Origin of the sequence: Mycobacterium sp. URHD0025 (genome assembly GCF_000426065.1) — a bacterium.
Classification (GTDB): domain Bacteria; phylum Actinomycetota; class Actinomycetes; order Mycobacteriales; family Mycobacteriaceae; genus Mycobacterium.
The window spans coordinates 1-57,671 of record NZ_AUEQ01000015.1 but is presented as its reverse complement, the minus strand read 5'-3'; the positions used below and the strand labels follow the sequence as shown (position 1 = coordinate 57,671).

The 57,671-nt window shown below is 65.7% G+C and carries 52 protein-coding genes (1 of these 52 running past the window's edge); 24 read left to right on the top strand and 28 right to left on the bottom strand.

Annotated features, from left to right (window positions below):
* The 6 genes from H977_RS0123345 to H977_RS0123320 all read right to left on the bottom strand — a co-directional run.
* Positions 1–995: the 5' portion of an FAD-dependent oxidoreductase gene (locus tag H977_RS0123345; RefSeq protein WP_029110134.1), read on the bottom strand. 598 nt of this gene lie to the left of the window's left edge; the window shows 995 of its 1,593 coding nt (coding positions 1–995); the start codon lies at positions 993–995; its stop codon lies off the left edge, out of view.
* On the bottom strand, positions 979–1,716 hold the full coding sequence (locus H977_RS0123340) for an ABC transporter ATP-binding protein (RefSeq protein ID WP_029110133.1): 738 nt from the start codon (positions 1,714–1,716) through the stop codon (positions 979–981). Before H977_RS0123340 ends, H977_RS0123345 begins: the two co-directional genes overlap by 17 nt.
* Positions 1,713–2,609 carry an ABC transporter permease gene (locus tag H977_RS0123335; protein ID WP_036476940.1) on the bottom strand — a complete coding sequence of 299 codons (897 nt, stop codon included), beginning with the start codon at positions 2,607–2,609 and terminating at the stop codon, positions 1,713–1,715. Before H977_RS0123335 ends, H977_RS0123340 begins: the two co-directional genes overlap by 4 nt.
* On the bottom strand, positions 2,588–3,547 hold the full coding sequence (locus H977_RS0123330) for an ABC transporter substrate-binding protein (protein WP_029110131.1): 960 nt from the start codon (positions 3,545–3,547) through the stop codon (positions 2,588–2,590). Before H977_RS0123330 ends, H977_RS0123335 begins: the two co-directional genes overlap by 22 nt.
* Before the next feature lie 139 nt (positions 3,548–3,686).
* Complete coding sequence (locus tag H977_RS0123325; RefSeq protein ID WP_051289022.1) at positions 3,687–4,385, bottom strand: hypothetical protein; 699 nt, start codon at positions 4,383–4,385, stop codon at positions 3,687–3,689.
* Positions 4,386–5,501, bottom strand: a complete 1,116-nt coding sequence (locus tag H977_RS0123320; RefSeq protein ID WP_029110129.1) for a M23 family metallopeptidase — start codon at positions 5,499–5,501, stop codon at positions 4,386–4,388.
* A gap of 283 nt (positions 5,502–5,784) precedes the next feature.
* Here H977_RS0123320 and sucC point away from each other — a divergent pair, with 283 nt between their 5' ends.
* Both sucC and sucD read left to right on the top strand, forming a co-directional pair.
* Entirely contained in the window at positions 5,785–6,948 is a 1,164-nt protein-coding gene (sucC, locus tag H977_RS0123315; RefSeq protein ID WP_029110128.1) for an ADP-forming succinate--CoA ligase subunit beta, read from the top strand.
* Positions 6,949–6,962: 14 nt separating this feature from the next.
* Positions 6,963–7,865 carry a succinate--CoA ligase subunit alpha gene (gene sucD / locus H977_RS0123310; protein ID WP_029110127.1) on the top strand — a complete coding sequence of 301 codons (903 nt, stop codon included), beginning with the start codon at positions 6,963–6,965 and terminating at the stop codon, positions 7,863–7,865.
* Positions 7,866–7,983: 118 nt separating this feature from the next.
* Here the strand turns inward: sucD and H977_RS0123305 are convergent, their stop codons facing one another.
* The 7 genes from H977_RS0123305 to H977_RS0123275 all read right to left on the bottom strand — a co-directional run bounded on the left by H977_RS0123305 (position 7,984) and on the right by H977_RS0123275 (position 14,188).
* Positions 7,984–9,852, bottom strand: coding sequence for a S9 family peptidase (locus H977_RS0123305; RefSeq protein WP_029110126.1), 1,869 nt, complete (start codon positions 9,850–9,852; stop codon positions 7,984–7,986).
* 41 nt (positions 9,853–9,893) lie between these two features.
* Positions 9,894–10,508, bottom strand: coding sequence for a TetR/AcrR family transcriptional regulator (locus H977_RS0123300; protein ID WP_029110125.1), 615 nt, complete (start codon positions 10,506–10,508; stop codon positions 9,894–9,896).
* Positions 10,509–10,812: 304 nt separating this feature from the next.
* Positions 10,813–11,397 (bottom strand): hypothetical protein, encoded by a 585-nt coding sequence (locus H977_RS0123295; RefSeq protein WP_029110124.1) that lies wholly within the window; start codon positions 11,395–11,397, stop codon positions 10,813–10,815.
* Positions 11,397–11,885 carry a hypothetical protein gene (locus H977_RS33765; RefSeq protein WP_036476938.1) on the bottom strand — a complete coding sequence of 163 codons (489 nt, stop codon included), beginning with the start codon at positions 11,883–11,885 and terminating at the stop codon, positions 11,397–11,399. Before H977_RS33765 ends, H977_RS0123295 begins: the two co-directional genes overlap by 1 nt.
* The gene (locus tag H977_RS0123285; RefSeq protein WP_029110123.1) at positions 11,885–12,406 is read right to left on the bottom strand and encodes a hypothetical protein; all 522 of its coding nucleotides are present in this window, start codon (positions 12,404–12,406) and stop codon (positions 11,885–11,887) included. The genes H977_RS33765 and H977_RS0123285 overlap by 1 nt, the downstream gene beginning before the upstream one ends.
* 15 nt (positions 12,407–12,421) lie before the next feature.
* Entirely contained in the window at positions 12,422–13,879 is a 1,458-nt protein-coding gene (locus H977_RS0123280; protein WP_029110122.1) for a hypothetical protein, read from the bottom strand.
* 15 nt (positions 13,880–13,894) lie between these two features.
* Complete coding sequence (locus H977_RS0123275; RefSeq protein ID WP_029110121.1) at positions 13,895–14,188, bottom strand: type VII secretion target; 294 nt, start codon at positions 14,186–14,188, stop codon at positions 13,895–13,897.
* A gap of 103 nt (positions 14,189–14,291) precedes the next feature.
* Here H977_RS0123275 and H977_RS0123270 point away from each other — a divergent pair, with 103 nt between their 5' ends.
* Complete coding sequence (locus H977_RS0123270) at positions 14,292–15,818, top strand: acetyl-CoA acetyltransferase (protein ID WP_029110120.1); 1,527 nt, start codon at positions 14,292–14,294, stop codon at positions 15,816–15,818.
* Positions 15,819–15,929: 111 nt separating this feature from the next.
* On the opposite strand, the gene H977_RS0123265 is transcribed toward H977_RS0123270, so the two are convergent.
* Positions 15,930–16,778 carry an LLM class F420-dependent oxidoreductase gene (locus H977_RS0123265; protein WP_029110119.1) on the bottom strand — a complete coding sequence of 283 codons (849 nt, stop codon included), beginning with the start codon at positions 16,776–16,778 and terminating at the stop codon, positions 15,930–15,932.
* A gap of 140 nt (positions 16,779–16,918) precedes the next feature.
* On the opposite strand from H977_RS0123265, the gene sfnG reads away from it, so the two are divergent.
* The 5 genes from sfnG (at position 16,919) to purH (ending at position 22,839) form a co-directional block, all read left to right on the top strand.
* The gene (gene sfnG, locus H977_RS0123260) at positions 16,919–18,049 is read left to right on the top strand and encodes a dimethylsulfone monooxygenase SfnG (protein ID WP_029110118.1); all 1,131 of its coding nucleotides are present in this window, start codon (positions 16,919–16,921) and stop codon (positions 18,047–18,049) included.
* A gap of 134 nt (positions 18,050–18,183) precedes the next feature.
* Positions 18,184–19,023, top strand: coding sequence for a DUF5336 domain-containing protein (locus H977_RS0123255; protein WP_029110117.1), 840 nt, complete (start codon positions 18,184–18,186; stop codon positions 19,021–19,023).
* 60 nt (positions 19,024–19,083) lie between these two features.
* Positions 19,084–20,640, top strand: coding sequence for a cell division protein PerM (locus H977_RS0123250; protein WP_029110116.1), 1,557 nt, complete (start codon positions 19,084–19,086; stop codon positions 20,638–20,640).
* Between the two features lie 10 nt (positions 20,641–20,650).
* Positions 20,651–21,280, top strand: a complete 630-nt coding sequence (gene purN, locus H977_RS0123245; RefSeq protein WP_029110115.1) for a phosphoribosylglycinamide formyltransferase — start codon at positions 20,651–20,653, stop codon at positions 21,278–21,280.
* Positions 21,277–22,839, top strand: a complete 1,563-nt coding sequence (purH, locus tag H977_RS0123240) for a bifunctional phosphoribosylaminoimidazolecarboxamide formyltransferase/IMP cyclohydrolase (protein WP_029110114.1) — start codon at positions 21,277–21,279, stop codon at positions 22,837–22,839. Before purN ends, purH begins: the two co-directional genes overlap by 4 nt.
* Before the next feature lie 161 nt (positions 22,840–23,000).
* Here purH and H977_RS0123235 read toward each other — a convergent pair whose 3' ends face one another.
* Positions 23,001–23,861, bottom strand: coding sequence for a type IV toxin-antitoxin system AbiEi family antitoxin (locus H977_RS0123235; protein ID WP_029110113.1), 861 nt, complete (start codon positions 23,859–23,861; stop codon positions 23,001–23,003).
* Between H977_RS0123235 and H977_RS35400 the strand changes: the two genes are divergently transcribed.
* The gene (locus H977_RS35400; RefSeq protein WP_155946794.1) at positions 23,860–24,201 is read left to right on the top strand and encodes a hypothetical protein; all 342 of its coding nucleotides are present in this window, start codon (positions 23,860–23,862) and stop codon (positions 24,199–24,201) included. The genes H977_RS0123235 and H977_RS35400 overlap by 2 nt on opposite strands.
* Positions 24,202–24,253: 52 nt before the next feature.
* On the opposite strand, the gene H977_RS33760 is transcribed toward H977_RS35400, so the two are convergent.
* Complete coding sequence (locus H977_RS33760) at positions 24,254–25,267, bottom strand: alpha/beta hydrolase (RefSeq protein ID WP_036476935.1); 1,014 nt, start codon at positions 25,265–25,267, stop codon at positions 24,254–24,256.
* 48 nt (positions 25,268–25,315) lie between these two features.
* A complete protein-coding gene (locus H977_RS0123225) occupies positions 25,316–27,205 on the bottom strand; it encodes an LpqN/LpqT family lipoprotein (RefSeq protein ID WP_029110112.1) in 1,890 nt (629 codons plus the stop codon).
* Between the two features lie 149 nt (positions 27,206–27,354).
* On the opposite strand from H977_RS0123225, the gene H977_RS0123220 reads away from it, so the two are divergent.
* The 7 genes from H977_RS0123220 to H977_RS0123190 all read left to right on the top strand — a co-directional run bounded on the left by H977_RS0123220 (position 27,355) and on the right by H977_RS0123190 (position 36,872).
* A complete protein-coding gene (locus tag H977_RS0123220; RefSeq protein ID WP_196808310.1) occupies positions 27,355–28,767 on the top strand; it encodes a sigma 54-interacting transcriptional regulator in 1,413 nt (470 codons plus the stop codon).
* Positions 28,760–30,742 (top strand): vWA domain-containing protein, encoded by a 1,983-nt coding sequence (locus tag H977_RS0123215; RefSeq protein WP_029110110.1) that lies wholly within the window; start codon positions 28,760–28,762, stop codon positions 30,740–30,742. The genes H977_RS0123220 and H977_RS0123215 overlap by 8 nt, the downstream gene beginning before the upstream one ends.
* Positions 30,743–30,790: 48 nt before the next feature.
* Positions 30,791–31,471 (top strand): hypothetical protein, encoded by a 681-nt coding sequence (locus H977_RS0123210; RefSeq protein WP_029110109.1) that lies wholly within the window; start codon positions 30,791–30,793, stop codon positions 31,469–31,471.
* Positions 31,472–32,397: 926 nt separating this feature from the next.
* Complete coding sequence (locus H977_RS34510; RefSeq protein WP_051289021.1) at positions 32,398–33,657, top strand: hypothetical protein; 1,260 nt, start codon at positions 32,398–32,400, stop codon at positions 33,655–33,657.
* Between the two features lie 271 nt (positions 33,658–33,928).
* Positions 33,929–35,587 carry a hypothetical protein gene (locus tag H977_RS0123200; protein WP_029110108.1) on the top strand — a complete coding sequence of 553 codons (1,659 nt, stop codon included), beginning with the start codon at positions 33,929–33,931 and terminating at the stop codon, positions 35,585–35,587.
* 246 nt (positions 35,588–35,833) lie between these two features.
* Positions 35,834–36,385 carry a hypothetical protein gene (locus tag H977_RS0123195; protein ID WP_155946793.1) on the top strand — a complete coding sequence of 184 codons (552 nt, stop codon included), beginning with the start codon at positions 35,834–35,836 and terminating at the stop codon, positions 36,383–36,385.
* Between the two features lie 142 nt (positions 36,386–36,527).
* Positions 36,528–36,872 carry a hypothetical protein gene (locus tag H977_RS0123190; RefSeq protein WP_029110106.1) on the top strand — a complete coding sequence of 115 codons (345 nt, stop codon included), beginning with the start codon at positions 36,528–36,530 and terminating at the stop codon, positions 36,870–36,872.
* 16 nt (positions 36,873–36,888) lie between these two features.
* Here H977_RS0123190 and H977_RS0123185 read toward each other — a convergent pair whose 3' ends face one another.
* The 4 genes from H977_RS0123185 to H977_RS0123170 form a co-directional block, all read right to left on the bottom strand.
* A complete protein-coding gene (locus H977_RS0123185; RefSeq protein ID WP_029110105.1) occupies positions 36,889–37,470 on the bottom strand; it encodes a DUF1707 SHOCT-like domain-containing protein in 582 nt (193 codons plus the stop codon).
* Positions 37,471–37,567: 97 nt separating this feature from the next.
* A complete protein-coding gene (locus tag H977_RS0123180) occupies positions 37,568–38,329 on the bottom strand; it encodes an SDR family oxidoreductase (RefSeq protein ID WP_029110104.1) in 762 nt (253 codons plus the stop codon).
* Between the two features lie 39 nt (positions 38,330–38,368).
* Positions 38,369–40,354: an alpha/beta hydrolase family protein gene (locus tag H977_RS0123175; RefSeq protein ID WP_231396048.1), complete on the bottom strand. Its 1,986-nt coding sequence runs from the start codon at positions 40,352–40,354 to the stop codon at positions 38,369–38,371.
* Positions 40,355–40,724: 370 nt separating this feature from the next.
* Complete coding sequence (locus H977_RS0123170; protein ID WP_029110102.1) at positions 40,725–41,168, bottom strand: ester cyclase; 444 nt, start codon at positions 41,166–41,168, stop codon at positions 40,725–40,727.
* A 353-nt stretch (positions 41,169–41,521) separates the two neighbouring features.
* On the opposite strand from H977_RS0123170, the gene H977_RS0123165 reads away from it, so the two are divergent.
* Complete coding sequence (locus H977_RS0123165; RefSeq protein WP_029110101.1) at positions 41,522–42,052, top strand: methyltransferase family protein; 531 nt, start codon at positions 41,522–41,524, stop codon at positions 42,050–42,052.
* 32 nt (positions 42,053–42,084) lie between these two features.
* Here the strand turns inward: H977_RS0123165 and H977_RS0123160 are convergent, their stop codons facing one another.
* From H977_RS0123160 to H977_RS0123130, 7 genes are all read right to left on the bottom strand, one after another.
* Positions 42,085–42,852 carry an enoyl-CoA hydratase family protein gene (locus H977_RS0123160; RefSeq protein WP_029110100.1) on the bottom strand — a complete coding sequence of 256 codons (768 nt, stop codon included), beginning with the start codon at positions 42,850–42,852 and terminating at the stop codon, positions 42,085–42,087.
* Entirely contained in the window at positions 42,852–44,009 is a 1,158-nt protein-coding gene (locus H977_RS0123155) for an acyl-CoA dehydrogenase family protein (protein ID WP_029110099.1), read from the bottom strand. The genes H977_RS0123160 and H977_RS0123155 overlap by 1 nt, the downstream gene beginning before the upstream one ends.
* On the bottom strand, positions 44,006–45,943 hold the full coding sequence (locus H977_RS0123150; RefSeq protein ID WP_029110098.1) for an ATP-binding protein: 1,938 nt from the start codon (positions 45,941–45,943) through the stop codon (positions 44,006–44,008). Before H977_RS0123150 ends, H977_RS0123155 begins: the two co-directional genes overlap by 4 nt.
* Positions 45,944–45,951: 8 nt before the next feature.
* Positions 45,952–47,547 carry an acyl-CoA carboxylase subunit beta gene (locus H977_RS0123145; RefSeq protein WP_029110097.1) on the bottom strand — a complete coding sequence of 532 codons (1,596 nt, stop codon included), beginning with the start codon at positions 47,545–47,547 and terminating at the stop codon, positions 45,952–45,954.
* The gene (locus tag H977_RS0123140; RefSeq protein WP_029110096.1) at positions 47,544–48,692 is read right to left on the bottom strand and encodes an acyl-CoA dehydrogenase family protein; all 1,149 of its coding nucleotides are present in this window, start codon (positions 48,690–48,692) and stop codon (positions 47,544–47,546) included. The genes H977_RS0123145 and H977_RS0123140 overlap by 4 nt, the downstream gene beginning before the upstream one ends.
* Positions 48,689–50,395: an acyclic terpene utilization AtuA family protein gene (locus H977_RS0123135; protein WP_029110095.1), complete on the bottom strand. Its 1,707-nt coding sequence runs from the start codon at positions 50,393–50,395 to the stop codon at positions 48,689–48,691. The genes H977_RS0123140 and H977_RS0123135 overlap by 4 nt, the downstream gene beginning before the upstream one ends.
* A 121-nt stretch (positions 50,396–50,516) precedes the next feature.
* A complete protein-coding gene (locus H977_RS0123130; protein ID WP_029110094.1) occupies positions 50,517–51,386 on the bottom strand; it encodes a type IV toxin-antitoxin system AbiEi family antitoxin in 870 nt (289 codons plus the stop codon).
* 534 nt (positions 51,387–51,920) lie between these two features.
* Between H977_RS0123130 and rpmF the strand changes: the two genes are divergently transcribed.
* The 7 genes from rpmF to H977_RS0123095 form a co-directional block, all read left to right on the top strand.
* Positions 51,921–52,094 carry a 50S ribosomal protein L32 gene (rpmF, locus tag H977_RS0123125; RefSeq protein ID WP_003885704.1) on the top strand — a complete coding sequence of 58 codons (174 nt, stop codon included), beginning with the start codon at positions 51,921–51,923 and terminating at the stop codon, positions 52,092–52,094.
* 148 nt (positions 52,095–52,242) lie between these two features.
* The gene (locus tag H977_RS0123120) at positions 52,243–52,929 is read left to right on the top strand and encodes a response regulator transcription factor (RefSeq protein WP_029110093.1); all 687 of its coding nucleotides are present in this window, start codon (positions 52,243–52,245) and stop codon (positions 52,927–52,929) included.
* A gap of 4 nt (positions 52,930–52,933) precedes the next feature.
* A complete protein-coding gene (locus tag H977_RS33750; RefSeq protein ID WP_231396047.1) occupies positions 52,934–54,457 on the top strand; it encodes a sensor histidine kinase in 1,524 nt (507 codons plus the stop codon).
* A 194-nt stretch (positions 54,458–54,651) separates the two neighbouring features.
* Positions 54,652–56,064 (top strand): S1C family serine protease, encoded by a 1,413-nt coding sequence (locus H977_RS0123110; protein ID WP_029110092.1) that lies wholly within the window; start codon positions 54,652–54,654, stop codon positions 56,062–56,064.
* Between the two features lie 80 nt (positions 56,065–56,144).
* Complete coding sequence (locus H977_RS0123105; RefSeq protein WP_039324636.1) at positions 56,145–56,639, top strand: MogA/MoaB family molybdenum cofactor biosynthesis protein; 495 nt, start codon at positions 56,145–56,147, stop codon at positions 56,637–56,639.
* 146 nt (positions 56,640–56,785) lie between these two features.
* Positions 56,786–56,944 (top strand): hypothetical protein, encoded by a 159-nt coding sequence (locus tag H977_RS35675; RefSeq protein ID WP_196808309.1) that lies wholly within the window; start codon positions 56,786–56,788, stop codon positions 56,942–56,944.
* A 384-nt stretch (positions 56,945–57,328) separates the two neighbouring features.
* Positions 57,329–57,671: MspA family porin (locus H977_RS0123095; RefSeq protein ID WP_029110090.1), on the top strand; the 343-nt coding region annotated here is incomplete at its 3' end.

The following is a 57,671-nucleotide window of genomic DNA, read 5'->3' as shown; positions in this document are numbered from 1 at the left end:
GGTCCGGTGAGTCGAAGGCCGCCGGTGCCGCGCACGGAACCCTCGTAGACCATCCGGACCGGATAGGCCGTCGTGAACGGGTCGATGCCGGCCTTGTCCAACGGAAGGAAGTAATTCGGCTGAGCATCCCGCATGGTCTGGCGGATGTGCTCCGGTGCCCGATCCAGCCGGGCGAACACCCGCTCACCTCGGGTCAGCGCCCGCTGGGCGTCCTGGCGTCCGCTCAGTCCCCGCTGGGTGGTGAAAGGACGCCCGTGCTCGTCATAGAAGCTGCCCCACTGCAGCATTCGGCCTTTGGTGTGCACACCCCATTCAGGGGCCAGCGCGTAGGCGGTGCAGAACTCCATGCCGGACAGGTGTGCTCCGTGCTCGGCGGCCATCAGCAGGCCTTCGCCGGTATCGACGTTGGTGCCGAATGTTCCGGACAGGAAGGCGGTTCCGCCGGTGGCCAGCACGACGGCGCCCGCGGAGATCTGCCATGGGCGTCCGCCGTCTTGACGGGCGATACCGGTGGCGCCGTTGATGACGCCGTCGCGGTCGGCGGTCAGCTCCAGCGCCGGGTGGTGATCGAGGACGCGCACGCCGCTGCGATGCGCCTTGCGACGCATGCGGCGCATGTACTCCGGACCCTGCAGGCTGCTGCGCATCTCACGGCCGTCGCTGCCGACCGGGAACGGATAACCCCATTGCGAAAGGTGCTCGAGGCGGTCCCACGATGTGGCCAGCACCCGAAACATCCACTCGGAATCGGTGATCCGTCCTGCCGCCAACTCCCGCTCGCGCACGGAATCCTCGCGTCGCGGCCCTGGCCCGATCGCCCACAGGTTGTTGCCGCCGGCGGCGGTGGCACCACTGGTGCCGCAATAGCCCTTGTCCACCAGGATGACCCGGGCACCGGACTCGCTGGCGGAAATGGCCGCCCAGGTGGCTGCGGGTCCGCCGCCGATCACCAGGACGTCGGTGCGGTACGCCTCGAGGTCAGCGGGATCGGTCATGGCCTACTTCCTCTCGGACGCCGAGTTCGGACAGCAGCGCACGGCGCAGGTCATCGAAGCCGTCGTCGCTGCGGGTGCGGGGAAAGGGCAATTCGACGCGGCGGTCTAGCGAGACCCGTCCACCCGAGAGCACCACAACCCGGTCGGCCAGCAGGATCGCCTCGTCGACGTCATGGGTGACGTGCAGGACCGCCATGTGCCTGCGGGACCACAGTTCGTGCAGCAGCCCGTACATCTTGAGCCGGGTCAGTGCATCGAGTGCGCCGAACGGTTCGTCGAGCAGCAGAAGGTCGGGTTCGCGGACGAGCGCGCGGGCCAGTGAAACCCGTTGCGCCTCACCGCCGGACAGAGACAACGGCCAGGCTCGGATTTTGTCCGTCAGACCCACTTCCTCGAGTGCGGCGCGCCCGCGGGCAGTCTGGCTGGGCGCGTCCGGTCCGGCGTCACGCAGCGCGAAGGTCACGTTGGCCAGCGCCCGCCGCCACGGCAGCAACCGCGGGTTCTGAAACACCACGGCCCGGGAGCGGGGCACCCGCACCGACCCGGTGACCTGATCGTCGAGACCGGCCAGGACGCGCAGCAGGGTGCTCTTGCCGGAACCGGACCGGCCCAGCATCGCGACGAATTCGCCGTCGGCGATCTGCAATTCGAGATCCTCGAGCACCTGCTGGTCGCCGAAAGCCCGGGTGAGGCCGTGCACGTCGACCACAGTTGAACTCATGCCGGGGCTCCGAGACCCTCGAATCCGTTGCGCCAGGACAGCAATAGCCGCTCCAAAAACCGCACCAGGGTGTAGGACAGCAGACCCGCGACCGCGTAGATGACGATCACCAGCAGCGAGACATCGAACTGCAGGTTGGTCTGGGCCCGTGACATCAGGTAGCCGATGCCCTGCGTGGTGTTGATCATCTCGGCGAAGATCAGGCTCAGCCACGCGCTGGATAGTCCGAGCCGCAGGCCGACAAGGAAATTCGGCATCGCCCCGGGCAGGATCACCTGGGCGATCAAGGTGTGGCGGGGCGCTTCCAAGGTTTGCGCCATCTCGACGAGCTGCCGGTCCACGCCGCGGATACCCGAGTAGGTGTTGATGTAGATGGCTATCGCCACACCAGTGGTGATCAACACGATCTTGGGACCCTCACCGATTCCCATCCAAATGATCAGGAGCGGGGTCAACGCGAAATTCGGTACCGCTTTGAGGATCTGCATGGTCCAGTCGAGCAGGTCCTCGCCCGTGCGGGTCAGTCCGGCCACGACTGCGAGCAGGACGCCGATCACGATGCCCAGCACCGTGCCGGTCAGCACCCGGACGGCCGAGGCGCCGACGTGAGTGGCGAGCTGACCGTCCCCGAGCAGTCGCCACGCGGTGGATGCGACCTCGGTCGGCGGCGGGAACAGGTCGGTGTTGAGGAGCCCCGTCGTCGAGCCGATGGTCCAGGCGGCCAAGATCAGGGCCGGGCTCATCAGCCGGCGCACCGGCCGGGGAATGCGCGTCCACAGGCCTTTTCGTCGGCTGCGGCCCCCGACGACCTCGATCAGTTCCGGGTGTGGGGCCGCTGCTCGGACCGCCTCCGCCGCGGTGACGGCTGCGGTCACGACTTGGCTCCGGCCCATTCCCGGACTGAGTATTGGTTGTCGAACGAACCGTCGGCGTTGAGGAACTTGTAGGCGGCCTCGAGTTGATCCACACCGACCTGCGGGAACGGTTCGGTGTTGAACTCGTCTGCCTGCGTGGACTTCTGCACGAACTTCAGGTCCGTGTCATCGGTCTGGGCGACCCAGGCCAGATAGTCGTCGAAGTTCTCGGTGATGTCGCGGTTGACGGCGGTGACCGCCTCTTGCCAGGCCCCGATGAACTCCGGATGGGCGTCGGTGAACGAGGTGAGGGCGATGTTCGTACCAGTGCTGCCGAAGCCGTGCCGCGACAGGCTGTCGATGATCGGGAAGCCCTTGGATTCGAGCTCGGCCGCGCTGGCCCCGGTCAGGATGGCCGCGTCGATCTTGCCGGAACTCAACCCGGCGATGGACTCGGGTGTCGGCACGTCGCGCACGTGGATCTGGCCGGTCAGGCCCGCGGCGTCGATGAGCTGGCGGGCAGCCCGGTCGCGGATGGTGCCCTGCGGGGCGGTGATGTCCTTGCCGACCAGGCCTTTGATCTCGGTGGGCCCGCCCTTCGCGCCCACCAGCCAGGCGTCGCCGTTGATCGAATCCAGGGACAGCAGCACGACTTTCGGGTCTCTGCTGCGGGCCCGCAGGGCGGGGTTATCACCGATGGCGGCGACGTCGATGGCGCCGGCGAACAGGGCCGAGGCGACATCGCTGCCGGACTGGAAGAACGAGTATTCGATCTTGCCGACGCCCGCGGATTTCAGCTGTTCGGTGAGGATGCCCTGCTTGTCGCCCCAGCCCAGCGAGCCCGCGGGAGTCCCGGTGACCGACGTCGCGCCGACACGCAGCGTGTAGCCCTCGGCGTTGTCGTCGTTGCTGCTGCAGGAGATCGCCGTGGCGACGAGGGTGAGCGCAAAGGCGGTGCGCAACAAGCGGTTGAACATGGCGGCGGGCCTCCGAAGGGGTCATTGCGTGTGCACACACGCGAATCCGCCCTAGTACACGCGGGCCCCGAATGCGGGTCGACGGTTTGGCTCAGTCTGACCGGAAGCTGTGAACCACCCCGACACCACTTGAGTCCGCTTATCTCCGCGCACTCCACCGCCCGGTCGCGGGCAGCATCGTGAACAGGATGGCGGTCAGCGGAAGCACCGGCATCGCGTAGACGACCGGATGAAGCCGGGCCCCGGCGATGAACAGACTGGCGAAGATCAGCAGGCCGATGACGGCGCCGACGATAACCAGCAGCCGGCCCATCCGGCGCCGCAGCAACAATGCGATGAGCCCGCCGATGGTTGCTGCAGCCGAGATCGCCGCCAGGAAACCGATGGCCACGCAGAACAATCGGTCGGTGCGCCACCAGCCGGCGATCAGATCGGTGGCGATGACGCCGGTCGCCCACCCGCTGAGGATCGCGAAGGTGGCCGCCACGATGGACGTGCGGGGATTGATGCCGTGGGAGGCGCGGGGAATGATCACGGGCCGGGCACGCGGCACGTAGCTCGTGCCGGCGTCGTCCGCGGGGCCGATGAGGCCCGTCTGGGCATCGCTGCCGGAGCTGCCGAAGCCGCCGGTGGAACCGGGGATCAGGCTGGTCTGGGGTTCCGCGTCGGCTGCGGTGGGAATCGCGCCCGTGGGATGACGCCGGATGATGCTGGTGTGGGGCTCGTCACCGACCGGCACAGGCTTGGACACCGGGTCCTGCGGCTGGCGCCGGATGATGCGGGTGCGGTCGTCGTCTTCGTCGAGGTGATCGGCCGCCAACTGCTCGTCGTCGCTCACTCAGCCAACATAGCTGCCGACGCTGAGACCTCTCTTGTTCAGCCAGGGCACCGGATCGATGCGGCTCGTACCGTTCTGCAGAACTTCGAAATGCAGGTGGGGGCCGGTCGAATAACCCCGGTTGCCGACCGTCGCGATCTGATCGCCGGCCATCACCCGGTCACCCTCGCTGACGAGCCAGGTGTTGATGTGGCCGTAGAGCGTGACGGTGCCATCGGCGTGGCGCAGCTTGACCCAGGCGCCGTAGCCCGCGGTCGGGCCCGCGGCGATCACGACGCCGTCGGAGACCGCCACGATCGGGGTGCCGATCGGGCTCGCCAGGTCGATGCCGGCGTGCAGCACGCCCCACCGGTAACCGAAGTTGGAAGTCCAGACATAGCCCTTCGTGGGCATGACGAACAGCGGGCGGGACAGCCGGGCCTCGCGCTCGGCACGTTCCTGCGCGAAGGCGGCGGCCTTGGTGATCTCCTCGGCATGCACCGAGGTATCGGCGGTCGAGGAGACCGAGACGATCTGCATGCCGTCCACCGAGCCGGTGACGGACGCGCCTTCGACGTGGGTGCCCTCCGAGGCCAGGATCGTGTCGTCGGCGTGGGTTTCGGTCGGGTTGCCCAACGAGTAGGCGCCCGCGGCGGTGGCACCCGCGGCCATGGCGGCGATCATCAGGCGGCTCTTGACGGCGCCGGCGTGCTCCTTGCGGTGCGCACCACGGCGGCCCGCCATGTCGATGACGTCGGTGGCGGCCATGCCGTCACTCACATCGGTGTGGCTGTCGCGGTAGGCGTACGTGGAATTCCGCGTGCTGCGCGCGGACGACGGGCGGCGCTCGCCCTCGGTGTCAGGCCGGAAGCGTGAAGGTACGGCGAGACGGACGGGCACCAGGTCGTCGGTGTCGTCCATGTCATCGAGTTCTGCGGCGTAGATCACGACGGATTCGCGGTCATCCGACTCGCGCTCAACCAGTCCGGCACGGTCGTCGAAGGCTTCGAAAGCGCTGAAGGGGATGACGTCGGTGACCTCGGCGGCGTCCAGCTCGTCAGGCGAAACACGGCGCCTCCGGCGGCGCGCGTCCGTCGTCACCCCTCGTGGGGCTGCGGACGAACGATGCTGCGGCAAGACTCGAGAATCCTTCTTCGTCGTGACCTGAACGTTATCTGGACCAGAGGCACGTTAACCAAATCCCAATGATGGTGGCAACTTATGGGTCTATTCCGCGTCGGAATGTGATCCGTATCACCTCCCGCACGCGGTGAGATCTACCACATGAGCAGGAGGCGGTGCCAATCCATCACTGGGGGATGGATAAAGTTCCCCCGGGCCCGTCCAAAGGTACCGGACAGGGCAGCTTCGAAGCGCGTTCGAAGCCGAAGCAGACAGACCACGCCTATCTAGGAAGCACATGGATCTCTTCGAATATCAGGCGAAAGAGCTGTTCGCCAAGCACAACGTCCCCACAACCCCGGGCCGGGTGACCGACTCGGCGGAGGACGCCAAGGCGATCGCCACCGAAATCGGCAAGCCCGTGATGATCAAGGCGCAGGTGAAGGTCGGCGGCCGCGGCAAGGCCGGCGGCGTGAAGTACGCAGCCACCGCCGATGACGCCCTGACGCACGCGCAGAACATCCTTGGTCTCGACATCAAGGGTCACGTCGTCAAAAAGTTGCTGGTTGCCGAGGCGAGCGACATCGCCGAGGAGTACTACATCTCTTTCCTGCTCGATCGCGCCAACCGCACCTACCTCGCCATGTGCTCGGTCGAGGGCGGCGTGGAGATCGAAGTAACCGCCGAGGAGAACCCCGACGCTCTGGCCAAGGTGCCCGTCGACGCCGTCAAGGGTGTCGACTTGGCGCTGGCTCGTGAGATCGCCGAGAAGGGCAAGCTGCCCGCCGAGGTGCTCGACGCTGCCGCGGTGACCATCCAGAAGCTGTGGGAGGTCTTCGTCGGTGAGGACGCCACCCTGGTCGAGGTCAACCCGTTGGTGCGCACGCCCGACGATCAGATCCTGGCCCTGGACGGCAAGGTCACCCTGGACGAGAACGCCGACTTCCGTCAGCCCGGCCACGCCGAGTTCGAGGACAAGGACGCGACCGATCCTCTGGAGCTCAAGGCCAAGGAGAACGACCTCAACTACGTCAAGCTCGACGGCGCCGTCGGCATCATCGGTAACGGTGCCGGTCTGGTCATGTCGACGCTGGACGTGGTCGCCTACGCGGGCGAGAAGCACGGCGGCGTGAAGCCGGCCAACTTCCTCGACATCGGCGGTGGCGCTTCGGCAGCCGTGATGGCCGCGGGTCTGGACGTCATCCTCAACGACAGCCAGGTCAAGAGCGTGTTCGTCAACGTGTTCGGCGGTATCACCGCGTGTGACGCGGTGGCCAACGGCATCGTGCAGGCACTGCAGATCCTCGGTGACGAGGCCAACAAGCCGCTCGTCGTCCGCCTGGACGGCAACAACGTCGAAGAGGGCCGCCGCATCCTGGCCGAGGCCAACCACCCCCTGGTGATCCAGGCCGAAACCATGGACGCCGGTGCCGACAAGGCCGCCGAGCTGGCGAATAAGTAAGGGAGCCAACGAGAATGTCTATCTTCCTGAACAAGGATTCCAAGGTCATCGTCCAGGGCATCACCGGCGGTGAGGGCACCAAGCACACCGCCCTGATGCTGAAGGCGGGCACGCAGGTCGTCGGTGGCGTCAACGCGCGCAAGGCCGGCACCAAGGTCTCGCACAAAGACAAGGACGGCAACGACGTCGAGCTGCCGGTGTTCGGCTCGGTCGCCGAGGCCATGAAGGAGACCGGCGCCGACGTGTCGATCGCCTTCGTGCCGCCGGCCTTCTCCAAGGACGCCATCATCGAGGCCATCGACGCCGAGATCCCGCTGCTGGTGGTCATCACCGAGGGAATCCCGGTGCAGGACAGCGCCTATGCGTGGGCCTATAACGTCGAGAAGGGTCAGAAGACCCGGATCATCGGACCGAACTGCCCGGGCATCATCACCCCCGGTGAGTCGCTGGTCGGCATCACGCCGAACAACATCACCGGCAAGGGCCCGATCGGCCTGGTGTCGAAGTCGGGCACGCTGACCTACCAGATGATGTACGAGCTGCGCGATCTCGGCTTCTCCACCGCCATCGGCATCGGCGGCGACCCGGTCATCGGCACCACCCACATCGACGCCATCGAAGCGTTCGAGAAGGATCCGGAGACCAAGATCATCGTGATGATCGGCGAGATCGGCGGCGACGCCGAAGAGCGTGCGGCCGATTACATCAAGGCCAACGTCACCAAGCCGGTTGTCGGCTACGTCGCGGGCTTCACCGCTCCGGAGGGCAAGACCATGGGCCACGCCGGCGCCATCGTGTCGGGCTCGTCGGGCACCGCCTCGGCCAAGAAGGAAGCCCTCGAGGCTGCCGGTGTGAAGGTCGGCAAGACGCCGTCCGAGACCGCCAAGCTGGCTCGTGAGCTCTTCGAAAGCCTGTAGATCTCCACACGGAAAGGCCCCCGCCACGGCGGGGGCCTTTCTTTTTGCGCCGAGCGTGCAAGCAGATCGCGTCACAGGCGTCTTTTGCGATCTGAACGCACGCTCGACGCGTTCGTGCCTAGACGCGCCCGCCGAGATGCTCGGCCAGGAACCGCTCGACAGCGTGGTACATGTCGATCTGGTTGTCCGGGTTGACAAATCCGTGTCCCTCGTCGGCCTTGACCATGTACTCGACCTCGACGCCGCGGCTGCGTAGCGCCTCGACGAGGTTGTCGGATTCGGCCTGCACCACGCGAGAGTCGTTGGCGCCCTGGATGACCAGCAGCGGTGTGCGGATCTGATCCACTCGCGTGATGGGGGAGCGGGCCAGCATGTCGGCTTCCTGCGCCGGATCGTTGTGGTTCCCCACATATAGATGCCAGTTCGTGGCCAGGAACGGGCGAGCCACATTCGGCAGCGTGCGCATGAAGTTGGCCAGGCTGGAGATGCCGACGTAATCGATGGCCGCCGCGAACACGTCCGGCGTGAACGTCACCCCGACGAGCGCGGCGTAACCGCCGTACGAGCCTCCGAAGATCGCCACCTTGTCCCGGTCGGCGTAGCCCTGCTTGACCGCCCAGTCCACCGCGTCGATCAGGTCGTCGTGCATCTTGCCTGCGAACTCACCGATCGCCGCTTTGGTGAACGCTTTGCCGTAGCCCGTCGAGCCACGAAAGTTGACCTGCAGTACCGCATATCCGCGATTGGCGAGCATCTGTACGTCGGGCTGAAATCCCCAGCAATCCCTGGCCCACGGGCCGCCGTGCACCAGCAGCACCAACGGCAGGTCCGCGGGCTCGACCCCGACCGGCAGGGTCAGATAGGAGTGAAGGTCGAGGCCGTCGCGCGAGGGGATGGTCACCGGTGCCATCGGCGCTAACGAATCTGAATTCAGATTCGGGTACGGCCGGAACAGCAGCCGGCTCTCGCCTGTCGCGTGGTCGTACAGGTAGGTCGCCCAGGGGTCGCGGTCGTGGGTGAAGTTGACGACCCAGCGCTGCCCGGAGTCGTCCGACGAGATGCCGGCGAGGTCCCCATCGGAGAGTTTGGTGAGATTCTCCAGTACCGCACCGAAATTCGCGTCGAGGGCATGGATCACCTGGCGCTCCCCGTAGTACCGGGCGCCGATCAGTTCTCCCGTGCTCTCGCTGAGGATGAAGGGTGAAGGCAACACCTGCTGATTGCCGAGGTCGAATGTCGGGTGGCTGTCCACCTCCGTCTCGGTGCCGGTGGCCACATCGAGGCGGGCCAGCCGGACGCGGTCACTGCCCTCGTTCGATCCGAGCCAGATGCCCGTACCGTCCGGAGAGATGACGACCGGATAGATGCCCAGCGGGTAATCGGTGCCGTCGTAGACCTTGATGGAGCGCAATGATGCTGTGGCCGAGTCCCATTGCGATATCTCGACATCGCCGTCGGTGGTCAGCGTATTGGTGAACAGATCACCGTTGGGGGCGCACAGCCACGTGATGACGTTCCCGGGATTCTCCGCCACCAGGGTGAGTTCTCCGGTGGCGATGTCGAGTTCGTAGGCGTCGACCAGCTGAGGATTGCGGTTGTTGGTCTGTACGATCGCTTTTCCGGGCCGGCCCTTGGGCAGGTCGAAACTCGCTCTGGCGCCCGGGAACGGGGTGAGATCCACTGCGGCGGCGTCGGGGTCGTCCAGGTCGACGCGGTACACGTGGAAGTTCTCGTCACCGCCGGTGTCCTGCATGTAGAGCAACCATCGCGGATTGTCGGTCCAGGAGTAGATGTACACGCTGCGGGTCTCGTCCGCGGTCACACACTGCGGCGGGGTATCGCCGTCGAGGTCTTGAACCCACACGTTGAGGCGGTTCTTCCACGGCGCCAGGTAGGCGATCTTGGTTCCGTCGGGCGAGATCTTGGCTCCGGCGCGCTCGGGCGGGCTGAAGAAATCCTCTACCGAGATGAGTTCAGGTAACGCCATGCCGCTCCTTTGTTGTTTGTGGACAAGCTCTTTCAGGGGTGTCAGGAAACGACGGGCCCACCGAGACGCCCGTTGGTCGCGTCGCGGATTGCCCGGTCGATCAGCGACAGCGCCTGCTCTTCGGTGACTTTCTTGCCTTCGACGATCACTGCGATACTCACGTCTTCGTCGACGACGCGGAACGCACCGGTGACGGCCGCTGCGCACAGCCGGACGGTGAGATCTGTTTCCGGCAGGCCCAGTCGCTCGGCGATCACCGGGATGAAGCCCTGCTCCATCCGGTCGTGAACCATCAGATATGCCGTCCGAAGGGCAGGTTCGGACGAGGTCATGGTGGCGATTCGCATCGCGCTGATCTCGTCCTCGACGTCCTGCGGCGTCATCGGATGCGAAAGCCCGTCGGCGGCAAGGTGTTCGGCCAACGAGAGATCGTGTGGCCAGCGATTGAGAATGTCGATGAACCGGTCGGCGGATTTGGCCAGCACCGGTTCGACACAACTTTCCTTGGCGCGGAAGTATCGCCAGATCGTGCGGGTGGAAAGCCCTGCCGCCGCGGCGATCTCGTCACCGCTGGTGCCGGTGACACCGTGTTCCCAGAACAACTTGCAGGCATGTCGCGACACGGCGAGACGCGCCTGATCCTGCTTCTCGCCGATTGCCCTCACCTCCAGAACTCTGTCACTTAGTGACAGCTCCACTGTGTCACTAAGTGACAGAGTCGTCAAGGTGTGCTGGTGAGGGCGGGTTTGGCTGGTTTCCGCTGGCTTTCCCGGCGGCTCCGCGGGTTTTCGTCGCGCGGTTTTCTACACCTGGGTCGCTCTACACGCCGTCAACGACCCAGGTGTGGAAAGCGGTGGCGGGCTCGTGGTGAACGCGGGTTTTCGCCGCGCGGTTTTCTACACCTGGGTCGCTCCACGCGCCTTCAACGACCCAGGTGTAGAAAGCGGTGAGGCGCGACGGCTAGAAAGCCCAGCTCCCGCGCGGTGAGATCACGAAGCCATGGCGGAAGGCCGTGTAACAAGCGACGAAGTCGTCTCCGGCCGCGCAGCCGGAGTCGTTGACCACGAGCTTGTGTCCTGCGGGAAGTTCTCGGAGTTCGAGGTCCTTGCTCCACTGCCCGCCGCCCGCGTATGTGAATTCGAAGCCGCCATTGGAGGTTTCACTCACCGACTGCATGACGGTCTCCCAAGCCGGCGCCTTTCCGGGGAGGTCTTGCCTGCCGGCATCCTTCGGGAAACCAGGTAGGCGTGAGGCCCGGCAGTCGATCATCCCGAGCCCATCGACCCCTGTCGTCTGGCCGTACACGTTGGCCAGGCACGTGACGTCTTTCGCTCTGAACGAGACGAGGGTGTCGCGGTGCCAGTTGGTGCTGGTGTAGGACGCGAGGTCGGCCACCTTGAACGCCGCGAGATCGGGGAAAGTGCCGGGCGGGGGAGACGGATGTGAGGCTGGGCCCGAAACCGCCTCGCCCTCAAGCGTTGACGTGCATCCGCACAGTGGCGTTGCCATCAGCACCGCAGCGACGATCGCCGAGGCAACGCGCATCAGAACGTCCAACTGCCCGAAGGTTGTAGGACAAAACCGTGCTTGTGGTCGGCATCGATGCAGGCGACCAAGTTGTTCTTGCCGACGACGCAGGTGCTGTTGTCGCCAATGAGCTTCTTGCCGGCGGTGATTGGTTTAACCCTCGCGGAGGCGCAATCCCCATCCGGCCGTGAGATGACGTAGGGTGCGTCGCTCGGTCCGTCCTCTGGCTTGCGTACCTCAGGGCAACCGGTGCCTGTTACCGAATCGGCGATGCCGTCAATGTTGCCACCACACACGACCGATTTGTGCGGTCCGTAGTCGAGGAGGCAACTGATCTGATCTGGACTGACGAATGCCGTGCCACCTAGTTTGAAGTCCTTTCGGTCGACGGCTCTGAACGCGTTTAAGTCGGGAAAACCCGTTGGGGGAGAGGGCAGTTCCGGTGGCGACGACGAACATGCCGTGAGGGTGAGTAGCAGGGTGATCGTGTATCGCGTCAGCCGCATCAGAACACCCAACTGCCAGAGGGCTGCAGGACAAATCCGTGATCGCTTTGTGGATTGATACAGGCGGTGAAGCGACCTTGGCCGACCACACACGTTGTGCCGGTCAGGGAGTCGGTCAGCTTCTGACCAGGATTGAGCAACTTGTCTTTCGTGGATTCACACGTGATGTCGTCGGTGCTGAAGGTGAACTGTTGATTGTCACCCGTCTGGTGAACGGACGCGCACGCGTCGCTTTGGCTGGACGGCAATCCCGGGATGTTCCCCGTGCACCACGAACCTGGCCCGATTGCACAGTTGACACCGTCGGGCGTCCTGAAGAACGAATAGACGTTCGCCCAACGCTCCGCATACGAGAACGGGCGACTGAACTGCGCGGCATCGACTTCCGTGAACTGGCTGAGGTCGGGGAACCCAGGCGGTTGGGCGTGAGCGTCGGGTGTCAGCGGCGTTAAACAGGCAATGATGATGGAAGCGCCAGCCGCAGCCAGCCGGTTCCCTCGTGTCCTCATCGTGGCGCCCATGGGTTCCCGTCTCTATTAGTGCTGGACCGAAATGTCAGTTCTATACGTCTGGGGGTTGTACGGCATATTGCCTTCCCCGTTCCAATCTGGCGGTCGTTCCCAAGTGCTCACTCGTAGTTGCACGGTTTCCTTGCCAGTGACGGGGTCGTAGACGGTGTCGACGACGGTGGGACCATAGGGGGCCGCTCCGCTTGGCCAGCCTGATCCCGGAGGGAAGAGCGGAACTGCTCGTGCATTCAGTAATCCCTCTGGTGTGGAAGCGGTTATCGCGCCGATCGGTTGATCACCGGGCAAGTCCTTGTTGAAGTTGTCCGAACCGACCAACATGAACCCACCGCCTTTCAGTGCAACGAGCTGGCTTTCTCGGTCTCCAGGGAGCCCCCGTATTTCGCCCTGTGGCTTGAGTGTCTGCATCCAGCCGTTCGGGTTTGCGGGGTCGATTGGATCAGACACGTAGAGCACTCGCGTCCGGTCGCCGGGATGCGGGCCGGTGTTTCCGACTACCACCACCCTGTTGGTCTTCGGATCGTAGGCGCCGCTCGCCTGCGATATTCCTGGCAGGACGCCAACGCTCTTCGATGGATCGGATAGGTCGACCACAGTCGTATCAGAGGTTGCATACTCAGGGTTATCTTTGCCGTTGGGCAGTTTGTACGGAACTTCGCTGTACAGCGCGTACTGCTTGCCATCGGGGCCGACGATTGTGCCAGTCGGGAGCGGCCGAACTTTGTCCTCCCCATTTGGGTTGTCCGGTGAAGGTTGGTTCGCTTCTATCTCTAACGGATTCTTCTCGCCGTTCAATGTGGGGTAGCCGGTGCGCCCGTCGCCGCTGATCTCGATGCCAGTCCCAGGAAGTGTGGAATTCAGGTCTGCTGCCTTGCTTTCCGGCCGCAGCGGCCCAGGCAGGCCGGTGATTTGCGGATCCCCCGTCTTGCCGGTGCCCGTTTCGCCGCCCTTGCCACCCTCGAGGTCGAACTCGCGCAACTTCGTTGTCATGCCGTCGAGTTGGTCGGCGACCTGTTGATCGGTCCATTCGAGCACGGACGCCCTGGCGCGAATATCGGCTTGCGCGTGCGTCGCCTGCAGTTTTCGCATCAGGGCCAGCGCAGGGCTGATGATCCACGGCAAGCGGTCGGTGACGGCCAACTCTTCACTCACCGAGAAGAACTGACCCTCAGTGTTCTTGATCGCGTTGACTGCATCGTTCTTCGCGGTGCCAATGGATTCCGCACCCGCCTTGGCAATGGCGGCAGCCTGCCTCATGAGATCGAGCGATGCCCGAACCTTGGCCAAATTATCGGACAACTTACCGTTGGCGCGGTCGGATGCCGGGCCTGTCCAAGGAACGCCGCCGACTGTGCTCTGTGCCTTGCCGTATTGCTCATCGATGATGTTGGCGGCCCGCTCCCACCCGAGCGACGCAGATTGCAGGTGGCCGGTCGTCCATCCCTCGATACGAGAACGCGTCAGCATCTCGACTCGGCACTCCTACTTCGGCGGGTTCATCGAGTTGATTACGGTTCGAGCGCCGGCCGAGTCGGTCGCGTCGTAATAGCGCGCGGCTTGGGCGATGTTGTCGGCGAAGGTGAGAAGGTTGGCCGAGCATTCGCTCATCACGTGATTCGTGGCCGCGGTGACGGCAACCGTGGCCTTCGCTGAAGGTTGATTGGCCGGAGGCTGCCATTCGTGAGTGAGTGAATCTCCGAGTTCGTCGCTGATCGCGGCCAGCTCTCGGGCAGCCCCTTTCAGAGCTGCGGTGTCGACTCTCAACGGCTGCGTCACTCATTCACCCTAATGCCCCTGATAAGGGCAGATGGGCACCGATTTCCCTCTCCAAACCTGAATCGGTTAGCCTCGCGAATTAACACCCGTCAAGGAGATTGTCATGGTCGATCCGCGCACCCCCGTCATCGTCGGCGTCGGACAGTTCACCGAACGCATCGATCTCGACGGCTACCGCGGGATGTCCTCGGTCGAGCTGGCCACCGAGGCGGCCAAAGCAGCTCTCCACGATTGCGGGGCCGACGCTGCTGCCGTGGCGCAAGCCATCGACACCGTGGCGGGTACTCGGCAGTTCGAGATCTCCGGCCCGCAGACGCCCACCCTGGGCATATCGAACAACTATCCACGCTCGGTGGCGCGCAACGTCGGTGCTGAGCCGGCCCGCGCCATCCTCGAGGTGATCGGCGGCCAGAGCCCGCAGCATCTGGTCACCGAGTTCTCCGCTGCCATCGCCAAAGGCGAGGCCGACGTGGTGATGTTGTTCGGCTCGGAGAACACCTCCACGCTGCGCCACTTCTCCAAGCGCGACGACAAGCCCGATCACTCCGAGACCATCGAGGGTCAGTTGGAGGACCGCGGCTTCGGGTACGACGGCATCTTCGACGAGTACACGATCAAGCACGGGCTGATCGGCGCCCCGGTGCAGTACGGCCTGCTGGAGAATGCGCGCCGGGCCCGGCTCGGGCTAACGGTGGCCGACTACCGGCAGGCGATGGCCGAGCTGTTCGCCCCCTTCTCGAAAGTGGCTGCCAAGAACCCCTATTCGTCGTCTCCGGTGGAGCGTTCGGCCGAGGAGCTGGCCACGGTCACCGAGAGCAACCGGATGATCTGTGACCCCTACCCACGCATGATGGTGGCCCGCGATCAGGTCAACCAGGGCGCCGCGGTGTTGCTGATGTCGGTGGAGACCGCACGGAAACTCGGTGTGCCCGAAGAGAAGTGGGTGTACCTCCGCGGACATGCCGACATGAAGGAAATCAAGCTGCTGGAGCGCACCGAACTCGGGTACAGCGATGCGGCGGTGATCGCGGTGAATGAAGCCCTCCGGGTCGCCGGCATCAGCCTTGACGACGTCGCGGCGTTCGATCTCTACAGTTGCTTCCCGTTTCCGGTGTTCAACATCTGTGACGGCACCGGGTTGGCGCCCGACGATGAGCGAGGTCTGACACTCACGGGTGGCCTGCCCTTCTTCGGCGGCCCGGGCAACAACTACTCCATGCACGGCATTGCCGAAGCTGTCAGTGAAATGCGCGACAAGCCAGGACGATTCGCCCTTGTCGGCGGCAACGGCGGTATCGCGAGCAAGTACTCGGTCGGCATCTACTCCACTGAGCCGGGCGATTGGGTGGCCGACGGCTGCGCCACTCTGCAGGAGGAGTTCAACACGCAGGAACGCGTGGCCATCACCGAAAAGGCCGACGGCTCAGCGACAATCGAGACTTACACGGTGCGCTATGACTGGACGCCGCGCACCGGCATCATCATCGGGCGCCTGGACGCCGACGGCAGCCGCTTCCTGGCGACGACTACCGACGAGGCGCTGCTGGAATTGCTCTGCGACGGTGAGCCACTGGGCGCGTCGATCGTCGTGGCATCCAGCGAGAAGCGGAACACTGCGACGCTGGCGTAGCACGCCCCGTCAGCCGAACCACAAAATCAACGCCAGGGTCGTTCCCCTCGAACTTTTACGACCCTGGCGTTGATCTCGGCGCGGAAAGCCGGCGCGAAAAGCAAGCGCGAGCTAGACGAGCGACGCCAGCTTGCCCGCGAGCCGCTCGACGTAGGCGGCCACGTCGGCCTCGGACTTGTCCGGAAGCCCGAACAGCACCTCGGTGACGCCCAGTTCGCGCCAGTGCGCAAGCTTCTCAGGGTCCGGCTTGAAGTCCAGCGCCACGATCTGGGGTGCGCCCGAGCGCCCGGCGGCAGCCCAGGTGTCCTGCAGCAGCTTGACCGGTTCGTCGATGTTGAAGTCGCGCGGTGTGGTGATCCAGCCGTCGGCCGACTTGGCGATCCACTTGAAGTTCTTCTCGTTGCCGGCCGCGCCGACCAGCACCGGGATGTGTGACTGCACGGGCTTGGGCCAGGCCCACGACGGTCCGAAGTTCACGAATTCGCCTTCGTACGAGGCTTCTTCCTCGGTCCACAGCGCACGCATGGCTTCCAGGTATTCGCGCAACATGGTGCGGCGGCGACCCGGCGGAACTTTGTGGTCGGCGAGTTCGTCTGTGTTCCAGCCGAATCCGACGCCCAACGAGACGCGACCGCCGGACAGGTGGTCCAGAGTGGCGATGGACTTGGCCAGCGTGATCGGGTCGTGCTCGACGGGCAGCGCGACGGCCGTCGACAGCCGCACCCGCGAGGTCACCGCGCACGCGGTGCCCAGCGACACCCACGGATCGAGGGTGCGCATGTAGCGATCGTCGGGCAGGGACTCGTCGCCGGTGGTGGGGTGAGCGGCCTCCCGTTTGATGGGGATATGGGTGTGCTCCGGCACGTAGAACGTCGTGAAGCCGTGATCGTCGGCGAGTTTGGCGGCCTTGGCCGGGGCAATGCCGCGGTCACTGGTGAAGAGAACGAGCCCATAGTCCATGTCCAGAATTAGAACGTGTTTCAGTCCGAGTAGCAAGACGGTCCGTCTCGTTGGGCGGCTCGGAACTCGCTCAGAACGAGAAAACTTCACCGCGAGCGATACCCGCGACGGCGGCGCGGGCGTTTGCTGGGATCCTCGACATGACGACTGAACGCATCGCCGACCACGTCAAGTTCGCCTACTGGGTGCCCAACGTCAGCGGCGGCCTCGTGACCAGCGATATCGAGCAGCGCACCGACTGGAACTACGAGTACAACAAGAAGCTGGCCCAGACCGCGGAGAACAACGGCTTCGAGTACGCCCTCAGTCAGGTTCGCTATGAGGCCAGCTACGGCGCCGAGTACCAGCACGAATCCACCAGCTTCAGCCTCGCCTTGTTGCTGGCCACCGAGAGACTCAAGGTCATCGCCGCGGTGCACCCCGGCCTGTGGCAGCCGGCCGTGCTGGCCAAGCTCGGCGCTACCGCCGATCACCTCAGCAATGGCCGTTTCGCGGTCAACGTCGTCTCGGGCTGGTTCAAGGACGAGTTCACCCACCTGGGCGAACCGTGGCTCGAGCACGACGAGCGCTACCGCCGCAGTGCGGAGTTCCTGCAGGTGTTACGCAAGATCTGGACAGAGGACGACGTGGACTTCCGCGGCGATTTCTACCGCATCCACGATTTCACCCTCAAGCCCAAGCCCCTCAATACCGCCGAGCGGCCCAACCCCGAGTTGTTCCAGGGCGGCAATTCCACCGCCGCGCGGCGCAACGGCGGCCATTACGCGGACTGGTACTTCTCGAACGGCAAAGACTTCGAGGGCATCACCGAACAGGTTGTCGAGGTCCGCGACCATGCCCGTGACGCAGGCCGTGAGGTGAGGGTCGGTCTGAACGGCTTCATCATCGCCCGCGACACCGAAAAGGAAGCAAAGGAGACACTGAAAGAGATCGTCGCCAAGGCCAACAAGCCCGCGGTCGAAGGCTTCCGCAGTGCGGTGCAACAGGCAGGCAACTCAACCGGTGACAAGAAGGGTATGTGGGCCGATTCCAGTTTTGAGGATCTGGTGCAGTACAACGACGGCTTCCGCACACAATTGATCGGCACACCCGAGCAGATCGCCGAACGCATTGCCGCATACCGCAAACGTGGCGTGGACCTCATCCTGGGCGGATTCCTGCATTTCCAAGAGGAAATCGAGTACTTCGGCGCGAAGGTTCTGCCGCTGGTGCGCGAAATCGAGGCCAGCGAAACAGATTCCGCCGACACACCCGTCCTGGTATCAGCTTGAGACCGCTCCGACACCACGCGCGCACGCCCGACACCCAGCTGGGTGCGCTAGCGTGGAAGCTCGAATCGCTCACGTGGTCGGTATTCATGCCTGCGTGAACACACGTCGCGAAGCTCGATAGCACAGGAGAGGTCATGACCTACCCGCCCAGTAACCCCGGATACCCGCCGCAGCCGGGTTCGCAGTTCGATGCAACCCAGCAGTTCGCCAAGGCTGTACCGGCTCCTGCGCCCGCCGCTCCGGCCAACGCCGCACCCGGTGAGAACAAGTTGCCCGAGATCCTGCTGGCCGTCGTGGCCGTTGCGGGCCTGCTCACCTACTTCGTGAGTTTCGCTCTCGAGCTCCAGGTCGTGCTCGGCACCCTGATCGTGCCGCTGGCCTTGGTGGCCGGACTGTTGGCCGGCGTGAGCCTGCTGCCCAAGCAGAAGAACCGCGGCGCCGTGGCGGCTGTCCTCGCGACCCTGGCGTTCCTGCTCTCGATCACGCTTCTGGTGGCCGCAGGCAGCGATGCCGACTGGACGCTGTACACGCTTCTCGTGCTCACTCTGGTCGAGGCCGGCGCCGCCATCACCGCGCTGCTGTTCGATGCAGGCATCATCACGCCTCCGGCGCCCAAGCCCCAGTTCGACCAGCAGCCGCAGTACGGCCAGTACGGTGGCCCGTCGCAGTACTACGGTCAGCAGCACCAGCCGCAGCATGGTGGCCAGCCCTACCAGCAGGCTCAGCCGCAGCGTCCCGGTTACCCGTCGCAGTACGGCGGTTACTCGGGTTCGTCGAACACCGGTGGTTTCCCCGTTCAGTCGCCGCAGGGCCAGCAGGGTCAGCAGCCGAGCGGCCCGCCGACCCCTCCGACCGGCTACCCCACCTACGGCCAGCCGCAGCAGTCGGGTTCGTCGGCGCCCACCAGCTCTGTCCCGGCACAGCCGCAGGCACAGCAGTCGCCTTCACAGCAATCTGGCCCCGCGTCGTCGTAAGCTGATCGGCGCGTGCGCTTCCCGCGCACGCGCCGATCATTGCGAGGAGCAGCCCAGCAAGTGAGTAACCGGCCAGTCGGCACCCGCCAGGCACGTGATCTGCTCCGGGTCGCCTTCGGGCCGTCCGTCGTAGCGCTGGTGGTCATTGCCGCGGTTGTGCTGTTGCAACTGCTCATCGCCAACAGCGACATGACGGGCGCGCTCGGTGCGATCGCCAGCATGTGGCTGGGCGTGCATCAGGTGCCGGTGTCGATCGGCGGCCGCGAACTCGGGGTGATGCCCCTGCTGCCGGTGCTGGCGATGATCTGGGGCACCGCGCGCACGACGGCCGCGGCCACTGCCGCCAATTCCTCCTGGTTCGTCACTCGTTGGGTCGTCGCCTCAGCGTTGGGCGGACCGATTCTGATCGCGGCCATCCTGTTGGCCGTCATTCATGACGCAGCCTCGGTGATCAGCGAACTGCAAACCCCCAGCGCCCTGCGCGCGTTCTGCAGCGTGCTGATCGTGCATGTGATCGGCGCATTGATCGGGGTCGGCTCGAAGGTTGGCAGGCGGACGCTGGCTGCCTCGCCCCTGCCGGGCTGGCTGCCTGAGGCGTTCCGCGCCGCGACCGCCGGTGTGCTGGCCCTTTTCGGTCTTTCCGGGGCGGTGACGGCCATGTCGCTGGTGGTGCACTGGGGCACGATGCACGACCTGTTCGCGATCACCGACAGCCTCTTCGGCCAGCTCAGCCTGACCCTGCTGTCGATCCTCTACATCCCCAACGTGATCGTGGGCGCGTCGGCCATGGCGGTCGGATCCAGCGCCCATGTGGGGTTGGCCGCTTTCAGTTCGTTCACGGTGTTCGGCGGCGACATCCCCGCGGTGCCGGTGCTGGCCGCGGTGCCCACGCCGCCGTTGGGCCCCATCTGGGTGGCGCTGCTGATCGTGGGAGCGGCCTCGGCGGTGGCGCTGGGCCAGCAGTGTGCGCGGCGGCCGTTGCCGATCGGGGCGGCGACGGGCAAGTTGCTGGTGGCATCGGTTCTGGCGGCGCTGACGATGGCTTTGCTCGGCTATGCCGGTGGCGGTCGGCTGGGCAACTTCGGCGACGTCGGGGTGGATCAGACGACGTTCGCGCCCGCGGTGTTCCTCTGGTTCGCCGGGATCGGCGGGCTGACCGTGGCCATGTCCGGTGGCCTGACCCGCAAGCCCCGCCCCGTCGTGCCGCCCAAACCCGAGCCGGTCGAGTCCGAGACCGCTCCGGAGCCCGAGCCCGAGGATGAGGTCGAGTACGCCGAGTACGTCGAGTCGGACGACGAGGTCGGTCCCGAACCCGAGCCCGAACCTGACCAGCCGCTGGTGTCGTGGTCTGCCGAGGAGCCGACGGCGGACGAGCCCGTCGAACCGGAGGCGGTGCCGGGCGAGTACGACGAACACGGCGACGACGAATACGACGACGATAAATACGACGACGATAAATACGACGACGATAAATACGACGACGTGCAGGAAACCGTCTACGAACCGCGTCCCCCGCGCTACGAAGACCTCGACGACGATCCCGAGGAGCACTTCATCGTCGACGACATGCCCGACGACCCAGTGACCGGCGATCAGTCGCGCCGTGCGGGCGACTAGGCTGCTGCGCGTGCAGCAACCGCTACGAGTGCCCCCGAGTGCACCGGCACGGCTGGTAGTGCTGGCTTCGGGGACAGGGTCGTTGCTCGCCTCGCTACTGGCCGCCGCCAATGATGACTATCCGGCGCGCGTGGTCGCGGTAGGAACCGACCGGAAGTGTGCCGCGGTGGACATCGCGGCAGCGGCGGGATTGCCGTCCTACACCTGCCGGCTGGGCGACTACCCCGACCGCGACGCCTGGGATGCCGCACTCACCGCGGCCACCGCCGAACACGAACCCGACTTGGTGGTCTCGGCCGGGTTCATGAAAATTCTCGGCGGCCAATTCCTTTCCCGATTCCCGGGCCGCGTGGTCAACACCCATCCGGCGTTGCTGCCCGCTTTTCCCGGCGCGCATGCGGTGCCCGAGGCGCTGGCGTATGGCGTGCGGGTGACGGGCTGCACGGTGCATCTCGTGGACTCCGGGATGGATACCGGGCCGATTCTGGCCCAGCAGGCCGTCGAGGTGCTCGATGATGACACTGAAGAGACTTTGCATGAGCGCATCAAGGTGGTCGAACGTCGACTGCTCGTGGATGTGTTGGCCGCGCTGGCAATCCGCGGCGTGACCTGGACTGGACGAAAGGCGACCATAGGGTGAGCGAGAAGAAACCGATCCGGCGAGCGCTGATCAGTGTCTATGACAAGACCGGCCTGGCCGATCTGGCCCGCGGCCTGCATGAGGCGGGCGTGGCCATCGTCTCCACCGGATCGACCGCCAAAACGATTGCCGCCGCCGGTGTTCCGGTCACGCCGGTGGAAGAGGTGACGGGTTTCCCCGAGGTGCTCGACGGCCGCGTCAAGACGCTGCACCCGCGAGTGCACGCCGGACTGCTGGCCGATACCCGCAAGGCCGAACATGTTGCGGCGCTGCAGGAACTTCAGGTCGAGGCGTTCGAACTCGTGGTGGTGAACCTGTACCCGTTCTCCGAGACCGTGGAGTCCGGGGCATCTGTGGACGAGTGTGTCGAGCAGATCGACATCGGCGGGCCGTCGATGGTGCGTGCGGCCGCCAAGAACCATCCGAGTGTGGCCGTGGTGGTGGATCCGCTGGGCTATGACGGTGTGCTGGCCGCGGTGCGGGCCGGGGGCTTCACTCTGGCCGAGCGGAAGATTCTGGCGTCGTTGGCATTCCGGCACACCGCCGAGTACGACGTGGCGGTGGCCAGCTGGATGGGGTCGACGCTGGCGCCGGAAGAGCCCGCGCAGAAGCTGCCGCAGTGGTTTGGCGGCACCTGGCATCGCAGCGCGGTGCTGCGCTACGGCGAGAACCCGCATCAGCAGGCCGCGGTGTATCGCGACGACTCCGCATGGCCGGGGCTGGCCCAAGCCGAGCAGCTGCACGGCAAGGAAATGTCCTACAACAACTACACCGATGCCGACGCGGCGTGGCGGGCGGCGTTCGACCACGAAGAGATCTGCGTGGCGATCATCAAGCACGCCAACCCGTGTGGCATCGCGATCTCCTCGGAGTCGGTGGCTGATGCGCATCGCAAGGCCCACGAGTGTGATCCGCTGAGTGCGTTCGGTGGCGTCATCGCCTCCAACACCGAGGTCAGTGTCGAGATGGCCGAGACCGTTGCCGACATCTTCACCGAGGTCATCGTCGCCCCGGCGTACGAGCCCGGTGCCGTCGAGATCTTGGCCCGCAAGAAGAACATCCGCATCCTGGTGGCGTCGGAGCCGCTGGTCGGTGGCGTCGAGCTGCGCCAGATCAGCGGCGGGGTGCTGCTGCAGCAGCGCGACGCACTCGACGCGGCGGGTGACGATCCGGCGAACTGGACGCTGGCCACCGGTGCGCCCGCCGACCCGCAGACTCTGAGCGATCTGGCGTTCGCCTGGCGGGCCTGCCGTGCGGTGAAGTCCAACGCCATCGTGATCGCCAAGGATGGCGCGACCGTGGGTGTCGGTATGGGGCAGGTGAATCGCGTCGACGCGGCCAGGCTGGCCGTGCAGCGGGCGGGCGACCGCGTGACCGGTTCGGTGGGCGCCTCCGATGCGTTCTTCCCGTTCCCCGACGGCCTCGAGACGCTGACGAATGCCGGTGTCAAGGCGATCGTGCACCCCGGCGGATCGGTGCGCGACGCTGAGGTGACGGCCGCTGCCGAGGCTGCCGGCATCACGTTGTACCTCACCGGTGCAAGGCATTTCGCGCACTAGTCGGTTGTGTGGTGGGCGGTTGGGCGGTTGCGCGGTTGGGCGCCGTTTTCGACACCTGGGCGGTCGATCGCGTGATGTGGCGACCCCCAGGTAGAAAACGGCGCACCGCTGTTGCGGGTGCCTGCGCCGTTTCCTACGCCCGGGCTGTGGTGAGTCCACGATCACGACCCAGAGGTAGCAAACGGCGAAGCACCACGCCGGGCAAATGCCTCACGGACCCTGTGCAGGATGAACGCCCTGCTGTGCTCGGCCACGACGCGGATGTCGATCCAGCCTTCGCGTTCGATGAGCTCGTTGCGGCCGATGTCGTGCACGACACGGGCGCGGTCTGTGGCGTGGTGTTTACCTTCGTAGTCCAATCCGACCTTGACATCGTCATAGCCCATATCGATGAACACCTCGGTGAAGCTGTCACTCACCCGGATCTGCGTCCGAGGGCGCCGGTAGCCCGCGTCGATGAGGAGCAGCCGCAGCCAGGTCTCCCGCGGAGACTGTCCACCGGCATCCATCAGATCGAGTGCTCTGCGGGCGCTTCGGATTCCACGCAGCCCGCGATACCGCGCAGCCAGTTCTAGCACTTGCTCGGCATCGACGCCTGTCGCGATGGCCAGTGCGTCGAGATGAGCAACCGCCTCGTCACGGGGAAGAAAGCGCGCGAGGTCAAGCGCCGTGCGAAGCGGTGTGGTGACCCTGAAATCGCCGACCTGGCAGATCTCGTCGGGCCGGATGCGTTCCTCGCGCACGATTACTCCGGGCCGCCGACGCCCGTGCTCGGTGATCAGTTCCACCGGCGAAGCGTCGTCGACCCATTGCGCGCCGTGCAGCGCTGCAGCTGCCCGGCCGGCGACGATTCCACGACGGCCAGTCCACAGCCATGCGGCCATGGTGTTGGAGCTCAGGTTCCGGACGGAGTCCTTCGCAAGGTAGACGCGTGGATGAGCCGCGGCGTATCGCCATCGCAGTTGGCCGCGGGTGAGGCTGCCCGCCGCGAGCGCCTCTGATCCGATGAATGGAATGCTCATGGCTCCGACGATCAACAACGTGACCGACGGATCGACGGCGCTCGGGTGCGCTTCTGCTGAGGTTGGGGATGAACCACGCGCTGTGGATCAACGAGTGCCGCTGGCGCCCAATGCGTCTGCGCCGCTTTCTACCGTGTGGTTGCCGAACCGCGCGCTCTACAACCCGTGCGTGGAAAACGGTGTGGTGCCCGCCAATGCGTCTGCGCCGCTTTCTACCGCATGGTCGCCGAACCGCGCGCTCGACAGCCCACAGGTGGAAAACGACGCGGTGCCTGCCAAGGTCGTTCGCCGCTTTCTACGCCAGGGTCGTAATCACGCGCTGGGCGCGACCCCTAGGTAGAAAACGACGCCCGCACCCCGCACGCAAGCCGCCCGCACGCAAGACACAAGCCCTACGCGCTCGCCTCGTCCTCGACCTCCGCAGTCGCATACGTGATGAACGACGTGATCTCCTCGACCGCGCGTCGCGCGTCGGGGTTGACGTCGAAGCTCAGCTGGAACATGTGCATTGCCCTGTCCCACACCTGAACCCACGCCGGAACGCCGGCGGCCTGAAGTTTGTCGGCGAGGGCGAAGGCGTCGTTCAGCAGCATTTCGTGCGTGCCGACCTGGAGCAGGAACGGGCCGAGCCCATGCAGATCCGCCTCGGGCGGCATCACCGGTGTGGGCCTGGTGCCGTTGACCGTCGCGAACACGTCATAGATGAACTTCACCGTCATGAACGGGAACATGACATCCCGGTGTTCTTGCAGCGCACGGTATTTCAGGTCCATGTCGGATGACGTCAACGGTGAGAGCAGCACCTGCCCGGCGGGCACCGGCAGCCCGGCATCGCGGGCGGCCAGGGCTGTGTCGGCGGCGAACAGTCCGCCGGCTGAATCACCGGCCAGGACAATACGATCGGGCGCGAACCCGAGCGACAGCGCCAGGCGGTAGCCGTCGAGCCCGTCGGCGACGGCATCCTCGATGTCGGCCTGCGGGGCCAGCCGGTAGCCGACGTTGAGCACGCGCGCCCCGGTGCTGGCCGACAGCTTCGACACGAAGCGTCGATGGGAGTTCAGGCCGAGGGTGACCAACGCCGAGCCGTGCAGGTAGACGATCACCGAATCGGAGTCGCGGGCCTCGGGGGCGATCACCCATTCGGCCGGGCAGTGGGGCAGCGCCACCGGGGTCACCTCGGTGCCGGGCAGCGGCTTGATGACCCGCAGTGGCCGGTCGATGATGTCGAGGCGCGCCCGCTGCAGCAGGGCGGGCGCGACCCGGTTGACGCCCATTCCGATCACGGTCAGTAGACCCAGCAATGGACGGACGAAGATTGCGGTGGCCCAGCCGAGTGCTCTGGACTGCAGAGATGCGGGACCGAAGTGCACAGTGGCCGGCCGGGTACGCCAATCGAGCGAATTCACGGTACCAAGGGTACCGGGTACCGCGCGTCCACCCGACTCAGGCCTGACTCAGGGCACGGTGATGGTGGCCTGCGCGTCGATCACCTTGTTGATGTCGGTCAGCACGGCCTTGTCGCGTTCGGTGGCGTCGGCGTTGATCTGCAGGACGTACACGGTGCCGGGGGCCTGGATCACGACGGTGGTCTGGCTGATGGCCCGGCGCTGGTCGCCTTTGGCATACGTCCCGGCCAGGTGGACCGTCGGGAAACCGCCGATGTTTCCGCGGGTCACATCACCCGTCGGCTTGTAGCCGGCCAGGTTCTGCAGCTCGCTGGGCGCGAACTCGAGCAGCTTGTCGGGATCGACGTCACCGGCCAGCTTGGAGATCAATGAGGTGACCGACGGCGGCTCGGGCGGGTTGATCTGGTCGTTGACGATCGCCGAGTAGGCCCAGGCCGGCGTGCGCGGGCCGGCGTCTATCCATCCGGGCGGGGTCGGCATGGTGAACACCGGCGCGCCCGGATCGCCGCGATGGACCGGCGTTTCGATGATGCCGGTCTGCTTGATGTAGTCGGCGATGGTGAAGGCATGCGCGGGCGGCTTGCGCGAGGACGTCGGCTCCCCACCGGAGACATCCGTGGCTTCTGCCGAGGTGGTCTCGCTCCCGCCTCCGCCGCCGTTGTCGCCGCCAGAGCTCACCGCGAGGGAGATGCCACCGACGAGCAGGATCGCCGCGCCGATCGCACCGGCCGCCAGGATCAGGTTGCGCCGGTTGTTCGACTTCTGGGGGATCGGCGTGTGTGGCAGTGGGGGCGGCCCGAAGTTGGTCTGTTGCGGCGGCCCACCCGGCCCACCCGGCCCACCCGGACCAACTGGCCCGCCCGGCCCGCCGTGGCCCTGCATGCCGAGCGGCGCGCCCGCGGCGACGGGTTTGCTGGAGGAGGTCTCGTTGCCCGTCCAGGATGAGGTGAACACCGGCGGTTCCGACGGTGTCGTGGGCCGAGGGTTCGACGGCGAGAGCGGGGCGGGCGGCGGGTTCACCGTCTTCGGGATGATCAGCGGTTTCGTCGGTGCGGCCGGCTCGTGGACAGGAGCCCCGGTGCGCAGGTCGGTGGTGGTTCCGGTGGCTGCTTCGGCGAGCGCGAGGGCGAAGTCGTGACAGGTGGCGTAGCGGTCCTTCGGATCCTTCGACAGCGCCTTGGCCATCACCGAATCGAAGCCTGCCAGTTCGGGTCTCGTGTCCGCGAGCTTGGGCGGCGGGGAGTTCAGGTGGTGGCTGATCACCACGGCCGGGTTGCTGTGTACGAACGGAGGGGCGCCGGTGAACAGACGGTAGGCAGTGGCCGCCAGCGAGTACTGATCGGCCCGGCCGTCGAGCGGCTGACCCATCAGCTGCTCGGGCGCGGTGTAGGACATCGAGCCCACGGTGATGTTGGTCGAGGTGAGCCCGTTGACCTCGTCGGCGCGCCGCGCGATACCGAAGTCCGTCAGCATGATGCGCCGTTTGGAATTCTGTTTGCTGGTGAGCAGGATGTTGGCAGGCTTGACGTCGCGGTGCAGCAGCTTGCGCTGGTGCGCGTAGTCCAGTGCGTCGCCGACGGCGGTGACGACCTCGACGACGTCCTCGGCCGGCATGCCCTTGGGGTACTGGTCATGCAGCAGCTTGGCGGCGTCGTGCCCATCGACGAAATCCATCGAGATCCACAGCCGGCCCTCGAATTCGCCGCGATCGTGGACGCCGACGATGTGCGGATGCCACAGCGTGGCGGCCATGTCGGCCTCGCGGATGAACCGCTGCCGGAATTCGTTGTCCGAGCTGACACTGATGGGCAGCACCTTGAGGGCGTCCTCGCGGGGTAACCGCGGGTGGGACGCCAGATAGACCTCGCCCATGCCACCAGTGCCCACCAACCGCACGATGGTGAACCCTGCGAATTCCTGACCGCTAGCCAACGGCATGGAGCGCAGACTACCGGTCGCAACGGTCGGGCAACGACTATGCCGGGGGACTTGCTCACCCGTGCCGGGTGCTAGCTGAGGCGCGGCCTTGACGCCCAAGTCTGGCGGGTGGCGATGTGCGCGCGCGTGTTCAGTCGTAGCGTGGAGTGGTGAGCCAACCCAAAAACGATGGTCGCCGGCCAGCCGGCTCCGGCGATCTGCCTCGTACCGTCGGTGAGCTTCGTGCCTCCGGCCATCGTGAGCGGGGCGTGAAATCCGAAATCCGGGAGAACCTGCTGTCCGCGCTGGCCGACCGGCGCGATATCTGGCCTGGGATTCTCGGCTTCCAGGACACCGTGATCCCTCAGCTGGAGCGGGCGCTGATCGCCGGGCACGACGTGGTGCTGCTGGGTGAGCGCGGCCAGGGCAAGACGCGGTTGTTGCGGGCGTTGACCGGGCTGCTCGACGAGTGGACGCCGGTGATCGCCGGGTCCGAGCTGGGCGAGCACCCGTACAGCCCGATCACACCGGAGTCGATTCGCCGGGCGGCCGATTCCGGCGAGGACCTTCCGATCGAGTGGCGGCACCGCAGTGAGCGGTATACGGAGAAGCTGGCCACCCCGGACACCAGCGTGGCCGACCTCGTCGGCGACATCGATCCCATCAAGGTGGCCGAGGGCCGCAGCCTGGGTGATCCGGAGACGATCGCCTACGGGCTGATCCCGCGGGCGCACCGCGGCATCGTGGCCGTCAACGAGCTGCCGGACCTGGCCGAGCGGATTCAGGTGTCGATGCTCAACGTCATGGAGGAGCGCGACATTCAGGTCCGCGGCTACACATTGCGGTTGCCGCTGGACGTGCTGGTGGTGGCGAGCGCCAACCCTGAGGACTACACCAACCGCGGCCGGATCATCACCCCGCTCAAGGACCGGTTCGGTGCCGAGATCCGGACGCACTACCCGCTGGAGATCGACGACGAGATCGGGGTGATCCGCCAGGAGGCCCAATTGGCCGCCGAGGTTCCGGATTATCTGCTCGGCGTGCTGGCCCGGTTCGCCCGCAATCTGCGTGAGTCGAGCTCGATCGACCAGCGTTCCGGTGTGTCGGCGCGTTTCGCGATCGCCGCCGCCGAGACGGTGGCGGCCTCGGCGCGGCACCGTTCGGCGATCCTGGGCGAGGACGATCCGGTGGCCCGGGTCGTCGACCTGTCGACCGTGATCGACGTGCTGCGCGGCAAGTTGGAGTTCGAGACGGGCGAGGAGGGACGCGAGCAGGCGGTGCTGGAGCACCTGCTGCGACGTGCCACCGCCGACACCGCGCAGCGGCTGCTGGGCGGCATCGACGTCGCGCCGCTGGTGGCCGCGGTCGAAGAGGGCTCGCCGGTGACCACCGGTGAGCGGGTGTCGGCCAAGGACGTCCTGGCCGCGTTACCCGATCTGGCCGTCGTCGACGCACTGGCAAGCCGGTTGGGTGCGGTATCGATCGGTGAGCGGGCAGCGGCGGTCGAATTGGCTTTGGAGGCGCTGTATCTGGCCAAACGCGTGGACAAGGTGACGGGGGAGGGCGAGACGGTCTATGGCTGATCGGGGGCACGGGCACACCTCGCGGTATTCGCGGTACACCGGTGGCCCCGACCCGCTGGCACCGCCGATCGATCTGCGCGACGCGCTCGAGCAGATCGGTCAGAACGTCATGGAAGGCAGCTCGCCGCGTCGTGCGCTCTCCGAGCTGATGCGTCGCGGCACCGAGGGCATGCGCGGCACCGACCGGCTGGCCGCCGAGGCCAACCGCAAGCGCCGGGAGTTGTTGCAGCGGCACAACCTTGACGGCACGCTGCAGGAGATCAAGAAGCTGCTCGACGAGGCCGTGCTGGCCGAGCGCAAGGAGCTGGCCCGCGCCCTCGACGACGACGCGCGGTTCGGCGAACTGCAGATGGAGGCGCTCTCGCCGTCACCGGCCAAGGCCGTTCAGGAACTGGCCGACTACGACTGGCGCAGCCCCGAGGCGCGTCAGAAGTACGAGCAGATCCGGGATCTGCTGGGCCGCGAGATGCTGGATCAGCGGTTCGCCGGCATGAAGGAGGCGTTGGAGAACGCCACCGACGAGGACCGGCAGCGGGTCAACGACATGCTCGACGACCTGAACGATCTGCTGGACAAGCACGCTCGCGGTGAGGACACCGCGCAGGACTTCCAAGATTTCATGGACAAGCACGGGGAGTTCTTCCCGGAGGATCCGCAGAACATCGATGAGCTCCTTGACTCGTTGGCCAAGCGGGCCGCTGCCGCGCAGCGGTTCCGCAACAGCCTGTCGGCCGAGCAACGGGCCGAGCTGGATTCCTTGGCGCAGCAGGCGTTTGGTTCCCCATCGTTGATGAACGCGCTGGGTCGGCTCGATTCGCACCTGCAGGCCGCCCGGCCGGGCGAGGATTGGACCGGCTCGGAGCGGTTCTCCGGTGGTGATCCGCTGGGCATGGGAGAGGGCGCTCAAGCGCTGTCCGACATCGCCGAGTTGGAGCAGTTGGCAGACGCGTTGTCGCAGAGCTATTCCGGGGCGTCGATGGACGACGTCGACCTTGAGGCGCTGGCCCGTCAGCTCGGCGATGACGCCGCGGTCGATGCCCGCACCCTGTCCGAGCTCGAGAAGGCCCTGGTGAACCAGGGTTTCATCGACCGCGGCTCCGACGGGCAGTGGCGGCTGTCGCCCAAGGCCATGCGTCAGCTCGGCCAGACCGCGCTGCGTGATGTGGCGCAACAGCTTTCGGGTCGTCACGGTGAGCGGGACACCCGTCGGGCCGGTGCGGCCGGGGAGTTGACCGGGGCCACGCGCCCTTGGGAGTTCGGCGATACCGAGCCGTGGAACGTCACCCGCACGGTGACCAATGCGGTGCTGCGCCAGGCCGGGACGGGGATCGTCGAGCGGCCGATCCGGTTCGCGGTCGAGGACGTCGAGATCTCCGAGACCGAAACCCGCACCCAGGCCTGTGTGGCGCTGTTGGTGGACACCAGCTTCTCCATGGTGATGGAGAACCGCTGGTTGCCGATGAAGCGCACGGCGCTGGCCCTCAACCATCTGGTGAGCACGCGGTTCCGCTCAGATGAGTTGCAGATCATCGCCTTTGGCCGGTACGCGCGCACGGTCACGGCGGGTGAGCTGACCGGACTGGAGGGTGTGTACGAGCAGGGCACCAATCTGCACCATGCGCTGGCGCTGGCGAGCCGGCATCTGCGTCGTCATCCCAATGCCCAGCCGGTCGTGCTCGTGGTGACCGATGGCGAGCCCACCGCGCACCTGGAGGACTTCGGCGACGGGGATGGCTCTGAAGTGTTCTTCGACTACCCGCCGCACCCACGCACCATCGCCCACACCGTTCGCGGGTTCGACGAGGTGGCCCGGCTGGGCGCACAGGTGACGATCTTCCGGCTGGGTTCGGATCCCGGCCTGGCCCGGTTCATCGATCAGGTGGCCCGCCGGGTGCAGGGCCGGGTGGTGGTGCCGGATCTCGACGGGCTGGGTGCCGCGGTGGTCGGCGACTATCTGCACTCGCGTCGCCGCTGACTTAAGCGGCACTCGGCGGAAAGCACATTCGCGTAGTCTCTGTCTGCGATGGGGGACACGAAGCGTGGTGTGGCCGCGCTGGCGGCGGTGCTGATTCTCAGCGGGTGTACGCAGACGACGGACGGCACCGCGACGGCGGGCTTCGAACCGTCCGCGCACTCGACGGGATCGGGCAACACCACGGCACCGACGTCGCCCGGATACAAGGCCCAGACCTGCGAGCAACTGCATTCAGATCGCTGGATCGAGCTGCCGGGCACCGCCCCGGATGAGCCGAGAGTGCGCATCGCGCAGCCGCCAGGGTGGGAACCCATGCCGGAGTTGGCCAAGGGCGCAGTCAAATTGGTGCTTCGCAATGTGTCGCTCAGCGACGGCGTGACGAATCCGGCCGTGACGGTGGCCACCGGGGATGCGACCGACGGCGAGCGTTCGCCCAAAGATCTGCTGAAGGACAGCGTCCAGGGGTTTGAAGCCGGTGGTGGCCAGAACATCACCCAGGAACCCGCGGAGGTCTGTGGGTTTCCGGCGTTGATGGCGAACTACACCGTGCCGCCCGACGACGACGGCGGCAAAACGATCTACGTGACCGGGGTGACGGTGATGGTGCCGCTCGGGTCGCGGGTGTGGAACGTCGTGGCGCTGGCGCAGAGCACCGCCCCCGACAACAAGACCTATATGGCTGACGCCCAGGTGATGCTGGCGGGCTTGCGGATCGCGATGCCCCGCTGAGTCCCTCCGGGCTCGGCAACCAGCCAAATACCCGGGAGCGACGCCGGCCAGTAAAAGGCACCGGCCGCGCTGCGGTCCCGCTCGCTCCTGTCGAACGACTTCATGCCGCAGGGCCGGGGCGCGCGTCGCGCTGCCGGGTGTGGCTGGGCCGCGCCACCGGGCCGCTGCCGACGCCGGATGCCGGCGAGGGTGACCCAGGGACGAACCTGAGTGAAAACGCCGCTTTTTCTCAGGGTCCAATGTTTGCCAAGGCGCCGCCGCCGTAGCAATGGATACCAGTTGTTAACCGTTGGTTAAGGCGGCGAGGCGGGGCGGTTATGAGCGCGTCCGAACGGTTGATTGCAATTGCAAATAACTGCCGATGCGTCGGGCCTTTGCGACGACTGCCGGCCGGATTCGGGGCGTCGCTCGTAAAGCTGCGGCCATAACTCGCAAAGACCCGGAGTCGGGTCGCCGGCGTTGGACGGCTCGTGATGCGGTCGTAGGCGAGGGGTGGGCACGCATGTCCGCGCCACGCCGAGGTGAACTCGCACTATGAGTGCTTGCTGTGAGGCTCGCCTGAAGCCGCTGTGCGGCTCTGGGTGCGCTTCCGGCAACTGTGCCGGCCCGTCCAAACCTTCGGTTCGGCGGCGGGTTGCCGGGCACGCGGCCGGTGCAATTCCTCCCGCAGACCCGAGGTCGGCGAGGTAGCGGGTGTCGCAGGAAACGACTCAAATGACGCGATTGAATTTGCATTGAAAAATTTGTCCGCAACACGTCGCCCAAGGCCGCACGAAGCGGTGCGAAAGTAACTAATGTCCTGCCTCTATAAAGGTTGCGGGAGGTGTCACCGGGGCTTACAGTTCTCAGGAACTTCTAAGTTGCACTCCGGTACCGACAACGGGTCCTCCGAACCCGGCTCGCGCTCAAGATAAAGGGGCCACCGCATGGCTGTTCGTCCGCTCGTCACCACTGGCGTCGCACTCCTGAGCGCGGGCGCGGTGATTGCCGGGACTCCTGCACTGTTCGTTCCCCGCGACGAGGTGACGATCACCGCGTCGACCATCGACTCTCCGGCCCATCGGACGCTGACTCAAGAGCAGATCAACCTGCTGGCGTTCTCGCTCGAAGGTCTCTGGCACGCCTACACCCAGGGCTACGGCGGGATCTACACGGGGACTTTGGACGGCGACTGCTCCGCCGACGGTGCGGTGTGCCGGAACGGGCTCAGCGGAGCGGCCTACTACTTCAGCGACAACGTGTTGCCACTCGGTAACCTCGACAACATCGCGTTCGAGGGCGGCCTGTCGGAGTTCCTGTTCCTCGGGGCAACGGCCGTCGCCTCCGCGATCCCGGATCCCACCGGTCGTCTGGATCTGCCGAAGCGTGTCGACGAGTACTTCCACGGCTTCAGCGGAACTAATTATTTGGGCGACACATCGGTTGCGGTCGGGTTGTCTTCGGTCGTCTACAGCATCATCAACGACAACGTGCCCGACGGCGGGTTCCTGCAGGCCGTGAATGACGCCTACTTCAGCGGGTATGGCTCGCAGTCGGGCATCAGTGCCGTCGTCACCTACGTGGTTGACGCCATCACGCAGGACACCGTTCATCCGCAGCCGACTTTGGGCGTCGGTCCTCAAACGGCCACCGCCGATGAACCGAGTGCACTCCTGAAGGCCGAACCCGAGCCGGGTTCCGCCACCTCCACGAGCCTGCCCAACGTCGGCAAGCTGTTGAACCTGCCGACACCGAAATTCAAGGCGCCCGAATTCAAGGCACCGGAGTTCAAGGCGCCGGTGTCCCCGCTCGGAGCGAATCTCGACGTTCAGGGCAAGGTTCAGGAAGAGGTCACTGTCGACGAGACCGTCGAGGGCGGGACCGAAGGCACTCCGGTGGTCAATGAGCCGACCAAGCCCGAGGCGCCCAAGCTGACTCTGCCGAAGCTGAATCTGAAGCTGCCCAACACAAAGCTCAAAGAGGCTGCGGCTGAAGAGGAGTCGGAGGATCCGGCCGGGTCCGGCGTTACCTCCGGGGCCCCGAACAAGTTCGAGCCCCAGATTCTCTTCGGCAACAAGGGCAAGTCCACCGGTGGTCACAACTTCCTGAAGGACATCGACAACGCCGTCAAGAAGTTCACCGGCGGTGGCGACGAGAAGTCCACGGACGGCGCCGGCTCCGACAGCAACGGTGACAGCAGCAAATAATCTCTAGCGTCAACTCCACGGCCCCTGTCAAAAGGGGCCGTGGATTCGTTTTGGCGATCTGACCTAGTCGTCGGGGCGGCTGCGCTCGGCAAACTGACCCGAGCGCGCGATCGGCGAACCGCCCGGAGCCGCGGCCGTCGAATCCTGACGTAGTAGTTGCCATGGCAAAGGTATCCCCATAGCATCCTCCAGGTAATTCTTAGGTTGCTGTCAGTTTCGGTTCGCGAGCTCCGGCGCGACAGCCAGTGTGTCCATAGGAGGCACCACGCATATGGCAGTCCGTCCGCTCGTCACCACAGGCGTCGCACTTCTCAGCGCCGGCGCGCTTGTTGCCGGGACCCCCGCACTGTTCGTACCCCGCGACGAGATCACGATTGCGGCCTCCGCGACGGAAGCTCCTGCGCACAAGACGCTGACGCAAGACCAGATCAACCTGCTGGCGTTCTCGCTGGAAGGTGCGTGGGGCGCGGTCAAGGATGGCTACGGCGCCCAGTACTACACAGGCACGTCCCCGGTCGCCGCATTTGTCGACCTCAAAGGCGAACAACCTGCGGAAGATGCAGCAGACGGCACCAAGCCGATCTACGACTCGCTCGGCAATCAGCTCTACAACCTGGACACCAGCGGGAATCTCACCCCGGCCACCGTTGCCGACGTCAAGAATGGCGGCAGCTTCTACTACAAGAACGAAAACGGCTCCGCTAGCAAGGCCGTCGTCGAAGATCCGGGCAACTGCAGCGCCACCGGCGCGGTGTGCAAGGACGGTTTGTCGGGCCTGCTCTACTACGCCAGCGACAACCTGCTTCCGTTCCTCGGCCCCGTCGACAACATCTACTTCGAGGGCGGCGTGTCTGCTTTCGCGTACATCGGGGCATCGGTCGCCGCCTCGATCGTCGACGAGTTCGACCCGACGCAGCGACTCCAGCTGGCGAAGCGCGTGGACGAGTACTTCACCGGCGGGGTATCGCTGGTGGCGCGCAGCGTGATCAACGACAACCTGCCCGACGATGCGGTGGGCGCGTGGGCGAAGGGCCTCAACAACGCCTACTTCGACGGCGGCATTTCGGGCGCTGTCTCTTACGTCATCGACACCGTGACCGCGCTGACGTCGCCCCCGGAGGAAGCGGCCACAACAGAGGTCACGGAGAAATCTGCGGCGCTTCGCCTGCTGTCGGCCGAGGAGGAGACCGAAGCGACGACGGAGACCGAGCCCGGTTCGGTGAGCTCCCCGAGCGTGCCGAGCATCAGCAAGCTCCTGAGCCTGTCGACGGAGAACATCGAGTCGCCGTTCAAGGCGCCGTCGTCCTCGTTGGCCGCCAAGCTCGGCATCAAGGATCTGGCCAAAACTCAGGTCGCAGATGCCGACAGCTCGACAGAGGATCAGAGCGCGGCGGACGACGCCGCCAAGGGTGACACCGAGACGACGATCCCGGCTACCGAGGTTTCGCAGTCCGAGGAAGCTCAGACGCCCAAGACCCCGAAGTTCGAGCTGCCCAAGCTGCCGAAGCTGAACCTGCCGGAAATCAAAGCGCCACAAAGCAATATCGAGACCACAAAGGTCGAGACCGCCGCCGGCACCGACACCTCGGAGACGGAGACCGAGGCGTCGACGCCTGAGCCTCCGAAGTCCGAAACCGGAACGGCAGCAACCTCGAAGCCTGAGAAGCGGGGCTCTCTGGTTCGTACCGGCTTGGTCGCAACACCAGGCGCTGGAGCGAAGACCGAGCAGAAGAAGTCGGCCGGCGAGAAGTTCGTCGAGAAGGCCGCCAAGGACCTGACGAACGCGTTCAAGCCCAAGACCAAGGCTGGCGCCCAGGAGCACGGCAAGGCCAAGGGTGAGACGAATTCCGGTTCGGGCAATTCCAGTTCGGGCAACGGCGACTCGGGGTCGAGCTCCGGTGACTCGGGCTCCGGCGGTAGCGACAAATAGCATCTGCCTTCACCCAACGGCCCCCTCCAAATCGGAGGGGGCCGTTGCGTTTTCACGTAGTCGGCCGGTCCCTGTGTACCCGCTGTGAATTCTCGTGATCATGTGCCGAACAGCAAATGAACAACGTCGCCAGTACCTATCGCTGCTGTCTGCGGTGGCTTAGCTTGACTGGCGGGCCACCGGCAATGTCAGCCGGATTGGCCCAATTTAGCTGCGGCGCAACGCCAATCACGAGAGGTTACAGGCATGGCAAAACATCGGAAGTTGTCCGATCGATCGGTGCGGGCGCGGACGTTGGTCGGGGGTGTCATCGCGGGCGGTGCATTGGCGGTGGTCTTGCCCACGGGGTTGGCATCAGCTGACTCCAGCGCGTCGGGCGACGCGGTCGGCCGTCCGGCCTTCGACAACCCCGCCCCGGGTGTGCGGGCGGCTCAGGCCGTCGGCGACAAGGTGTTCAACCAGAAGCCCGGCGTCAACAAGACGCTCGACGACAGCCCGATCGGCGAGGTTTACCACACCAATTTCGGTAAGGCGAACTACGCCGACCCCAGCAAGGGCACCAACGGTGCGATCCAGGGGGAGCTGAACGTCAACGCCGGCAAGTACTACTACAACCAGACTCAGAAGTACTCGGACCAGTACCTGGGCAACAAGTTCCTCCCGGACGAGAAGGACCTGCCGGGCACCCTGCCCAAGGCCATCGCCGGGAACGGACCCACCGCCAAGGTGTCGAGCGCCAAGCCTTCCACCTCGAACAAGTCTTTGACCTGCGTGGCCGCCACGAGCTGCAGCCACTGATCTTTCTGCATGGAAGGGGCGGGCCTCCGGGCCCGCCCTTTTTCGTTGGGAGGCAGCGAAATCCAGGTAGCGGGCTACGCGCGCTCGACGCGGTGTACGGGTCGTAGCGTCGAACCGACCGAACTCACGGGAGGGGACAGTAATGACTACATGGGCCATATCGCTGAAGGTTCCGCCACCGCCGGCCGGCGGGTTGGATGCCCAGGAGGAGACCGTGCTGGCGGGGCTGAGGCCCTTCCTCGAGTTTCTGCCGGACCGGCCGTCCACACGTGCCGGTAATGTTCTGGCATTCGATGTGCTCAGCGCCGAGGGCATCCGGCCGGGCAACAGCTATCTGCTGCTCCTCACAGTGGACAACCCGGCGGACAAGAAGTTGGCGCGGATCGCCGAGGAGATCGTCACCGTCTTGCCGGAGGGATCCAGCGCATCGGTGCTGGGCGAGTTCAAATCAGTCCTGCGATCGTCAGCGCAGAAGGCACACGCCTGAGTAGAGGGTGGCGATTTCAGTCGGTCTGGTTGCGGCGCTTCTTGCGTTTGACGCTGACGCTGCCCCACAGCGAGAAACCGCGGATGTGGACACGCGGCGCGCCGGCTGTGCCGTCGCCATTGATGCTCTGATCGAAGTTTCCCATCACGCCCACGCCGTGAAGGTCGACATTCACCTCGGGCGGCACCAGGATGGTCTGTCCGCCGAAGATCGAATAGGAGCGGACATCCACGTCGGGTGCGGTGAAGTCGGCGTAGCGAAGATCGACCACTCCGCCACCGAAGATTGCGAACGTCGTCAACTTCTTGGGGACGTTCCAGCGGCCACGGCGCTCGAACCCGCTCATGATCGCCAGCAGCAGCGTCGAGGGGGCAGGGCGACAGTGGCCGGCCGAACAGTTGACCGCGCCCGGAAGGTCGCGACTCAGCCGCGCCAGATCGTCGTAGGTCTCTGCCGCGTAGGCCTTTGCTAGCCGGTCCTCATACTCGGTCATCGGCAGCCGGCCCGCGGCGGCAGCATCAGTGAGCAGCTGCGCCACCTGAATGCGGTCGGTGTCGGCAGCGCGCATCGACCTGCCCTGCGGCGCTGAAGTGCTCATCGCTGTCGAGCCTACGACTATCGCTGTCACATGCAAGACCGATGGCCGAACTGTGTCGACATGGTTGCGAGAATCGAAGCGGATTGGCCCCGACGACCTATCCGCCGGTGCCCAAATAGTCTTGGAACGATGCGCCGTCAACCGCGTTTTCCGGGGTCAGATTGGCTCCCGACCTGTAACCCGCGACGATGCGGCCGGGGATGGTGAATCTGGCCACGCGACGCACGCTGTTGTGTGCTGAGAGATACATCTGTCCCAATTCTGGGTGAGTGTGAACGCTCGGTCCACCGATGTCCGGCGCCCGCCCGGCCGGTTCTGTATCGATCAAAGAGACCAATCGCGTCGCGACGTCGCGGGTGTCGATGGGCTGAAATCGGACGTCGCGCAGCGTCCATAAAAGGGGTGAGAACCGCTGCACCGAGAACGACTTTTCGATTAGCTCGTGGAACTGGGTGGCACGCAGGATCGTGTGCCCGACACCCGATGTCTCGAGCGCCTGCTCGACCCGCAACTTGGTCTTGTAATAGGGAAGCGGGATGTCGTCGATCCCGACGATCGAGATGTAGATCAGGTGTCCGACGCCCTTGCGTCGTGCGGCCTCGATCAGGTTCCTCGCCGCCTTGACGTCCTTACTGCCGGTGGCCTGGGTGGCGCAGTGAACGACGACATCGACGCCGTCGAGTGCGGTGTCCAAACCGTCGGACTTGAGCAGGTCCGCCTGGTGCCAATGCACGCCCGTATACCCAACCCGATCCCGGCGGCTCAGTGCGCGGACGTGATAACCGGCATCGGTCGCCTCGGGCACCACGTGATGGCCGAGAGTGCCGGTCGCCCCGGTGACGAGCACTGTGCGTGGCATATGGGCCACGCTACCGACGCGTCCCGGGGCTGTCAGCGATTACGCCGCCGCTTTGGCCGCCTTGTCCTTCTTCTCCGTCTTGTCCTTCTTCGTCTGGGACTGCTTCGTCTTCTTCAGGTCCTTGGTGGCGTCCTTGATGTCCTTCGCGGCATCGTCGACCGCACCGCGCACCTTGGCGACCGTTTCCTTGACCGACTTCTTGATGGGATCGCTCGCATCGGCGGCATGGCGTGCCTTGGCCCGTGCCTTCGCCTTGGTCTGCAGCGAGTCCTTGTCCACACCAAGAGCTTTGAGCACGTCCTTGCCCGGAGTGGGCTTGGCATCGCCGTCTTCGGTTTCGGTAGCAGCGGACTTCGGTGCCTCGACATTCAATGTCTGGCGCAAGCTGGCGTTGGAGGGAACGGAGGTGATGGCCTGCTTGGCGGACTGCTTGTCGGTCGCGGATCCGTCGACCTTGAGCATCTTGTCGATGGCGTCCTCGACCTGAGCGTTGATGCCGTCGAGAGCATGAGTGACCGGAGCCAGCCCTTTCTCGACGGCGTCGAAGACAGGGTCGGCACCCTTCTGCACGGCCTCCAGAGCGTCACTCATGGCCTTGGCGGCTGCCACCGTCACGGCGTTCTTCACGATCGGCTCGGAGCTCGCGCCCGGTAGTTTCGCGACCCAGGCGTCCGGATCCAGGGCGTTGGCCTGAATGCCGTCGATCAGAGCGTCGAACACGATCTCATTGGCGGCCAGCCGCTGCGTCGGGGTGAGCGGGGAGTGCCACAGGTAGGCCTGCTCGCCGGCCTCGTTGAACGTCCGCTCCAACGTGTTGGGGTCCACGTCCTGGTATCCCATGTTCACCATCTTCCGGAGGGCGTCTTCGACGCTGTCGGTGAGCGGTGTTGGGATGTCAACGCCTGGAACAAGATTGGCGAGATGCGGGATGACGCGGAACGGCTCGAGCAGGGGGAGGTTGCCCGAGTCGTAGGTGATGTAGGTGGCGTTGCCGGGGAAGTCGAGGACGTTCACGTTGAAGAGCTTCAGCAAGTCGCCGAGGACCGGGATCATCTGCAGGCCCTGGCCGCCGGTCGGGTCGATCATCACCTTGACACCGTCGGCGATTCCGGTGACCAACTTCGGCAGCACATGCGTGCCGATGTTGTTGTCCTCGTCGGGCAGGAGGTATGTCAAGAACACCCCCGCTGCGGCTGAGTTGGCCCAGGCCAGGGGATTCAGCGTGGTGGGCGCATCCGACAGGGGGTTGTAGGCCCAGGTGATGTCGAGGATCGAGGTGTTGAGGACTTTGGTCTTGTCCGGGTTCGTGTAGCTGCCGGCGTCCGGCGTGGTGAGGTTCACCCCGAACAGATTGGTGAAAGGGGTTGCCAGTGCGAACAATCCGCCGCCCGGACGGCTGACGTTGTTGACCATGATCAGCCACTGCCCGGTGACGCCGACGCCCCATTCCGGGTCGTCGGACTGCACCGCATTGATCATGTCGCGGTAGGCCAACGATGTGGTGAGACCGCCCAGGCTCTCGGACAAGATGACGGCGCGGCGCTGATTCAGGACGGGGGCGTGTTTGGCGATCCAATTGATGAACGCATTGTTGTCGCCGAGCCCGAACATCTTGGAAAGCCCGGTGAAGGTGTAGTCCAGCCCATTGACGGCGTCGTACACGTCGCTCGGCATCGGGCCCTTCACACCGGCCTCGATCGGCGAGATGGCGTCGAGCAGGTTCAGCAGCCCAATGACGGTGTCGGCCAACGCCGTATTGCCGGTCAATCCGCCGGCAGCCTGGATCACATTCTCGGGCGTGATCCCGAGGGCCTGCGCGGTCCAGAAGATCGGGCCGACCCCGTAGATCCCGACGATGTCGGGGATCTTGCCGACGTCGTTCGAGGCCGCCGCGACCAGCTCGACATCCGCTTGCGCGCTCCGGTTGTGGGCGGCCAACGCCTCCGGCGCCGAGGATGCGACGCCTGCGGTCAACGCGGCCGTAGTAGCAATGACCGCTGCCGTGGTGGCAGCGGTCTTGGCCATGGACAGACGGGCAGGAGTGGGCTGTGACAACAAGCGCGCCGCCTTTGAATTGTGATGTGGCTGACAATTGCTCGCATACTTTAGCAACTGTTTTTTCGCGCGCGGCAAATTTGCCCAGATAGCGATCTTGTGCGCAAAAATCGGTAGCGCGTGCTACGGAATCCGTCGTCGCTAGATCGACATCGTGGGCTGGACGGAGAGATTCGCCCGGGGTTCAACGTGGAGTCGCGGCAACTCGATCCGTGGACTGCGGCCTGCTGCCGTTGCGGTGTCTGCGGAGGGTTGACCGAAACTTCTGGTTGCCGCGGGCGCCCCCGCGGAACGTGTGGGTCCAGGGCCGCGGCCGGCCCTGGACCGTCGGACACGTACCTCAGGCGGGCGCAGCCTCCTGCGCCCCAGCGGGAATCAGGCCGAGCTGTTGCAGCATGCCCAAAGTGTCCCAGGTGACCCAGCTTTCGGCGATCTTGCCGTCCTCGATCCGGTCGATGTCGGTCAGGTTGATCCGGCTGTGCTTGCCGGTGGCGGGCCGGCCCATGATCTCGCCCGTGTTGTCTCCCTGTGCTTCGATCATCGTGCACACATAGTCGCCTTCGGCGATCTGCATCTTGATGTCGAATCGCATGTTGGAGAACGACTTCCGATACATGCCCATGAGGCTTTTCATGTGTTCGGGGCCGCGCTGGTCGCCGAACGGATCCTGCGTGTCGTGAAAGGCGGTACCGGGAGCGACGAGATCGTCGAGCTCGCTCAAGTCGCCGGAGGCAAATACCTCCCATATGCGTCGGGAAATCGCCTTGTTCTTGTCATCGGCCATGATTCAGGCCTTTCGAGGGAACCGCACGGCAGAGGACGTCCGCAAGGAAACGGTAGAGCCGCTGTCGGAGATCCGACAGGCATACCGTTGCGGTTGCTGCCGCTGGCAATTACCACCGCTCGCACGGGTAGTGGCTGACCAGTGTGATTCCCGCCAGTCATGTCGCGAGGCACATCAGTTTGGCTTAGCCGCTCAGGGTGCTGTGGGCCGGATCGGTGAGGTGATGCGGCATGCCGGCAGCTCCGTCGACGTGCTCATGGCATGCGGAAACTTTAGTTCAACAAGCGTTGACCTATTGGCAGAATTCGGCGTACCGTCAAAGTTCAACAACCGTTGAAGAAGGAGGTTTCGAGATGGCTCAACGACGACTCTGGTGGCGGCACACGCTCTCGGTGCTGATCGCCCCGGCGACAATGACGGTGTTCATCCCGGCTGTGATCATGGCGCTCACCGGCGTCGAAGCTCCCGACCTGACTACGACGTCGGGTCTGCTGCTCGCCATCGCCGGCGCGGCGTTGATCGGGTTCGGGCTGTGGTTCTTGGTGTGGACCGTGATCCTGTTCGACCGCATCGGCAAGGGAGCGCTGGCCATCGGGTCACCGGTCAACCTGGTGGTGGAAGGGCCCTACCGGCACGTCCGCAACCCGATGATGACGGCGGTGTTCTGCATCCAGCTCGGTACCGCGGTCGCCACGGCCTCGCCGTGGTTGTACGGCTGGTTCGCACTGTTCTGCACGCTGGTTGTGATTGCGATCCCGGTCTTCGAGGAACCGCATCTGCGCCGGCGATTCGGCGCCCAATACGACGAATTCCGGGGCAATGTCCCGCGGTGGATTCCGCGCCCGACCGCGTGGGTTCCACAGCGCGCCGGCTCGGTGCAGTAGCGCCTTACTCCTGGGCGGAGACGTGCGGAATCTCAGCTGGTCCAGTTCGGGGGGCGCTTCTGCAGGAACGCCATCATCCCTTCGCGTGCCTCGTCAGACACGAACAACTCCGCCGACTGCTGGGTCAAATCCTCGGCCAGCTCATCGAACCCACGCAGGATCGAGGCAGTCGTCAGTGCCTTCGACTTGGCCAGCCCCTGCGGCGAGCCTTTCGCGATCTCGGCCGCCAGCGCGGCGACGGCATCGGCGACATCGTCGGCCGACACCGTGATCAACCCGATCTCGGCCGCCTCGGCGGCGCCGAATTTCTCCCCGGTGACGAAGTAGCGTCCCGCCGCCCGCGGTGACATCTTCGGTAGCAGCGTCAGCGAAATGATCGACGGCGCAACGCCGATGCGTGCCTCGGTGAGCGCGAACGTACTCTGCGGCCCTGCGACGACGAGATCGCACGCGCCGACGAGTCCCATCCCGCCGGCCCGCACATGCCCGTCGATCGCGCCGATCACCGGAACCGGCAACTCCAGGATGGCCCGCAGCAGCTTGGTCATCTCGCGGGCGCGGTCCACGGCGATGTCGCCGGGATCTTGACCGGCGGCCTCGCTGAGATCAGCTCCTGCGCAGAAGGTCCCACCGGTGTGCCCCAGAACCACCACGCGAACTCCCGGTTCGGCGGCGGCATCGGCGAAGCCCTGGAGCAACTGCTCGACCAGCACCGTGGACAACGCGTTGCGGTTGTGTGGGGAGTCCAGTGTCAACCGGGCGACGTTGCCGTCGACCGTGTAGTGAACGAGCGTGGTCATCAGTAAGACCGGGGCAGGCCCAGGGAGGTCTGCGCGACGAAGTTCAGGATCATCTCCCGGCTCACAGGCGCGATGCGGGCCAGCTTGGATGCCGTGACCGCGGCGGCGATGCCGTACTCCTTGGTCAGGCCGTTGCCGCCGAGAGACTGCACGGCCTGATCGACCGCCCGCACCGATGCCTCACCCGCGGCGTACTTGGCCATGTTGGCTGCCTCGGCCGCGCCGAAGTCGTCGCCGGCGTCATACAGCGTCGCAGCCTTCTGCATCATCAGCTTGGCCAGTTCCACCTCGATGTGGTTCTGCGCCAGCGGATGCGAGATACCTTGGTGCGAGCCGATCGGCACCTTCCAGACCTGGCGCGTCTTCACATAGTCGACCGCCTTGTCGATGGCGAAGCGACCGACGCCCACCGCGCTGGCCGCACCCATGATGCGTTCGGGGTTCAACCCGGCGAACAGCTGCGCGATCGCGGCATCTTCCGAACCCACCAGCGCATCGGCGGGCAGCCGGACGTCGTCCAGGAACACCTGGAACTGGCTCTCCGGGCTGATGATCTCCATCTCGATCTTGGTCCAGCTCAAGCCCGGGGTGTCGGTCGGGATGACGAACAGTGCCGGCTTGAGATTTCCGGTCTTGTGGTCCTCGGTGCGGCCGACGACGAGCACAGCCTGTGCCTGATCGATACCGGAGATGAACGTCTTCTGGCCCTTGATGATCCAGTCGCTGCCATCTTTGCGGGCCGTCGTGGTGATGCGGTGGCTGTTGGAACCCGCGTCAGGCTCGGTGATCGCGAAGGCCATGGTGATCGACCCGTCGGCAATACCGGGAATCCAGCGCTTCTTTTGTTCCTCGGTGCCGAACTTGGAGATGATCGTGCCGTTGATCGCGGGGGAGACCACCATCATCAGCAGCGCCGACCCGGCCGCCGACATCTCTTCCATCACCATGGACAGCTCGTACATGCCGGCGCCGCCACCACCGTACTCCTCGGGCAGGTTCACCCCGATGAAGCCGAGTTTGCCTGCCTCGTTCCACAATTCGGTGGTGTGCTGGCCGGAGCGAGCCTTCTCCAGGTAGTAGTCCTGCCCGTAGTTGGCGGCCATCGCGGCCACCGCCTGGCGCAGAGCCTTCTGTTCCTCGGTCTCGATGAAACTCATGATTGTTCTCCTTCAGCTGTCTCTACTCGGGCAAGTACGGCACCGACTTCGACCTGTTGGCCCGCGGCGACATTGAGTTCGGCCAGCACCCCGTCTTCGGGTGCGGCGATGGTGTGCTCCATCTTCATGGCTTCCAGCCAGATCAGTGGTTGTCCGGCCGTGACGGTGTCGCCGACGGCAGCACCGACCCGCACCACGGAACCGGGCATCGGTGCCAGCAGTGATCCGTGTGCGACCGCGTCGTCCGGATCGGGGAAGCGGGGCTGCGCGGTGAGGTGCACGGGGCCGAGCGGGCAGTCAACGAAAACCTGATCGCCGTACCAGGCCACGTCGAACGAGCGGTCCACGCCGTTGACGGCGAGCACCACCCGATCCGGAGTCGCCGACACCAGGGAAACCCCGTCATCGTCGGGTAGCTCGACACCGGTGCGGGTGAACCGGTAGCGCACGGGGACGTCATCACCCGCGGCATCGCGGTAGGTCCGGGACTGGTAGCCCGAGGCCAGGTTGCGCCAACCGCTGGGCGCGGCGGCGAAAACCTTTGCGCTGGCGCGGTTGTGCGCGGCGTCAGCCAATGCGGCGGCAATGGCCGAGAGCGTCACCGCGCCCGCATCGGCCAGCGGTGCGGCCAACGCGTCGAGCCCGTGCGTATCGAAGAACGCCGTGTCCGTGGCGCCGTCGATGAATGCCGGATGCCGCAGGACGTTCACCAGCAGATCGCGGTTGGTGCGCAGGCCGTGAATTCTGGTGCGGGCCAACGCGTCGGCGAGCACGGTCGCGGCCTGACGGCGCGTCGGTGCATAGGAGATGACCTTGGCGAGCATGGGATCGTAGAAGATCGACACCACCGAGCCGTCCTCGATGCCGGTGTCGACGCGGACCTGCCCTGGAACGGCGAACCGGTGCACCGTGCCGGCCTGCGGCTGCCAGCCCTTGGCCGGATCCTCGGCGTAGAGCCGGGCCTCGATGGCCGAGCCTTTTGCCGACGGGGGCTCAGTGTCCAGCCGGCCGCCGTCGGCAACCTCGATCTGCAGCTCGACCAGATCGAGTCCGGTGGTGGCCTCGGTGACCGGATGCTCCACCTGCAGACGGGTGTTCATCTCAAGGAAGAAGAAGTCACCGCGCTCGTCCGCCATGAACTCGACCGTCCCCGCACCGGCGTAGCCGATCGCCCCGGCGGCCAGCCGGGCCGCATCGAACAACTTCTCCCGCATGCCCGCGGTGCGCTCCACGAGAGGCGACGGAGCCTCCTCGATGACCTTCTGATGGCGACGCTGAATCGAGCATTCGCGCTCGCCGACCGCCCACACGGTGCCGTGCTGATCGGCCATGACCTGCACCTCGACGTGGTGACCTGCGGCCAGGTAGCGCTCACAGAACACGGTCGGATCACCGAACGCCGACTGCGCCTCGCGCTGGGCCGCGGCCACTTCGCTTGGTAGATCCGCCAATTCGCGCACGACCCGCATACCGCGGCCACCGCCACCGGCCGAGGCCTTCACCAGGACCGGTAGCTGATCGGCCGTCACGGTCGACGGGTCGAGCTCGGTCAGCACCGGAACGCCGGCCGCGGCCATCATCTTCTTGGCCTCGATCTTGGAGCCCATGGCCTGCACGGCGTTCACCGGCGGACCGATCCAGGTCAGCCCGGCATCGATCACCGCTGCGGCGAAATCGGCGTTCTCCGAGAGGAATCCGTAACCGGGATGAATCGCGTCGGCACCGGACGCCTTGGCGGCGGCGATGATCTGCGCCGAGTCGAGGTAGCCGTTGTTGCCCTCGAGCCGCACGCGGGCGTCAGCCTCGGCGACGTGCGGGGACGCGGCGTCAGGGTCGGTGTAGACCGCGACGGTGCCGATACCCAGGCGGCGGCAGGTCTCGAAGACCCTCCTGGCGATCTCGCCGCGGTTGGCAACCAGAACTCTCGTAATCATTGTCGCGCTCACATCCTGAAGACGCCGAAGTTCGACGTCCCCTCGATCGGGCCATTCGCTATGGCGGACAAGCACATTCCCAGCACGGTGCGGGTATCGCGAGGGTCGATCACCCCGTCGTCGTACAACCGGCCGGACAGGAACATCGGCAGCGACTCGGCTTCGATCTGCGCCTCGACCGCTGCTCGCAGCGCGGCGTCGGCGGCCTCGTCGACCACCTGGCCCCGGGCCTCCGCGGCCGCGCGGCTGACGATCGAGAGCACCCCGGCCAGCTGGGTACCACCCATCACCGCGGATTTCGACGACGGCCACGCGAACAGGAAGCGCGGGTCATAGGCTCGCCCGCACATGCCGTAATGGCCTGCGCCGTAGGAGGCGCCGAGCAGCAGCGAGATGTGCGGCACCGTGGAGTTCGACACCGCGTTGATCATCATCGAGCCGTGCTTGATCATGCCGCCCTCTTCGTACTGCTTACCCACCATGTATCCGGTGGTGTTGTGCAGGAACAGAAGTGGGGTGTCGGACCGGTTGGCCAGCTGGATGAACTGCGTGGCCTTCTGCGACTCCTCGCTGAACAGCACGCCGCGGGCGTTGGCCAGGATTCCGACCGGGTACCCGTACAGAGTGGCCCATCCCGTCACCAGGGAGGACCCGTACAGCGGCTTGAACTCGTCGAAATCCGAGCCGTCGACGATGCGGGCGATCACATCGCGCGGGTCGAACGGGATCCGCAGATCGGCGGGCACGATGCCGATGAGCTCCTCCGGGTCGAACTTCGGCTCGACCACCGGCGCGGGTGCGGGTCCCTTCTTGCGCCAGTTCAGCCGGGCCACGATGCGCCGCCCGATCCGGATCGCGTCGAGCTCGTCATTGGCCAGGTAGTCACCGAGACCCGAAGTGCGGGCATGCATCTCGGCCCCGCCCAGCGACTCGTCGTCGGACTCCTCGCCGGTGGCCATCTTGACCAGCGGCGGCCCGGCCAGGAAAACCTTGGAGCGTTCCTTGATCATCACCACGTGATCGGACATGCCCGGCACGTACGCGCCACCGGCGGTCGAGTTGCCGAACACCAGCGCGATGGTCGGGATGCCCGCCGCCGACAGCCGGGTCAGGTCGCGGAACATCTGCCCGCCCGGGATGAAGATCTCCTTCTGCGTCGGCAGATCGGCGCCGCCGGACTCCACGAGGGAGACCACCGGCAGCCGGTTCTCCATCGCGATCTGGTTGGCGCGCAGGATCTTCTTGAGCGTCCACGGGTTGCTGGTGCCGCCCTTGACCGTCGGATCATTGGCGACGATGAGGCACTCGACACCTTCGACGGCGCCGATCCCGCAGACGACGCTGGCGCCCACGGTGAAATCACTGCCCCACGCGGCCAGTGGGCTCAGCTCCAGGAACGGTGCGTCGGCATCCAGCAGCAGCTCGACGCGCTCGCGCGCGGTGAGCTTGCCGCGGCCGTGATGGCGGTCCACATACTTGGGCCCGCCGCCGGCCAGTGCCTTGGCATGCTCGGCGTCGAGCTCGGCCAGCTTGGTGGCCATCACCTCGGCGGCGTCGGTGAAACCCGGTGAGGCCGGGTCGACCGTCGATTTCAGGGTCGTCATGACTGGAATCCCAACGTCTTTGCGGCCAAGGAGGTCAGGATCTCGGTGGTCCCGCCGCCGATCCCGAGGATGCGCATGTCACGGTACTGGCGCTCGACCTCCGACTCGGCCATGTAGCCCATGCCGCCGAACAACTGCACGGCCTGGTTGGCGACCCATTCGCCGGTCTCCACCGCGGTGTTCTTGGCGAAGCACACCTCGGTGATCAGATTTGTCTCTCCGGCGAGCTGCCGCTCCACCACATGGCGGGTGTACACCCGGGCCACGTCGATTCGGCGGGCCATCTCGGCGAGCGTGTTCTGTACCGATTGCCGGGCGATCAGCGGCTTTCCGAAGGTTTCGCGGTTGCGGCACCACTCGACGGTCAGGTCCAGGCAGCGCTGCGCACTGGCGTAGGCCTGCACGGCCAAGCCCACCCGCTCGGAAACGAACGCGGCCGCGATCTGGAAGAAGCCGGAGTTCTCCGTGCCGATCAAGTTGGCCACCGGCACCCGCGCGTCGGTGTAGGACAGCTCGGCGGTATCGCTTGAGCGCCAACCCATCTTGTCGAGCTTGCGGCTGACCTCGAATCCCGGCGTGCCCTTGTCCACGACGATCAGGGAGACGCCCGCCGCACCGGGACCGCCGGTGCGAGATGCGGTGACGACGTAATCCGCCCGCACGCCCGAGGTGATGTAGGTCTTGGCGCCGTTGAGGATGTAGTCATCCCCGTCGCGGGTGGCTTTTGTGGTCAGGTGCCCGACGTCGGAGCCGCCGCCGGGTTCGGTGATGGCCAGCGATCCGATGAGGTCTCCGCGCAGCGTGGGCTTCACGTACGTCTCGATGAGGCGTTCATCGCCGGAGGCGATCATGTGCGGCACGGCGATGCCGCAGGTGAACAGCGACGCGAACACACCACCGGGCGAGCCCGCGTAATGCATTTCCTCGCAGATGATCACGGCGTCGGCCCCGTCACCGCCGCCACCGCCGGCCGACTCGGGGAAATTGGCGCCGAGCAGGCCGGCCTCGCCGGCCTTGCGGTGAAGCTCGCGTGGCAGCTCACCGGTGCGTTCCCACTCGGCTGCGTGCGGCAGCACCTCACGCTCGGCGAAACTGCGCACGGTCTTGCGCAACGCCTCACGCTCGGGTGAAGTCCAGATGCTCATTTGATGAGTTCCTCCGGGATGTCGAGATGACGGCTGCGCAACCATTCGCCCAGCCCCTTGGCCTGCGGATCGAATCGGGCTTGATACGCGACGCCCTGGCCGAGAATGCCTTCGATCACAAAGTTCACCGCCCGCAGGTTCGGCAGCAGGTGCCGGGTGACAGGCAGATCGGCTGTCTCGGGCAACAATTCACGAAGCTTGTCGACGGTCAGTGTGTGGGCCAGCCAGCGCCACTGCTCGTCGCCGCGCACCCATACGCCGACATTGGCCGAGCCGCCCTTGTCACCGCTGCGGGCGCCGGCGATGGTGCCCAGCGCCGCTCGGCGAGTGGGGCCCGCGGGAACTGGCTCGGGTAGGTCCGGATCGGAAACCGGTGACAGATCGAGGGTCTCGCTCGCGGGAGAGATGTCGACACGGGTGCCATCGGCGTGTACGGCGATGTGCGGGACCTCGGACGCGTCGACGTAGCCGGGTACGAACACGCCGTAGACCTGACCGTCCCCGGGCGGTGCGGTGGTGGTGAAGCCCGGATAGCTGGCCAGGGCGAGTTCCACTCCCGCCGAAGAGAATTGGCGTCCGACGACGTTGGGATCGGGATCGCGTACCACACAGTGCAGCAGCGCACTGGCGGTCTCCTCGGTTTCGGCATCGGGATGGTCGGTGCGGGCCAGCGTCCAATCCAGTTCGGCCGGGCGGACTTTCAGGCCAGCTTCCAACTGGCTGCGCACCAGCTCGGCCTTGGCCTCGATGTCCAGGCCCGTCAACACGAATGTGGCGGCGTTGCGGAAACCGCCGATGCTGTTGCACGACACCTTCAGCGTCCGCGGCGGGGCCTCACCCGTCACGCCGGAGATCCGCACGCGGTCGGTGCCGTCCTGGCTCAACTGCAGAGAATCCACGCGCAGCGTCGCATCGGGATTGGCGTAGCGCGCGCCCGTGATCTCGTAGAGCAGCTGCGCGGTGACCGTGCCGACGCTGACCTGCCCGCCGGTGCCCGCATGTTTGGTGATCACCGAGGAGCCATCGGAGGAGATCTCTGCGATCGGAAAGCCCGGGCGGGACAGATCCGGAATCTCTGCGAAGAACGAGTAATTGCCGCCGGTGGCTTGAGTGCCGCACTCGATCACGTGACCGGCGGCCACCGCCCCGGCCAGCGCGTCGTAATCGGTGCTCTTCCAGCCGAAGTGCGCCGCCGCGGGCCCGACGATCACCGAAGCGTCCGTGACCCGGCCCGTCACCACGACGTCGGCACCGGAATTCAGGCAGTCGACGATGCCCCACGCGCCAAGGTAGGCGTTGGCGGCAAGGGGTGTGCCCAGGCCCAGCTCGGAAGCCCGGGCCACCAGATCGTCGCCCTCGACATGGGCGACGTTGACGTCGAGGCCCAGGCGTTCGGCCAGTGCCCGAACTGCGGCGGCCAGCCCCGCGGGGTTCAGCCCGCCGGCGTTGGCCACGATCTTCACGCCCTTGTCCAGCGCCAGCCCGAGTGACTGCTCAAGCTGGATCAGGAACGTCTTGGCGTAGCCGCGGTCGGGGTTCTTGGCCCGGTCGCGGGCCAGGATCAGCATGGTGAGTTCGGCGAGATAATCGCCGGTCAGATAGTCCAGCTCGCCACCGGTGAGCATGTCGTGCATCGCTGAGAGCCGGTCGCCGTAAAAACCCGAACAGTTGCCGATGCGAACCGCACCAGTCCCTGAAGACACACGCACTCCCGTCGACGCTGACATGGGGACCAACCAACCGGTAGGTTAGCGGGTACCGCCGGTCCCACGTCAAGGGGTGCCGGGCCCGGGTCCACGCACCAGATTGCATCCAGGGACGGAATCAGGCGGCGATTTGTCCCTGAATGCAATTTGGATGCCAGCCGCGGCTGCGCAGCGCCTGCTCAACCCGCGCGAGGACGTCGACGATGTTGTCTTCGGCGATCACGCGGATGACGATCCAGCCCAGGGCTTCCAGCGTCCGCAAGGTCTTCTGGTCCTGCACATAACGCTTGCGGTCGGACTGGTGGAACATGCCGTCGTAGTTCACGCCGACACCAAACTGTTCCCAGCCCATGTCCAACTTCGCGACGATGCTGGCGCGTCCTTGCATCACCACGATCTGGGTCCTCTCGGGCGGCATTCCGGCGTCGGTCAATCGCAGACGCAACCACGTTTCGCGCGGAGAATCGGCGCCCGCGTCGACCAAGGGCAACGCCGTCTTGAGGGCGCGGATCCCTCGGACACTCGGGTAGCGCTCAATGAGCGGGGTGACGTCGTCGACTGTGACCTGGAGAGTCCACGCCAAAGCGTCGATGCGGGCGACCGCGTCATCGCGTGGGAGGTGACGGCCCAGGTCGAACACGGTCCGCGCCGGTGTGGTCACCGGCAGCCCGACCACTCGTTTGACCTCGTCGGCGGCGAGGGTCTCGTTGCGCACGATCAATCCGCTGGGTGGGCGGCCGTTGCGCCAGACGAGTTCGATGGGGATGTCCGCGTCGACGTACGCCGCCCCGTGCAGCGCTGACGCGGCGACTCCGGCGACCACGGCCCGGCGCCCCGACCAGAGCCATGCTCCGATGGTTCGGTCGCGCAGCGTCGGTTCGTCCGGCGCATACACGTCGGGGAAAATCCGTTGGTAGTGACGCCTGAGGTCGTTGCGCGTCACAAGGCCTTTGGCCAACGCTTCACTGCCGATCAACACCCCGCCCATTTCGGCATGCTCGCACCCCGCACCGACAAGGCATCGAGATTGACGTCAGGGATCGATCCCGCCGGCTTTTGGTGCGTGGATGCAATCTCGGTGGGGCGCCGTGCCGGGCAGTGGGGTTTTTGGGGTGGGCTGGTGTCGAGATTGAAGTCAGGGATCGATCCGGCCGGGTTTTGGTGCGTGGATGCAATCTCGGTGGCGCGCCGGGCCGGGCTGTCGGGTTTTGGGGTGGGCTGGTGTCGAGATTGAAGTGAGGGACGGAATCGCGTGGGTTTTGGTGCGTGGGTGCAATCTCGGTAACGGGCTGGCCGGACTGTCGGGTTTTTTGGGGTGGGCTGGTGTCGAGATTGAAGTGAGGGACGGAATCGCGTGGCTTTTGGTGCGTGGATGCAATCTCGGTGGACCGCCCCGCCTACCCCGCCCCGACGGCCCCGGCCGCACCGTTTTGGAGCCGACGCAGGTCAACCGCTACTCTGTAGGGCAGTCGTCTGCCGCTGCGATGCGCGCGGCAACCCCCAAAGCAAGGAGATGCACGTCATGGCTGTGCCCAAGCGCAGAATGTCGCGCGCGAACACCCGTAGCCGGCGCGCGCAGTGGAAGGCCGAGGCCACCGGTCTCGTCGGCGTCAATGTCGCCGGTCAGCAGCACAAGGTGCCGCGCCGTCTGCTCAAGGCCGCCCGTCTGGGCCTTGTCGACCTCGACAAGCGCTAGAACCCGCAGACACCTTTTCAAAAAGCGCTATCACTCGGTGATAGCGCTTTTTGTCGTGCTCAGGGTGGTTTGAGACCCGCAAAAACCCTCGGCAAATTTGCGGCGCGCCTCTCAGCCCTCTCTCAGACAGCGGGTTGAAACTGGGGCAGTGCGCATACTTGTCGTTGACGACGATCGCGCTGTGCGCGAATCCCTGCGCCGGTCGCTTTCATTCAATGGTTATTCCGTCGAGCTCGCCCAGGATGGGGTCGAAGCGCTCGAGGCGATTTCCAATGACCGGCCTGACGCTGTGGTTCTTGATGTGATGATGCCGCGGCTGGACGGCCTGGAGGTGTGCCGGCAGCTACGTAGCACGGGTGACGATCTGCCGATCCTCGTGCTGACGGCCCGCGACTCGGTCTCCGAGCGGGTGGCCGGGCTGGACGCAGGCGCCGACGACTACCTGCCGAAACCGTTCGCGCTCGAGGAGCTGCTGGCGCGGATGCGGGCGTTGCTGCGCCGGACCGTCAACGATGACGGCACCGATTCCCAGAAGATGTCCTTCTCGGACCTCACCCTGGACCCGGTGACCCGCGAGGTGACCCGCGGCGATCGTCAGATCAGCCTCACGCGCACCGAGTTCTCCCTGCTCGAGATGCTGATCGCCAACCCGCGGCGGGTACTGACCCGTAGCCGCATCCTCGAAGAGGTGTGGGGTTTCGATTTCCCGACCTCGGGCAACGCCCTCGAGGTGTACATCGGCTACCTGCGCCGCAAGACCGAGGCCGAAGGCGAGCCCCGGTTGATCCACACCGTGCGCGGCGTCGGCTACGTGCTGCGCGAAACGCCCCCCTGATTTGATGGCGCTCACCCCCGACTTCGGACGGCCCGCCGTCGCTGACCCTGAACGGCCCGCCGTCGTGAACACGTGGCGATCCGCCGCCAACCTCCGCAACACCAGCTCGCTGTCACTGCGCTGGCGCGTGATGATGCTCGCGATGTCGATGGTGGCCATGGTGGTCGTCCTGATGGCCGTCGCTGTCTACGCCGTCGTCTCACGCGCCCTCTACGACGACCTCGACAACCAGCTACACAGCCGCGCCCGGTTGCTGATCGAGAGCGGATCGCTGGCCGCCGACCCCGGCAAGGCAATCGAGGGCACCGCCTACTCCGACGTCAACGCGATGCTGGTGATCCCGGGCCGGTCCATCTACACGGCCAACCAACAGGGCCAGATGCTGCCGCTGGGCAAGCCCGAGAAAGACGTCATCTCCGGCGAACTCCTGATGTCACTGCGCACCGCCAACCATCAGCGGGTGCTCGCGGTGCACCTGGCCAACGGCAGCTCCCTGCTGATCTCCAAGAGCCTGGCGCCCACTGTCCAAGTGTTGAGACGGTTGGGCACGGTGCTGCTCATCGTCGGCGGCGTCGGGGTGGCGGTGGCCGCCATGGCCGGCGGCGCGGTGGCCAGAGCCGGGCTCAGACCGGTGGGCAGACTCACCGAAGCCGCCGAGCGGGTGGCGCGGACGGACGACCTGCGACCCATCCCGGTGGTGGGCAGCGACGAGCTGGCCCGGCTCACCGAGGCGTTCAACATGATGCTCCGGGCACTGGCCGAATCGAGGGAACGCCAGTCCAGGCTGGTCTCGGATGCCGGGCACGAACTCCGGACGCCGCTGACCTCGCTGCGCACCAATGTCGAACTGCTGATGGCCTCACAGGCGCCCGGGGCACCTCCGCTGCCCAAGGACGAGATGATCGGGCTGCAACAGGATGTGATCGCCCAGATCGAAGAGCTCTCCACCCTGGTCGGCGACCTCGTCGATCTCACCCGCGACGACGCAGGCGGCATCACGCCGGAGCCTGTCGACATGTCGGAGGTGGTCGACCGCAGCCTGGAACGGGTCCGGCGGCGCCGCAACGACATCGAATTCGATGTCGACGTCGTCGGCTGGCAGGTGTTCGGCGACGCACCCGGGCTGGGCCGCGCCGTGCTCAACCTGCTCGACAACGCCGCAAAGTGGAGTCCGGCCGGAGGACGCGTCGGCGTGCGGTTGCACCAGGTCGATCCGACGCACGCCGAACTGGTGGTGTCCGACCACGGGCCAGGCATCCCGCCGGACGAACGCCGGCTGGTGTTCGAGCGCTTCTACCGCTCGGATGCCGCGAGGGCGATGCCGGGATCCGGCCTCGGATTGGCTATCGTCCAGCAGGTGGTGCTCAAACACGGTGGCGCACTGCGGATTGACGAGACCGTGCCGGGGGGCACACCACCGGGGGCTTCGTTCCACATGGTGTTGCCCGGGCAGCCCATCCCCAATGGAGATGCGACGCATATGCCGCAGGCCGGCAATGAGCACGCTGTCGGTGCGGAGAAAAGGTGAGACAGTTAAATCGGTCGGGGGACCGGTCACGGATGGATCGGAAATCTCTAAGTGGATTCTCAGCCCATCTGGGCAACCTGAGTGACCACAGCTTCGTTTGACGGAGTGAGAGATACGAGGGTTGGACAAACGGGTCGGACCGGGCCGGCGTCAGCGGCCGGCGGACCTTTTACAAGAGAAGAGCACGCAGCACAATGACGAACCACCCGAGGTACCCCCAACAGCCGGAGCAGCACTCCGGCGGCGTTGCCCCCGGATACGCCGGTGCGCGTCCCGATCCATACCAGCAGCAGCCGTACGACTGGCGCTACGCGCGTCAGCAGCCGCAGCAGCCGCAGCAGACTCAGCAGCACTCGACACACCAGACGCAGCAGCACCAGACCAACCAGCACCAGACCAGCCAGCACCAATCCCAGCAGCAGGCGTACCGCGCGCCGTATGACCCCTACCGGATTCCGGCCGGCCCGCAGCCCGTCCCGGCCAAGAAGCGCTCCAGAGCAGGCCTGGCCGCCGGGGCGCTCGCCGTGGCAGTGGTCTCGGCCGGCATCGGCGGCGGTGTCGCGACGCTGGTGCACGACGACCACCCGCGATTCGGCTCCCAGGGTCTCGGCGCCGCGCCGACTGTCCCCGCCGCTGCGTTGCCCCCCGGTTCGGTGGAACAGGTGGCGGCCAAGGTGGTGCCGAGTGTGGTCAAGCTCGAGACCGATCTGGGTCGCGCCTCGGAGGAGGGCTCGGGCATCATCCTCACCGGCGACGGCCTCATCCTGACCAACAACCACGTCGTGCAGGCCGCCAAGCCGGGCGGGCCCGCCGCGGCACCGATCCCCGGCGGGGCGCCGACCGGCGCCCAGACCAAGGTGACGTTCTCCGACGGGACCACCAAGTCGTTCACCGTCGTCGGCACCGATCCCAGCAGTGACATCGCCGTCGTGCGTGCGCAGGACGTCTCAGGTCTCACCCCCATCAGCCTGGGCTCGTCGGCCAACCTCCGGGTGGGCCAGGACGTCGTCGCGATCGGGTCGCCACTGGGGCTGGAAGGCACCGTCACCACCGGCATCATCAGTGCGTTGAACCGTCCGGTCGCGGCCGGCGGCGACACCCGCAACCAGAACACCGTGCTCGACGCCATCCAGACCGACGCCGCGATCAACCCGGGCAACTCCGGCGGGGCGCTGGTCAACATGAACGGCGAACTGGTCGGGATCAACTCGGCGATCGCCACCATGGGCGGGGATTCGGCTCAGGCCCAGAGCGGATCGATCGGACTGGGCTTCGCGATCCCGGTGGATCAGGCCAAGCGCATCGCCGATGAGCTGATCCAGAGCGGCACCGCCTCGCATGCCTCGCTCGGTGTGCAGGTGGCCAATGACAAGACAAGTGACGGCGCCAAGATCGTCGAGGTCACCAACGGCGGTGCCGCCGCGGCGGCAGGTCTGCCCAGCGGCGTCGTGGTGACCAAGGTCGACGACCGGGTGATCGGCAGCGCCGACGCACTCGTCGCGGCGGTGCGGTCGAAGGCCCCTGGTGACAAGGTCACGCTGACCTTCCTGGACCAGGGTGGCAAGCCGCAGACCGTCGAGGTGACTCTGGGCAGGGCCGAGCAGTGAGCACGGTGATCGGGTCCGACGGGATCACCACCCTCCGTCTGGCTACACCGTTGTCTGCCGCCGGATATACGGTTGCAGGCATGGAACAACCAGGGGAGTTGGTGGGCCGGGCGCTCGTCGTCGTGGTGGACGATCGCACCGCGCATGGCGAGGAAGACCACAGCGGTCCGTTGGTCACGGAATTGTTGGGTGAGGCCGGCTTCGTCGTCGACGGAGTGGTGGTCGTGGCCGCTGACGAGGTCGAGATCCGTAATGCCTTGAACACCGCGGTGATCGGCGGGGTCGATCTGGTGGTGTCGGTGGGCGGGACGGGCGTGACGCCGCGCGATGTCACGCCGGAGGCCACTCTCGACATCCTCGACCGCGAGCTGCTCGGCATCGCCGAGGCGCTGCGGGCATCGGGGCTCTCGGCCGGGATCCCGGACGCCGGGCTGTCCCGCGGTCTGTGTGGCGTGTCGGGCAGCACGTTGGTGGTCAACATCGCCGGATCACGCGCTGCGGTCCGCGACGGTATGGCCACCCTCGGGCCACTGGCCGCCCAAGTTATAGGCCAGCTATCAAGTTTGGAGATCTGAACAACATCGGAACGGCGGCCACCGGCCGCCGTTTCTTTTTCCAGGCGGATGTCACGCTGACCGACGCTGCTGGTTAAGAGCGGGTTAACTGTTGTTGCAGCACCGCCTACGATGAGATGTGATCTTCGTCACAAAGGGAATGTGCGATGCCTGAAGCGAACAAAGCGTCCCGCGACGCAGTTAACAAGATTTTCGGCGATGCCCTCCCGGACATCGCTCCCGACGAACGCGACACCGCTTCGCCGGACGACGAAGCCGACCGCGACCGGTGGTTGAGGAACAACATTCCGCCGCATCATCAATGAATAGGTGAATGGCCTGTAAGAGCCCGAAACCTGTACCCCGCGCCGTGGTCCGGACCTCAGTTTGTTAACGAGGCGAACGGCATCACAGCATTGCCCCGTGGCTCAAGGCGCAGCGTCGTGGCGTAGTGCCCAATCTCCCAGCCGGGTTCCAGCAAATTTTGATCGAGCGATCGTATGCAGCCTCACCGATATGTGCTTGCGTTGCCGCCCCGATGGGCTCCCGTTATGTTCCTCGTGTCAACGATGAGCATTACGTAAGAGCCATGTGTGGGATTTCTAATCCGCGTCACATGTAGGTCTTGCGGGGCGATACGGTCTGCGGGGGCCGGGACGCCGACCACAAACGGTGAGCCTTCGGGCGCCGGCGATATAGCTAGGGAGAACATGAAGGCATTCAGTCGGGTGCTGGTCGCGATGGTGGCAACCATTGCGGCGCTTTTTACGAGCACGGGCACTTCTCATGCGGGTCTGGACAATGAACTGAGCCTGGTCGATGGTCAGGACCGGACTCTGACCGTTCAGCAGTGGGACACCTTCCTCAATGGTGTGTTCCCGTTGGACCGCAACCGGCTGACCCGTGAGTGGTTCCATTCCGGTCGGGCCAAGTATCACGTCGAGGGCGCCGGGGCCGAGGACTTCGAGGGCACCTTGGAGCTGGGTTACCAGATCGGCTTCCCGTGGTCGCTGGGTGTGGGGATCAACTTCTCCTACACGACCCCCAACATCC

Bases quoted from the DNA above. Each gene is read 5' to 3' on its own strand.
- H977_RS0123195 (WP_155946793.1), top strand. From the start codon at position 35,834: ATGGCAAAACATCGGAAGTTGTCCGATCGATCGGTGCGGGCGCGGACG.
- H977_RS34510 (WP_051289021.1), top strand. From the start codon at position 32,398: ATGGCTGTTCGTCCGCTCGTCACCACTGGCGTCGCACTCCTGAGCGCG.
- H977_RS0123285 (WP_029110123.1), bottom strand. From the start codon at position 12,406: ATGGGCGCCACGATGAGGACACGAGGGAACCGGCTGGCTGCGGCTGGC.
- H977_RS0123305 (WP_029110126.1), bottom strand. From the start codon at position 9,852: ATGGCGTTACCTGAACTCATCTCGGTAGAGGATTTCTTCAGCCCGCCC.
- H977_RS0123255 (WP_029110117.1), top strand. From the start codon at position 18,184: ATGACCTACCCGCCCAGTAACCCCGGATACCCGCCGCAGCCGGGTTCG.
- H977_RS35400 (WP_155946794.1), top strand. From the start codon at position 23,860: ATGGCTCCGACGATCAACAACGTGACCGACGGATCGACGGCGCTCGGG.
- H977_RS33750 (WP_231396047.1), top strand. From the start codon at position 52,934: ATGGCGCTCACCCCCGACTTCGGACGGCCCGCCGTCGCTGACCCTGAA.
- H977_RS0123160 (WP_029110100.1), bottom strand. From the start codon at position 42,852: ATGACCACGCTCGTTCACTACACGGTCGACGGCAACGTCGCCCGGTTG.
- H977_RS0123180 (WP_029110104.1), bottom strand. From the start codon at position 38,329: ATGCCACGCACAGTGCTCGTCACCGGGGCGACCGGCACTCTCGGCCAT.
- H977_RS0123130 (WP_029110094.1), bottom strand. From the start codon at position 51,386: ATGGGCGGGGTGTTGATCGGCAGTGAAGCGTTGGCCAAAGGCCTTGTG.
- H977_RS33765 (WP_036476938.1), bottom strand. From the start codon at position 11,885: ATGCGGCTGACGCGATACACGATCACCCTGCTACTCACCCTCACGGCA.
- sfnG (WP_029110118.1), top strand. From the start codon at position 16,919: ATGACGACTGAACGCATCGCCGACCACGTCAAGTTCGCCTACTGGGTG.
- H977_RS0123215 (WP_029110110.1), top strand. From the start codon at position 28,760: ATGGCTGATCGGGGGCACGGGCACACCTCGCGGTATTCGCGGTACACC.
- H977_RS0123235 (WP_029110113.1), bottom strand. From the start codon at position 23,861: ATGAGCATTCCATTCATCGGATCAGAGGCGCTCGCGGCGGGCAGCCTC.
- H977_RS0123140 (WP_029110096.1), bottom strand. From the start codon at position 48,692: ATGAGCATCTGGACTTCACCCGAGCGTGAGGCGTTGCGCAAGACCGTG.
- H977_RS0123270 (WP_029110120.1), top strand. From the start codon at position 14,292: ATGGTCGATCCGCGCACCCCCGTCATCGTCGGCGTCGGACAGTTCACC.
- H977_RS0123175 (WP_231396048.1), bottom strand. From the start codon at position 40,354: ATGGCCAAGACCGCTGCCACCACGGCAGCGGTCATTGCTACTACGGCC.
- H977_RS0123165 (WP_029110101.1), top strand. From the start codon at position 41,522: ATGGCTCAACGACGACTCTGGTGGCGGCACACGCTCTCGGTGCTGATC.
- H977_RS0123330 (WP_029110131.1), bottom strand. From the start codon at position 3,547: ATGTTCAACCGCTTGTTGCGCACCGCCTTTGCGCTCACCCTCGTCGCC.
- H977_RS0123340 (WP_029110133.1), bottom strand. From the start codon at position 1,716: ATGAGTTCAACTGTGGTCGACGTGCACGGCCTCACCCGGGCTTTCGGC.
- rpmF (WP_003885704.1), top strand. From the start codon at position 51,921: ATGGCTGTGCCCAAGCGCAGAATGTCGCGCGCGAACACCCGTAGCCGG.
- H977_RS0123280 (WP_029110122.1), bottom strand. From the start codon at position 13,879: ATGCTGACGCGTTCTCGTATCGAGGGATGGACGACCGGCCACCTGCAA.
- H977_RS0123225 (WP_029110112.1), bottom strand. From the start codon at position 27,205: ATGCCGTTGGCTAGCGGTCAGGAATTCGCAGGGTTCACCATCGTGCGG.
- H977_RS0123155 (WP_029110099.1), bottom strand. From the start codon at position 44,009: ATGAGTTTCATCGAGACCGAGGAACAGAAGGCTCTGCGCCAGGCGGTG.
- H977_RS0123185 (WP_029110105.1), bottom strand. From the start codon at position 37,470: ATGAGCACTTCAGCGCCGCAGGGCAGGTCGATGCGCGCTGCCGACACC.
- H977_RS0123150 (WP_029110098.1), bottom strand. From the start codon at position 45,943: ATGATTACGAGAGTTCTGGTTGCCAACCGCGGCGAGATCGCCAGGAGG.
- H977_RS0123190 (WP_029110106.1), top strand. From the start codon at position 36,528: ATGACTACATGGGCCATATCGCTGAAGGTTCCGCCACCGCCGGCCGGC.
- H977_RS0123295 (WP_029110124.1), bottom strand. From the start codon at position 11,397: ATGCGCGTTGCCTCGGCGATCGTCGCTGCGGTGCTGATGGCAACGCCA.
- sucC (WP_029110128.1), top strand. From the start codon at position 5,785: ATGGATCTCTTCGAATATCAGGCGAAAGAGCTGTTCGCCAAGCACAAC.
- H977_RS0123335 (WP_036476940.1), bottom strand. From the start codon at position 2,609: ATGGGCCGGAGCCAAGTCGTGACCGCAGCCGTCACCGCGGCGGAGGCG.
- H977_RS35675 (WP_196808309.1), top strand. From the start codon at position 56,786: ATGCCTGAAGCGAACAAAGCGTCCCGCGACGCAGTTAACAAGATTTTC.
- H977_RS0123200 (WP_029110108.1), top strand. From the start codon at position 33,929: ATGGCAGTCCGTCCGCTCGTCACCACAGGCGTCGCACTTCTCAGCGCC.
- H977_RS0123210 (WP_029110109.1), top strand. From the start codon at position 30,791: ATGGGGGACACGAAGCGTGGTGTGGCCGCGCTGGCGGCGGTGCTGATT.
- sucD (WP_029110127.1), top strand. From the start codon at position 6,963: ATGTCTATCTTCCTGAACAAGGATTCCAAGGTCATCGTCCAGGGCATC.
- H977_RS0123145 (WP_029110097.1), bottom strand. From the start codon at position 47,547: ATGACGACCCTGAAATCGACGGTCGACCCGGCCTCACCGGGTTTCACC.
- H977_RS0123110 (WP_029110092.1), top strand. From the start codon at position 54,652: ATGACGAACCACCCGAGGTACCCCCAACAGCCGGAGCAGCACTCCGGC.
- H977_RS0123105 (WP_039324636.1), top strand. From the start codon at position 56,145: ATGGAACAACCAGGGGAGTTGGTGGGCCGGGCGCTCGTCGTCGTGGTG.
- H977_RS0123170 (WP_029110102.1), bottom strand. From the start codon at position 41,168: ATGGCCGATGACAAGAACAAGGCGATTTCCCGACGCATATGGGAGGTA.
- H977_RS0123265 (WP_029110119.1), bottom strand. From the start codon at position 16,778: ATGGACTATGGGCTCGTTCTCTTCACCAGTGACCGCGGCATTGCCCCG.